Source organism: Faecalicatena orotica, from assembly GCF_905197545.1.
In the GTDB taxonomy this organism is placed as follows: domain Bacteria; phylum Bacillota; class Clostridia; order Lachnospirales; family Lachnospiraceae; genus Faecalicatena_A; species Faecalicatena_A orotica.
In genome coordinates, this window is the sequence record NZ_CAJJZH010000007.1 from 57,672 (window position 1) to 115,342 (window position 57,671).

Annotated in this window: 49 protein-coding genes and 1 other annotated feature (1 of these 50 only partly in view); of the genes, 40 read left to right on the forward strand and 9 right to left on the reverse strand. The window is 45.4% G+C overall.

Annotated features, from left to right (window positions below):
- Together ABIN22_RS15140 and ABIN22_RS15145 are read right to left on the reverse strand one after the other, a co-directional pair.
- Positions 1–347, reverse strand: partial view of a response regulator transcription factor gene (locus ABIN22_RS15140; RefSeq protein ID WP_118620398.1) — the 5' end (the start) only. It extends 349 nt beyond the left edge of the window; only the first 347 of its 696 coding nucleotides appear in the window; the start codon lies at positions 345–347; the stop codon falls past the left edge of the window.
- Positions 344–1,726, reverse strand: a complete 1,383-nt coding sequence (locus ABIN22_RS15145; protein WP_346909717.1) for a sensor histidine kinase — start codon at positions 1,724–1,726, stop codon at positions 344–346. The genes ABIN22_RS15140 and ABIN22_RS15145 overlap by 4 nt, the downstream gene beginning before the upstream one ends.
- 291 nt (positions 1,727–2,017) lie before the next feature.
- Between ABIN22_RS15145 and ABIN22_RS15150 the strand changes: the two genes are divergently transcribed.
- Complete coding sequence (locus ABIN22_RS15150) at positions 2,018–3,106, forward strand: M24 family metallopeptidase (RefSeq protein ID WP_109732671.1); 1,089 nt, start codon at positions 2,018–2,020, stop codon at positions 3,104–3,106.
- A gap of 380 nt (positions 3,107–3,486) precedes the next feature.
- Positions 3,487–5,469: a sodium-translocating pyrophosphatase gene (locus tag ABIN22_RS15155; RefSeq protein WP_109732670.1), complete on the forward strand. Its 1,983-nt coding sequence runs from the start codon at positions 3,487–3,489 to the stop codon at positions 5,467–5,469.
- A gap of 158 nt (positions 5,470–5,627) precedes the next feature.
- Here the strand turns inward: ABIN22_RS15155 and ABIN22_RS15160 are convergent, their stop codons facing one another.
- The 4 genes from ABIN22_RS15160 to murC all read right to left on the reverse strand — a co-directional run bounded on the left by ABIN22_RS15160 (position 5,628) and on the right by murC (position 10,565).
- Positions 5,628–6,812, reverse strand: a complete 1,185-nt coding sequence (locus ABIN22_RS15160) for a ribose-phosphate pyrophosphokinase (RefSeq protein WP_109732669.1) — start codon at positions 6,810–6,812, stop codon at positions 5,628–5,630.
- The gene (locus tag ABIN22_RS15165; protein WP_346909720.1) at positions 6,785–7,810 is read right to left on the reverse strand and encodes an ATP-binding protein; all 1,026 of its coding nucleotides are present in this window, start codon (positions 7,808–7,810) and stop codon (positions 6,785–6,787) included. The genes ABIN22_RS15160 and ABIN22_RS15165 overlap by 28 nt, the downstream gene beginning before the upstream one ends.
- A gap of 48 nt (positions 7,811–7,858) precedes the next feature.
- A complete protein-coding gene (locus ABIN22_RS15170; RefSeq protein WP_346909722.1) occupies positions 7,859–9,040 on the reverse strand; it encodes a DnaD domain protein in 1,182 nt (393 codons plus the stop codon).
- Between the two features lie 148 nt (positions 9,041–9,188).
- A complete protein-coding gene (gene murC / locus ABIN22_RS15175) occupies positions 9,189–10,565 on the reverse strand; it encodes a UDP-N-acetylmuramate--L-alanine ligase (RefSeq protein WP_109732666.1) in 1,377 nt (458 codons plus the stop codon).
- Between the two features lie 213 nt (positions 10,566–10,778).
- On the opposite strand from murC, the gene ABIN22_RS15180 reads away from it, so the two are divergent.
- The 3 genes from ABIN22_RS15180 to spoVG all read left to right on the forward strand — a co-directional run bounded on the left by ABIN22_RS15180 (position 10,779) and on the right by spoVG (position 13,525).
- On the forward strand, positions 10,779–12,053 hold the full coding sequence (locus tag ABIN22_RS15180) for a glucose-1-phosphate adenylyltransferase (RefSeq protein ID WP_109732665.1): 1,275 nt from the start codon (positions 10,779–10,781) through the stop codon (positions 12,051–12,053).
- Entirely contained in the window at positions 12,050–13,168 is a 1,119-nt protein-coding gene (glgD, locus tag ABIN22_RS15185) for a glucose-1-phosphate adenylyltransferase subunit GlgD (RefSeq protein ID WP_109732664.1), read from the forward strand. Before ABIN22_RS15180 ends, glgD begins: the two co-directional genes overlap by 4 nt.
- Positions 13,169–13,237: 69 nt before the next feature.
- Positions 13,238–13,525, forward strand: coding sequence for a septation regulator SpoVG (gene spoVG, locus ABIN22_RS15190; RefSeq protein ID WP_109732663.1), 288 nt, complete (start codon positions 13,238–13,240; stop codon positions 13,523–13,525).
- 99 nt (positions 13,526–13,624) lie between these two features.
- On the opposite strand, the gene ABIN22_RS15195 is transcribed toward spoVG, so the two are convergent.
- Positions 13,625–14,305 (reverse strand): RluA family pseudouridine synthase, encoded by a 681-nt coding sequence (locus ABIN22_RS15195; protein ID WP_118620153.1) that lies wholly within the window; start codon positions 14,303–14,305, stop codon positions 13,625–13,627.
- A gap of 87 nt (positions 14,306–14,392) precedes the next feature.
- On the opposite strand from ABIN22_RS15195, the gene ABIN22_RS15200 reads away from it, so the two are divergent.
- The 34 genes from ABIN22_RS15200 (at position 14,393) to ABIN22_RS15365 (ending at position 55,711) form a co-directional block, all read left to right on the forward strand.
- A complete protein-coding gene (locus tag ABIN22_RS15200) occupies positions 14,393–15,376 on the forward strand; it encodes a calcium/sodium antiporter (RefSeq protein ID WP_182440664.1) in 984 nt (327 codons plus the stop codon).
- Positions 15,377–15,521: 145 nt separating this feature from the next.
- The gene (locus tag ABIN22_RS15205) at positions 15,522–16,928 is read left to right on the forward strand and encodes a 5-bromo-4-chloroindolyl phosphate hydrolysis family protein (protein WP_346909724.1); all 1,407 of its coding nucleotides are present in this window, start codon (positions 15,522–15,524) and stop codon (positions 16,926–16,928) included.
- 30 nt (positions 16,929–16,958) lie between these two features.
- On the forward strand, positions 16,959–18,095 hold the full coding sequence (locus ABIN22_RS15210; protein ID WP_118620155.1) for a toxic anion resistance protein: 1,137 nt from the start codon (positions 16,959–16,961) through the stop codon (positions 18,093–18,095).
- A gap of 48 nt (positions 18,096–18,143) precedes the next feature.
- Positions 18,144–18,351: a binding site (T-box leader), on the forward strand.
- A gap of 104 nt (positions 18,352–18,455) precedes the next feature.
- Positions 18,456–19,898, forward strand: coding sequence for a proline--tRNA ligase (gene proS, locus ABIN22_RS15215; protein WP_346909726.1), 1,443 nt, complete (start codon positions 18,456–18,458; stop codon positions 19,896–19,898).
- 43 nt (positions 19,899–19,941) lie between these two features.
- On the forward strand, positions 19,942–20,550 hold the full coding sequence (locus tag ABIN22_RS15220; RefSeq protein WP_346909728.1) for an HD domain-containing protein: 609 nt from the start codon (positions 19,942–19,944) through the stop codon (positions 20,548–20,550).
- Positions 20,551–20,750: 200 nt separating this feature from the next.
- Positions 20,751–21,173, forward strand: a complete 423-nt coding sequence (gene rpsL, locus ABIN22_RS15225) for a 30S ribosomal protein S12 (RefSeq protein WP_109732657.1) — start codon at positions 20,751–20,753, stop codon at positions 21,171–21,173.
- A gap of 237 nt (positions 21,174–21,410) precedes the next feature.
- On the forward strand, positions 21,411–21,881 hold the full coding sequence (gene rpsG / locus ABIN22_RS15230; protein WP_207657870.1) for a 30S ribosomal protein S7: 471 nt from the start codon (positions 21,411–21,413) through the stop codon (positions 21,879–21,881).
- Positions 21,882–21,897: 16 nt separating this feature from the next.
- Complete coding sequence (fusA, locus tag ABIN22_RS15235) at positions 21,898–24,015, forward strand: elongation factor G (RefSeq protein WP_109732655.1); 2,118 nt, start codon at positions 21,898–21,900, stop codon at positions 24,013–24,015.
- A 132-nt stretch (positions 24,016–24,147) separates the two neighbouring features.
- Positions 24,148–25,341, forward strand: a complete 1,194-nt coding sequence (gene tuf, locus ABIN22_RS15240) for an elongation factor Tu (RefSeq protein WP_109732654.1) — start codon at positions 24,148–24,150, stop codon at positions 25,339–25,341.
- 240 nt (positions 25,342–25,581) lie between these two features.
- Complete coding sequence (locus ABIN22_RS15245) at positions 25,582–27,510, forward strand: putative bifunctional diguanylate cyclase/phosphodiesterase (RefSeq protein ID WP_346909732.1); 1,929 nt, start codon at positions 25,582–25,584, stop codon at positions 27,508–27,510.
- 250 nt (positions 27,511–27,760) lie between these two features.
- Entirely contained in the window at positions 27,761–29,386 is a 1,626-nt protein-coding gene (locus tag ABIN22_RS15250; protein WP_109732652.1) for a response regulator, read from the forward strand.
- A complete protein-coding gene (locus ABIN22_RS15255; protein WP_346909734.1) occupies positions 29,383–30,879 on the forward strand; it encodes a sensor histidine kinase in 1,497 nt (498 codons plus the stop codon). Before ABIN22_RS15250 ends, ABIN22_RS15255 begins: the two co-directional genes overlap by 4 nt.
- Positions 30,880–31,033: 154 nt before the next feature.
- Complete coding sequence (locus ABIN22_RS15260; RefSeq protein ID WP_109732650.1) at positions 31,034–32,098, forward strand: ABC transporter substrate-binding protein; 1,065 nt, start codon at positions 31,034–31,036, stop codon at positions 32,096–32,098.
- A 155-nt stretch (positions 32,099–32,253) separates the two neighbouring features.
- Positions 32,254–33,771: a sugar ABC transporter ATP-binding protein gene (locus ABIN22_RS15265; protein WP_118620159.1), complete on the forward strand. Its 1,518-nt coding sequence runs from the start codon at positions 32,254–32,256 to the stop codon at positions 33,769–33,771.
- Between the two features lies 1 nt (position 33,772).
- Positions 33,773–34,840: an ABC transporter permease gene (locus tag ABIN22_RS15270; RefSeq protein ID WP_346909737.1), complete on the forward strand. Its 1,068-nt coding sequence runs from the start codon at positions 33,773–33,775 to the stop codon at positions 34,838–34,840.
- A complete protein-coding gene (locus ABIN22_RS15275; protein WP_109732647.1) occupies positions 34,840–35,859 on the forward strand; it encodes an ABC transporter permease subunit in 1,020 nt (339 codons plus the stop codon). The genes ABIN22_RS15270 and ABIN22_RS15275 overlap by 1 nt, the downstream gene beginning before the upstream one ends.
- A 314-nt stretch (positions 35,860–36,173) precedes the next feature.
- Positions 36,174–36,635 (forward strand): helix-turn-helix domain-containing protein, encoded by a 462-nt coding sequence (locus tag ABIN22_RS15280; protein ID WP_346909739.1) that lies wholly within the window; start codon positions 36,174–36,176, stop codon positions 36,633–36,635.
- 117 nt (positions 36,636–36,752) lie between these two features.
- Complete coding sequence (locus ABIN22_RS15285) at positions 36,753–37,928, forward strand: iron-containing alcohol dehydrogenase (protein WP_118620162.1); 1,176 nt, start codon at positions 36,753–36,755, stop codon at positions 37,926–37,928.
- Between the two features lie 43 nt (positions 37,929–37,971).
- Entirely contained in the window at positions 37,972–38,418 is a 447-nt protein-coding gene (gene rpiB / locus ABIN22_RS15290; RefSeq protein ID WP_109732644.1) for a ribose 5-phosphate isomerase B, read from the forward strand.
- Between the two features lie 30 nt (positions 38,419–38,448).
- Complete coding sequence (gene mtnA, locus ABIN22_RS15295) at positions 38,449–39,525, forward strand: S-methyl-5-thioribose-1-phosphate isomerase (protein WP_346909742.1); 1,077 nt, start codon at positions 38,449–38,451, stop codon at positions 39,523–39,525.
- A gap of 197 nt (positions 39,526–39,722) precedes the next feature.
- Positions 39,723–40,484: a DeoR/GlpR family DNA-binding transcription regulator gene (locus ABIN22_RS15300; RefSeq protein WP_109732642.1), complete on the forward strand. Its 762-nt coding sequence runs from the start codon at positions 39,723–39,725 to the stop codon at positions 40,482–40,484.
- A gap of 422 nt (positions 40,485–40,906) precedes the next feature.
- Positions 40,907–41,854: a hypothetical protein gene (locus ABIN22_RS15305; RefSeq protein ID WP_346909744.1), complete on the forward strand. Its 948-nt coding sequence runs from the start codon at positions 40,907–40,909 to the stop codon at positions 41,852–41,854.
- A gap of 168 nt (positions 41,855–42,022) precedes the next feature.
- Entirely contained in the window at positions 42,023–43,024 is a 1,002-nt protein-coding gene (locus ABIN22_RS15310; RefSeq protein ID WP_109732641.1) for a LacI family DNA-binding transcriptional regulator, read from the forward strand.
- A 314-nt stretch (positions 43,025–43,338) separates the two neighbouring features.
- Positions 43,339–44,106 (forward strand): SDR family NAD(P)-dependent oxidoreductase, encoded by a 768-nt coding sequence (locus ABIN22_RS15315; RefSeq protein ID WP_109732640.1) that lies wholly within the window; start codon positions 43,339–43,341, stop codon positions 44,104–44,106.
- 198 nt (positions 44,107–44,304) lie between these two features.
- Positions 44,305–45,492, forward strand: a complete 1,188-nt coding sequence (locus ABIN22_RS15320; protein WP_118620165.1) for a thiolase family protein — start codon at positions 44,305–44,307, stop codon at positions 45,490–45,492.
- A gap of 59 nt (positions 45,493–45,551) precedes the next feature.
- Positions 45,552–47,057: a class I adenylate-forming enzyme family protein gene (locus ABIN22_RS15325; RefSeq protein ID WP_346909747.1), complete on the forward strand. Its 1,506-nt coding sequence runs from the start codon at positions 45,552–45,554 to the stop codon at positions 47,055–47,057.
- Positions 47,054–48,634, forward strand: coding sequence for an acyl CoA:acetate/3-ketoacid CoA transferase (locus ABIN22_RS15330; RefSeq protein WP_346909749.1), 1,581 nt, complete (start codon positions 47,054–47,056; stop codon positions 48,632–48,634). Before ABIN22_RS15325 ends, ABIN22_RS15330 begins: the two co-directional genes overlap by 4 nt.
- On the forward strand, positions 48,631–49,029 hold the full coding sequence (locus tag ABIN22_RS15335) for a VOC family protein (protein ID WP_346909751.1): 399 nt from the start codon (positions 48,631–48,633) through the stop codon (positions 49,027–49,029). The genes ABIN22_RS15330 and ABIN22_RS15335 overlap by 4 nt, the downstream gene beginning before the upstream one ends.
- 62 nt (positions 49,030–49,091) lie before the next feature.
- A complete protein-coding gene (locus ABIN22_RS15340; protein WP_346909753.1) occupies positions 49,092–49,934 on the forward strand; it encodes a 3-hydroxyacyl-CoA dehydrogenase family protein in 843 nt (280 codons plus the stop codon).
- A 124-nt stretch (positions 49,935–50,058) separates the two neighbouring features.
- A complete protein-coding gene (locus ABIN22_RS15345; protein ID WP_181368777.1) occupies positions 50,059–51,078 on the forward strand; it encodes a sugar ABC transporter substrate-binding protein in 1,020 nt (339 codons plus the stop codon).
- 198 nt (positions 51,079–51,276) lie between these two features.
- On the forward strand, positions 51,277–52,758 hold the full coding sequence (locus ABIN22_RS15350) for a sugar ABC transporter ATP-binding protein (protein WP_109732633.1): 1,482 nt from the start codon (positions 51,277–51,279) through the stop codon (positions 52,756–52,758).
- Positions 52,759–52,791: 33 nt separating this feature from the next.
- A complete protein-coding gene (locus ABIN22_RS15355) occupies positions 52,792–53,754 on the forward strand; it encodes an ABC transporter permease (protein ID WP_109732632.1) in 963 nt (320 codons plus the stop codon).
- Between the two features lie 25 nt (positions 53,755–53,779).
- Entirely contained in the window at positions 53,780–54,823 is a 1,044-nt protein-coding gene (locus tag ABIN22_RS15360; protein ID WP_346909756.1) for an aldose epimerase family protein, read from the forward strand.
- A 12-nt stretch (positions 54,824–54,835) separates the two neighbouring features.
- A complete protein-coding gene (locus ABIN22_RS15365) occupies positions 54,836–55,711 on the forward strand; it encodes an SMP-30/gluconolactonase/LRE family protein (protein WP_346909758.1) in 876 nt (291 codons plus the stop codon).
- A gap of 89 nt (positions 55,712–55,800) precedes the next feature.
- On the opposite strand, the gene ABIN22_RS15370 is transcribed toward ABIN22_RS15365, so the two are convergent.
- Positions 55,801–56,187 (reverse strand): hypothetical protein, encoded by a 387-nt coding sequence (locus ABIN22_RS15370; RefSeq protein ID WP_346909760.1) that lies wholly within the window; start codon positions 56,185–56,187, stop codon positions 55,801–55,803.
- A gap of 203 nt (positions 56,188–56,390) precedes the next feature.
- Between ABIN22_RS15370 and ABIN22_RS15375 the strand changes: the two genes are divergently transcribed.
- Positions 56,391–56,609 carry a CopG family transcriptional regulator gene (locus tag ABIN22_RS15375; RefSeq protein WP_109732628.1) on the forward strand — a complete coding sequence of 73 codons (219 nt, stop codon included), beginning with the start codon at positions 56,391–56,393 and terminating at the stop codon, positions 56,607–56,609.
- An 80-nt stretch (positions 56,610–56,689) separates the two neighbouring features.
- Here ABIN22_RS15375 and ABIN22_RS15380 read toward each other — a convergent pair whose 3' ends face one another.
- Complete coding sequence (locus tag ABIN22_RS15380; protein WP_109732627.1) at positions 56,690–57,484, reverse strand: HAD family hydrolase; 795 nt, start codon at positions 57,482–57,484, stop codon at positions 56,690–56,692.
- Positions 57,485–57,671: the final 187 nt, after the last annotated feature.

The following is a 57,671-nucleotide window of genomic DNA, read 5'->3' on the forward strand; positions in this document are numbered from 1 at the left end:
ACCATCCGCGCCAGCAATTCCTCAACGCGGTAGGGTTTGGTCATGTAATCATCCGCCCCTCCGGTCAGGCCCTGCACCATATCCCCATATCCCCGCCTGCTGGTCAGCATCAGCACCGGCGCAGCAGTGGACTTCTTCAATTCCGGGATAAAATCCAGCCCACTGCCGTCCGGCAGCAGAATATCCAGCACAACGATATCGATGACCGGATGCCCCGCCAATATCTGCCGCGCAGCGTCAAGACTTGGTGCTGTCAGCACCATACAGCCCTCCCGTTCCAACACCAGACGGTTGAGCTCCTGCACGTGCTCGTTGTCTTCCACCATCAGCACTACTTTCCCCTTCATTCTGCCACCTCTTCCTCCAGAGCCGGAATCGTAAAGCACACTTTGGTTCCTTCCCCAACCCTGCTTTCCACTAAGATTTTACCGCCATGGGCGCAGACGATCTGTCCGCAAATATAAAGCCCCAAACCGTTTCCGCCGGCCGCCCGGTTTCTCGGATACCGCTGAAACAGATTGGAAAGGAGCTCGGGCGCAATTCCTTCGCCGGTGTCCTGCACCGCCACTGCGATCCCGTCCTCCTCCGAACGTGCCGACAGAGTGACGATCCCGCTCACGGTGTGCTTCACAGAGTTGGAAACCAGGTTCAGCAGCACTTGCAGCAGCCGCTCCCGGTCACCATATATCGCGGGCAGAGCGGGAGGTGCGTCAATCGTTACCTGATTTCCATGATTGTCCATCAGCGGAAAATGAACGTGGGCCACGGTTTCCATCAGATCCACCAAATCCATCTCCCGCCGGTTCAGAATAAAGCTGCCGCTCTCGATGGCAGCGGCATCCAGCAGCTGCACCACCAGCCGCTCCATCCTCCCGGCTTCGCTGTCCACCCGTCGCATGTTGTCCCGTACCGCAGCGCGGTCGATCTCGGCATCGTCCATCATACGGCCGGTCAGCTGTGCAAAGCCCGACACCACCGTAATGGGCATCTGGAGCTCGTGGGAAAGGTTGTGAAGGAACTCCTCCTTCATGTCCGCCAGGCTCTGCACACGAATCAAGGCCTCCTCCCTGACCGCCTGCTCTCTGGCATGCCTCAGGCAGATCACCAGAATGACGCAGAATGCGGCGCAGCAGATCCCCAACAGCGTGCGTGTCAGCACATAGCTTACCTGCCGGGCATTCAGCATCCCCGGCGTGGCCACGGCAATCAACAGGTAGAACAGCAGCATCGGCACCCAGGCGATCTTCCAGACCTTCGTGTCGTCCACATCCATCACGGGCTCCAGCTCTTTGCGCAGAAAATGGAAGATCAGGGGGTAGGTTAAGGGATAAAAAAGCAGCGTGGCAAGATTTGCCGTCATCAATCCGCCTCCCAGCCGCTCCATCAGAAACTGGGAAATGCCAATGCTCACGGTCATCAGGTTGTAAGACATCAGGTACACAAAGAAATGCTTGACAAACCGGTCTTTGATGATTATGCAGGAAAGAGGAAAAAAAATCAGGATGGCAATGCTGCAATAGAGGTTCATAGAGTAGTCCGGCGAATAGCCGAATAAGACCAGACTCAGCGCAATTCCGCCCCAGACGGAGGCGACGATGGCCGCCAGCGCCCACAGGGGGATTCTCAGTTTTTTACGAAATGGATAGTAGCGCAGAAACATCGGGCCAACAAATTGCAGCACACACCAGAGCCATTCCTGCCACATTCCTACGCTTCCCTCACTCATACCGTCCCATCCCTCCATTGTGCATTTTCTTTTCCTTCATTATAGACTGCGAGCCGTTCAAAAACAACACACTTTTTTCTTTTCCTTTTATATGGACGCGGTATGACAGCTAAAGATATCATCCCGCTCTTTTGTAGCCCCGAGTTTTTCCAGATCGCGTTCCCATCCTCCCTTAAATTTCATAATATTCCCCCCGAAACCTCATTGACATACCGCACAATTAGCTATACAATTATAACGGTATGTTTATTAAAGTTGCATATAATATGCAAGTAAAAGGAGGAGTTTACAATGGACACAGGTAAGTTAAACAGAATACTGGACGCAATGAAGGAAAAGGATATGCCGCAGATGATTATTGCGGATCCGCTTACTATTTTCTGGCTGACAGGAAAGATGATTGTTCCGGGGGAAAGATTATTGGCACTGTACCTGAATGTGAACGGCAATCATAAGATGATGATCAACGAGCTGTTCCCACAGGAAAAAGATCTTGGGGTTGAGATTGTATGGTACAATGACGTGCAGGATGGTGTTGAGATTCTGTCACAGTTTGTAGAAAAAGATAAACCAATCGGAATCGATAAAATCTGGCCGGCAAGATTCCTGCTCAGATTACAGGAATTGGGAGCTGGAAGCAAGTTCATGAACGGTTCTATGATTGTTGACTACATTAGAATGATCAAGGACGAAAAAGAGCAGGAGTTAATGCGTGAGTCTTCAAGACTGAATGATATCGTAATGGACAAGCTGATTCCGTGGGTAGGAAAAGGATTGACAGAGAGACAGCTGAACGAAAAGGTTCGCGAGATCTACAAAGAAGTTGGATGCGAAGATGTTTCTTTCGACCCGATTACAGCTTATGCAAAGGGTGCAGCTGACCCTCACCATGTAACAGATGATTCAAAAGGAAAGCGCGGAGACTGTGTAATCCTTGATATCGGTGGATTTAAGAATGCATATGCATCAGATATGACAAGAACAGTATTCCTTGGCGAAGTATCTGACAGGGCAAAAGAGATCTACGATATCGTAGTAGAAGCTAACATGAGAGGTATCGCAGCTGCTAAACCTGGCAACAGAATGTGCGATGTTGATGCTGCATGCCGTGACTACATAACAGAAAAAGGTTTTGGACCTTACTTCACACACAGAACAGGACATTCAATCGGACTGGAAGACCATGAGTTCGGCGATGTTTCTTCTGTAAATGAAGACATCATCAAACCGGGACAGTGTTTCTCTGTAGAGCCGGGAATCTACCTTCCGGACGAAGGAATTGGTGTTCGTATTGAAGACCTTGTAATCATCACAGAAGATGGATGCGAGGTTCTGAATGATTATACAAAAGATCTGATCATCGTTCCTTTCGAGGACTAATCAGGGGAAATACTGACAGGTGCTTTTACGAGAACCTGAGGGTATCCTGAGAATCAGGAAATGACGTTTTGAACAGAAAATAATGCATTGCATGTATTTTTTGAAAAGACGAAAATTATTAAAAAATTGGTTAAAGTGCTACAAAAGTTAATAAAATGATATAGCGGTCAACTGTGAAAATTAGTAAGATTCATAATTTTTTGCAGGATTGGCCGCTTTTTCTTGCAAAAAATGAAATAAACCAGTATCATTAATATTAAGAGAAGGGCTTGGTCTGCAGACTAAGCTCTTTTACAGCGGCAGCCGGCAGGAAAGGGGGATTCAGTGTGAGGGAGGAACCGGGTGCCAATGGATAGGGATTATAGACTAGGAGGATTGAAATGGAAAAGTTAATGTATCTGGTTCCGGCGGTAGGAATCCTGACTCTTCTTTTTGCCGTTTATCTGGCTGTGAAGGTGGGAAGACAGGATGCCGGAAACGACAAAATGAAAGAGATCGCCGGTGCAATCAGCGAAGGCGCCCGCGCGTTCCTGACAGCGGAGTATAAGATTCTGGTTGTATTTGTAGCTGTCCTGTTTATACTGATTGGTGTCGGGATCGGAAGCTGGGTTACAGCAGTCTGCTTTGTTGCAGGGGCATTGTTCTCTACACTGGCAGGATATTTCGGAATGAATGTGGCGACAAAGGCTAATGTCAGGACCGCTAATGCGGCAAAAGAGAGTGGAATGAATAAAGCACTGTCTATTGCATTTTCCGGAGGCGCTGTTATGGGAATGTGTGTTGCAGGACTCGGTGCACTGGGAGTCAGCATGGTGTACATACTGACAGGCAATGTGGATATTTTATCCGGCTTCAGCCTTGGGGCGTCTTCTATAGCGTTGTTTGCCCGTGTGGGCGGGGGAATCTATACGAAGGCTGCCGATGTGGGAGCCGATCTGGTCGGTAAAGTAGAGGCCGGAATACCTGAGGATGACCCGCGTAACCCGGCGGTTATCGCAGATAATGTAGGGGACAATGTTGGCGATGTTGCAGGTATGGGGGCGGACCTTTTTGAGTCATATGTGGGTTCACTCGTATCAGCCCTGACTCTGGGCGTTGTGTACTATGAAGCTTCCGGAGCGCTCTTCCCGCTTGTGATTGCTGCATGTGGGCTTCTGGCATCCATCATTGCGACTTTCTTCGTCAGGGGAAATGAAAATTCCAGTCCGCACAAGGCGCTGAAGACAGGGAGTTATGTATCGGCTGCGCTTGTAGTGATAGCATCTCTCATATTCAGCAGACTTTTATTTGAAAGCTTCAGCGGGGCTGTTGCTGTAATTGCAGGCCTTGTTGTCGGTGTGTTAATCGGAGTTATTACAGAAGTTTATACTTCTGCAGATTATAAATTTGTAAAAAGAATCGGTGAACAGTCTGAGACCGGGGCGGCGACTACGATCATAAGTGGTATAGCAGTAGGTATGCAGTCCACAGCGGTTCCGCTGCTCCTGATCTGCGTTGGTATCTTTGTCGCTTATCAGGCATGCGGCCTGTATGGAATTGCTCTGGCGGCAGTCGGAATGCTTTCTACGACAGGGATTACGGTTGCGGTTGACGCATATGGCCCGATTGCGGACAATGCCGGAGGTATTGCGGAGATGTCAGGGCTGGATGAGTCTGTCCGTGAGATCACGGATAAACTTGATTCTGTTGGGAATACGACAGCAGCAATGGGAAAAGGATTTGCCATAGGTTCCGCGGCTCTGACTGCGCTTGCGCTGTTTGTGTCCTATGCAAATGCTGTAAAGCTGGATACGATTGATATTCTGGATTACCGTGTCATTATTGGAATGTTTATCGGGGGAATGCTGACATTTTTGTTCTCTGCGTTTACAATGGAATCTGTGTCCAAGGCGGCTTATAAGATGATAGAGGAAGTAAGACGTCAGTTCCGGGAAAAACCGGGCATTATGAAGGGGACGGAAAGGCCGGATTACACATCCTGTGTTGGTATCTCCACGACAGCAGCACTGCGGGAGATGCTTCTGCCGGGGGCGATGGCAGTAGCGGCGCCACTGGTTGTAGGGGTTGTCCTCGGACCACAGTCACTCGGCGGAATGCTGGCGGGTGCACTGGTAACGGGTGTCCTCATGGCGATTTTCATGTCCAATTCAGGTGGTGCATGGGATAACGCAAAGAAATACATCGAAGTCGGCCACCACGGCGGAAAAGGAAGCGAGGCCCATAAGGCGGCGGTTGTCGGCGATACAGTCGGAGATCCTTTCAAAGATACGTCAGGACCATCCATCAATATTCTGATCAAACTCATGACAATCGTGTCACTGGTGTTTGCACCGTTGTTCCTTTCTATAGGGGGCCTGCTCTAAAAAAGCATGCCAGCGGCAGTATTTTCTAAGATAAAAAATGAAAAGAGCGGCATCAGGCGAATATTTCATACCTGATGCCGCTCTTAGATTATGTCATGACAGTGCATTCCTGCAAAGATACTAAAGCAGGGTACATGGCACGGTCTGGACAGTAACGTTTATATTTCTTCCCCATTGTGATATTTCTTAAGCACATGCTGTATTCTTTCATTCGGGTTCAGCAAAGTACTGATCGAACCGTCATGGTTCAGTGTGTCAATAAGGAGCGCGATATACTTGCTCATATCGCAGTTGATATAATAAGGCTTGGACAACAATTCCGGTGTCTGGTAGATCAGGTTTGTTGTCAGGATTCCGGTCAGAAGCCCTTCTTCGTAAGCCCTGTCAAACTTCTCCATACCGTTCGTAAACAGACCAAACGTAGCGGCAGCAAAGATACGGTTTGCTTTTCTGCGTTTTAACTCGGTTGCAACCTCGATGATGCTGTCCCCGGAGGAAATCATATCATCGATAATGATGACGTCTTTTCCTTCGACAGAACTTCCGAGGAATTCATGTGCCACAATAGGATTGCGTCCGTTTACAATCCTTGTATAATCGCGGCGTTTGTAGAACATTCCCATGTCGAGGCCGAGCACGTTGGCGAGGTAAATGGCACGGTTTGTGCCGCCTTCGTCAGGGCTGATGATCATCATGTGTTCACTGTCAATCTGAAGATCCTTCTCTTTACGGAGCAGACCTTTGATGAACTGGTAAGAAGACGGGACAGTCTCGAATCCATTCAGAGGGATGGCGTTCTGGACTCTCGGGTCGTGCGCGTCAAATGTAAGGATATTGTCAACGCCCATGCGGACAAGTTCCTGAAGGGCCAGTGCACAGTCGAGGGACTCCCTGCCATTGCGCTTATGCTGGCGGCTTTCGTATAAGAACGGCATGATGACATTGATGCGGCGGCCCTTCCCACCGATTGCTGCGATGATACGCTTTAAGTTCTGGAAATGGTCATCCGGTGACATGTGATTAATATTGCCTGTCAGGGAATATGTGACACTGTAGTTGCAAACATCGACCATGAGATAGAGATCTTTTCCCCGCACTGATTCAGCGATAATACCTTTAGCTTCGCCCGAACCGAATCTCGGCACTTTCGTATCAATGATATAGGTGTCTTTTTCGTATCCGGAAAAGGCAACGTCGTCTTTATGCACAATAGCGCTTTCTTTTCTCCATTTTACAAGATAGTCGTTGACTTTATCGCCAAGCTCTTCGCATCCTGTAACTGGAATCAGGCCTAATGCGCCTACTGGAATATTCTCTAAATTTCTTTCTGTTCGGTGTAACATGAGTGGTCCTCCCTGATTTTTAATTTCTTTTTGATTCTGATATCATCACCAATCAGCTTGAGCATTGTGTAATTACTTGTAATCCTTGAGAAGGAACGCTCCGTATATAAATCGGCCAGCGTGTCTAATGACAGATTGGTTGATATGATAGTGGATTTGCGGCTTAAAAGCCGTTCATTAATACAGGTAAAAAACTGCGAAGCTACAAACGTATTCGTAAATTCTGTTCCGAGATCGTCTATAATCAGTAAATCACAGTCAAAGATGTATTCATACATATTTTGCGCATCAATATTGTTTTTGTCAAATGTATTTTTAGCTAAAATTGAAAAAAATTTCGATGCGGAGAAGTAGAGGACGGAAAATTCCCGGTCCATTAATTCCTTTGCAATGCAGTTGGAGAGGAATGTCTTGCCTACTCCTACGTCTCCATACAGGAACAGATTCGAGGTTCCCACCCCGAAATTATCTACGAAATCATGACACACTTTCAGGGCATCCTGCATAGTCTGTCTGGAAGAACGCCCTGTCTTTTTGTCTATATAATTATCAGAATAATAATCCAGTGAAAATGTATTGAAGTTTTCCTGCTCCAGTATCTGGTTCAGATTAGACTGTTCGTAGAGAATACCTATGACAGCCTTTTTAAAACAGTGACACTTTTTATTATCAATATATCCGGTATCTTTACAGTCTTTGCAGTCATAAACCGGATCCAGATAATCATCCGGAAATCCACCTGACCGGAGAAGCTCTTTCTTACTGCTCCTCAAGATGGCGAGTTCTTCCTTTAATGAGTCCACCGCCTTATCATCTCCGTTCAGCAGCTTGCGCCCGTATTGGACGGAAAGTATGGAGATGGAATCATCTAAAGATTTAAATTCCGGCAGCTGTTTATAGACTTCTTCATAATGTCTGGTCAGAATATCATGGTTCTTCAGCTGGCGCTGTTCATAATCACGCATGATAGCCTGGTATTGTGATGGTTTGAGTCCCACAATTATACTCCTTCTAATAGTAACTGCCCAGAATTGTGAACAGCTACTTTAATTACTGTTTAATAGTTGTTCCTCCAGAGAATCCATGTCATAGGAGCGTCTTTCGAAATTGTTCATGTTCTTTGAGACTGGCTTCTGCCTATTCTGGACAGTTGTTCTGGCGGCTTTTTCTTTCTGATAAGCGGCGTCTAAAACGGCAATATCTTTTAGATGGCGTATCTGGCTTTCGTACCATTTACAGAGGATGGTATCGGCATACTCAAAGCTGGGCTGGTGAGTAGCGGCGATTGTGCGGTTGCAGGCTTCCTGGATGATATCAAGGGAGAAACCGAGTTCTTCGGTCCACTTCCTGATAAAAGTAAGCTCTGCAGCAGCCGGCCCCCTGTTCTTGATTCCAAATGCATTCAGCACGGTATAGCTGCTTTTGCTGTAATTGGCAGACTGCCGGCGTGCCTGGTCTATCGTGGTAACACCGCTGTCAGACCAGGAAAGGGCTACCTTCTGAATGTAGTGGATACTTTTATGTCCGTTCTCGACACAGGATTCGATCAGGTATTCGATCAAATCAGCAGACATGCCGAGCGTCTCATAAAAATATGTAATGGCATCCACATCGGTCCGGGACAGTGTCTTGCCTAGATACTGTTCTGCGATAAAGAGCAGGGACTTCAGTTCCTTCTGGGCTTTAAATGAAGTCAGCGGAATCGCCTTTGACTTCTGGACTGCCTTAGGTGCGGAAACTGGTTCCGGCACGGCGACTGTCTCAAAAACAGGGACAGGATCAGATACGTCAGCCGGTTCAAAGGCCATAACTGGTTCCGGGACAGCTGCAAGAGCAGGTGCGGCGGAAGCCAGAGGCTTGACCTCTCTTAAGACAGGCTTCTCATTGACAGCCGGAACCTTTGGGGCAGTCACTTTCCTGGATGTAATGGAAGGCGTCTGCTCCAGTTCAAGCCCGGTAATTCTTCCTTCACCGTCTTTATCAACAGTTAAAAGTCCTTCAGATTCCCAGTATCTGAAAGCTCTTAATATATCGTTCTCCGTGTTGTTCAGGCAGTCGGCAATCATGGATATCGTGAGATTGGAACACGGATCATCCAGATGCCTCAGCAGAAATAAATATACTTTGACAAACTCACCGTTTGCGTTGATCATGTAATTGTCGATAAAATCGTTTGTAACTAAGGTTGCGTTTGTCTGAAATTTATTTTTCAAAGTCAATGTCTTCATCTTATTTCCCCTACCCTTTGGTTTTCGTACTTAACTCTCTCAATGCGTACAGGTATTATAGCACCTAATTGCGGCAGTAAAAAGCACTTTTTCGTGGGAAAAACAAGGTTTTTTGTAGATAACTATGTGGGGAAAGTGTGGATAAGTTCTATTTTAAAAGATCTTCCCCTATATTTACAACGTCTCCGGCTCCCATAGTTATCAACAAGTCACCTGAAACACAGTTCGCTTTTAGGAAGTTTTCAATCTCCCCGAAGCTTGGAAAGTAGTATGCATCTGTCCCGAGTGCCTTCAATTCTTCTGCCAGATGGCTGGAAGAGATGCCGAGCGTATCTGTTTCCCTTGCTGCATAAATATCCGCGAGGACGACATGGTCTGCATGGGAAAGCGCTTCGGCAAATTCATGAAAGAATGCTTTTGTCCTCGTGTAAGTGTGCGGTTGAAATACACACCAGAGCTTCTTGTGCGGATAGTGGTGCGCCGCCTTTAAGGTGGCGGTGATCTCTGTCGGGTGGTGCGCATAGTCATCCACGATTGTTACACCGTTTAAAGTGCCCTTATATTCAAAGCGGCGGTCCGTTCCTGAGAAGGAGAGCAGCCCCTTAAGAATCGTATCCATAGAAAGCCTGAGCAGTTCGGCAGCGGCGATGGAGGCCAGCGCATTGGAGACATTGTGGTCACCGGTGACGGAGAGGACGATGTGTTCGGACAGGACTCCTTTCCTTACAAGATCGAAGGATACCCTTCCTTTATCATCATAGCCGATATTGGCTGCGCTGTAGTCTGCATCCGGTGAACTTCCATAGGTGATGATATTACAGCCGAGCCCGTCGCAGATTTCCTGATAGTTCTGGATATCCGCGTTGATGATCAGGGTGCCGTCTTCAGGCAGCAGTGATGCAAACTGGTGGAAGGAATGGCGGATATCCTCAAGGTCCTTGAAGAAATCCAGATGGTCTTCCTCTATATTAAGAATGATACTGATTTTAGGGTAAAAATCCAGAAAACTGTTCGTATATTCACAGGCTTCTGTGATAAAAGTCTCGGAGCTGCCTACGCGGATGTTGCCGCCGATTGCCTGAAGGATTCCGCCGACGGAAATAGTCGGGTCCATATCCCCTTCAAGAAGAATATGAGAGATCATAGAAGTTGTTGTAGTCTTTCCGTGGGTGCCGGATACGGCGATGGCATTCTTATAATTCTTCATCAGCTGCCCTAAAAGTTCAGCACGGGTAAGCATCGGTATTTTCTTAGCAACAGCTTCTATCAGCTCGGCATTGTCGCGGTTAATAGCGGCGGTATATACAACGCAGTCGATACCTTCGATGATATTCTCTGCCTTCTGTCCGTAAAAAATCTGGGCGCCCTTCTTCTCAAGCTGCTCAGTTAGTGGTGACTTTCTGGAATCTGATCCAGATACTGTAAAATTCTCCTTCATGAGAATCTCTGCAAGACCACTCATACTGATGCCGCCAATCCCTATAAAATGGATATGAATCGGCTTATTGAAATCAATTTTATACATAAACGCATTCCTTCCTAAATAAAAATTCTATAAATTAGTCATAAACAATAACTACTTTTTATATTATACTATATATGGGGAAAATTTAAAGATGTTCTTTTTGTGCAGGATTAACAAAAAGGCATTGAGTTCCGCTAAAAAATTGTAAAAATTGTGCGCGGAAGAGAAAAGTGTGCTATAATGGGTACAACTAACTAGAAATGAGGTGACGACATGATTAAGAAGGAAATGATTGCTATGCTGCTGGCAGGTGGACAAGGCAGTCGACTGGGAGTTCTTACTGCAAAAGTGGCCAAGCCGGCCGTAGCATTTGGCGGTAAGTACCGTATTATTGATTTTCCATTGAGTAACTGTATTAATTCAGGCGTAGATACTGTAGGTGTATTGACACAGTACCAGCCTTTAAGGTTGAATACCCATATCGGAATTGGAATTCCGTGGGATCTGGACCGTAATGTCGGAGGGGTGACAATTCTTCCGCCTTACGAGAAGAGTACAAGCAGTGAGTGGTATACAGGTACTGCAAATGCGATTTATCAGAATCTGGATTACATGGAGACATACAATCCTGATTATGTCCTGATCCTTTCAGGGGACCACATTTACAAGATGGATTATGAGGTAATGCTTGATTTCCATAAAGCGAACAAGGCTGATGTTACAATTGCAGCAATGCCGGTTCCGATGGAAGAAGCAAGCCGTTTTGGTATTGTCGTTACAGATGAGGAGAGCCGCATCAGGGAGTTTGAGGAGAAGCCTGAGAAGCCGAGCAGCAATCTGGCGTCTATGGGAATCTACATATTCAGCTGGCCGGTTCTGAAAGATGCACTGATCAGGCTTTCAGAGCAACCGAACTGTGATTTTGGTAAGCACATCATCCCATACTGCCATGAGAATGACAAGAGGATGTTTGCTTACGAGTATAATGGCTACTGGAAGGATGTCGGAACTCTCAGCTCATATTGGGAAGCGAACATGGAACTGATTGATATTATTCCGGAATTTAATTTATATGAAGAGTTTTGGAAGATATATACCAACAGCGCCAATCTACCACCACAGTATATATCAGAACAGTCTGTAGTTGACAGGTGTATCATCAGCAACGGTTCGGAGATCTACGGAGAAGTTCATAATTCTGTGCTTGGAGGCGGTGTGACCGTTGGTAAGGGCAGTGTGATCAAAGATTCGATTCTCATGAGAGACGTAACAGTCGGTGACAATTGTGTGATTGAGAAAGCAATCATCGCTGAAGGAACCGTGATTGGAAATGATGTCGTGATCGGTATTGGAAGTGAAGTCCCGAATAAAGAGAAGCCGGGTGTTTACAGCGGCGGACTTGCGACCATTGGGGAGAATTCAAAAATACCTTCAGGAGTGCAGATTGGGAAGAATACCGCCATTAGTGGTGTTACATCCATAGAAGATTACAGCGATGGAGTGCTTGCAAGTGGTGAGACATTAATAAAGGCAGGTGATCGTATATGAGAGCAGTAGGTATTATCTTAGCAGGCGGAAATAACAGAAAGATGCAGGAACTGACTTCCAGACGCGCAGTGGCAGCGATGCCGGTGGCTGGAAGCTACAGGGCAATTGATTTTGCGCTGAGTAACATGGCAAATTCCCATATACAGAAAGTTGCCGTTCTCACACAGTACAATGCAAGATCTTTGAATGAACATCTGAACTCATCCAAGTGGTGGGATTTCGGAAGAAAACAGGGCGGATTATATGTATTCACTCCGACGATTACGGCGGAGAATGGATACTGGTACCGGGGAACTGCTGATGCAATCTATCAGAACCTGGATTTCCTCAAGAGATGCCACGAGCCATATGTCATCATTACATCGGGGGATGCAGTGTACAAGCTGGATTATAATAAGGTGCTTGAGTACCATATCGCCAAGAAGGCGGACATCACAGTTGTATGCAAGGAACTGGCTCCTGGTGAGGATGCCACTCGCTTTGGCACCGTCCGCATGAATGAATCCGCAAGAATTGAAGAGTTTGAAGAAAAGCCGATGGTGGCTCATTCACAGACGATTTCCACGGGTATTTATGTGATTAGAAGAAGACAGCTTATTGACCTCATCGAGCACTGTGCAGAAGAGGAAAGACATGATTTTGTAACCGATATTCTGATTCGCTATAAGAATCTGAAGAAAATATACGGTTATAAGATAAACAGCTACTGGAGTAACATCTCAACAGTGGACGCATATTACCAGACGAATATGGATTTCCTGAGACCTGAAGTTCGTAATTACTTCTTCAAAGAACTTCCGCCGGTCAACTCCAAGGTGAGTGACCTTCCGCCGGCGAAGTACAATCCGGGGGCGGTTGTTAAGAACAGCCTTGTTGGAAGTGGAAGTATTATTAATGGAACGGTTGAGAATTCCGTTATATTTAAAAAGGTATTTGTAGGTAATAACTGCGTAATCAAGAATTCCATTATCCTGAACGACGTATATCTTGGGGACAATACTTACATCGAGAATTGTGTTGTTGAGAGTCGGGATACGATAAGGGCAAACACGAGACATGTTGGTGAGAATGGTGTGAAAGTGGTAGTTGAGAAAAACGAGCGGTATGCATTATAAAGGTTATACTTATTGAGCCTGATGCTCGATAATGGACCGATGCAGGCGGAGAAAGGAGACTTGAACATTATGCAAATCACAGATGTGCGTGTGCGCAAAGTAGCAAAGGAAGGTAAGTTGAAAGCGGTTGTTTCGATTACGATTGATGATGAATTTGTAGTTCATGACATTAAGGTAATCGAGGGCGAGAAAGGACTGTTTATCGCAATGCCGAGCAAGAAAGCTCTTGACGGTGAATACCGTGACATCGCGCACCCGATCAACTCTGGCACAAGAGAGCGGATCCAGAAGATCATCTTAGAGAAGTATACTGAGGCGGTTGAAGAAGAACCTGAAGTAGTGCTTGGGGAAATGTAAGAAGAATGAATAAACAGGCTGCAGCGGCTCATAGAGTTTGCGGCGGCCTGTTTTTTTGCTTTATAGAAAGTGCACCCTGTGAAACTAGATTCATTCTATCTATAGGCGGCGAAGTTTGTCCAGCCTGAAATCCAGTTCTTTTCCGGTACGCGGATGACGGAATGTAAGACGGCAGGCATACAACTGGAGAGTATCATAACTCCGCGGACTGCCGTCTTCTCTGGGATCTTTCGCGGGAGTGACGCCATATTTCCGGTCACCGGCAATGGGGCAGCCAAGATGGGACATCTGCACCCGGATCTGGTGGTGGCGTCCTGTTTCCAGAGTGATTTCGGCCAGCGAGTACGGAGGTTTTGACTCCAGTATTTTGTAATGCAGCAATGCCTTTTTTGCACCAGGGGTGTCGGCTGTGCACACGCGGGAAGAATTCGTTCTGGCATCCTTAACAAGGTAATTAGTGAGATCACCTTCAAGGGATACGGGTGTTCCGGTAAGTATCGCCCGGTAATGCTTTCCGAAACCGGATTGTGTCAACTGCCGGCTGAGGTTTTTTGCGGCAGCGGGTGTCTTGGCAAATACAAGCAGCCCCTCTACCGGCTGGTCCAGCCGGTGTATGACCGCGAGATACGGCTGCTGCTTACCCGGGGAATTTTTATAAATATAGTTTTTTAATATACTTACCATATCAGGTGCCTGCATCATGCTGCTTTGGGTGGCAGTGCCGGCCGGCTTGATACAGACGATCAAATCCTGATCTTCAAATATAATCTCGGGTGTCATAAGTTCGCTCCTTTGGTTTGATATCCTTGACTTTTCTGAAAAATCTGACTACACTGATTATCGTATAAATAAAAAGCGAGGTCAAGTATGATAACATATTTATTATTGATTATAGGTTTTTTCCTGCTTATCAAAGGAGCAGATTTTTTTGTGGATGGAAGCTCCAGCGTGGCAAAACTTCTTAAGGTTCCTTCTATTGTAATCGGACTTACGGTGGTTGCCTTTGGGACAAGCATGCCGGAGGCATCTGTCAGCGTGACAGCCGCGCTGATGGGGAAGAATGAACTGGCAGTGAGCAACGTGATTGGCTCCAATATATTTAACCTTCTGGTAGTTCTCGGGGCGAGTGCACTTGTGCGGCCGATTCAGGTGAAGTGGTCTATCTTGAAGCGCGAGTTTCCATTTTCCATTGTGATAACGGCGATTCTTCTGCTGATGATGACAGGATTCGATTTTCAGGGCATTATGTCAGGCGGAGAGAATAAGGAATATATACTGTCAAGAATATCCGGGGTGATTCTGCTTGTTTTATTTGTCGGGTTTGTTATAGCAGCGGTGATTGATGCACTGCATTCACGCAGGAAGATTGCTGCCTCAGGGGAACCTGAGGAAGAGTATGAATCTCTGACACCGGTGCGTAGTGCGGTTTACATTGTGGTTGGAATTGCCGGAATCATTATCGGAGGAGATTTTGTGGTAGACAGTGCGTCAGAGATTGCAGCAAGTTTCGGTCTCAGCCAGACATTTATCGGCCTGTCTATTGTTGCATTAGGAACATCCCTTCCGGAGCTGGTAACCTCGATGGTAGCGGCGAAGAAGGGGGAAAATGATCTTGCACTCGGCAATGTTGTGGGATCAAATATATTTAATATACTCCTGATTCTGGGGATGTCGGCATCAATTACTCCAATTACGATCAATGCTCTCGCCGTGCAGGATACAATCATATTAATTGTGGCAAGCATCCTTGTTTATATATGTGCTGTGAGCAGAAAGGGACTCTCCAAACTGGAGGGCCTGATGTTCCTTCTGTTCTATGCAGGATTTTTCACATATATTCTGGTGAGGTGATTTGCTCAGGCGCATTGATTTTTCAGAGCAATTCTATTATACTTGAATAAGGTGGTGCCGGCAGCCGGCACTGGCGCCTATTAAGATGAAAGCGATATGGAATATATTTTACAGAAATCCTGTAAAGTGAGGCATAGGTGAAGATATGGCGAATCAAGATTGGGAGAAATTTGGTGAAGATATAAGCAGAACTGTGCAGGAGGCGATCGATGCACAGAATTTTGACCGTTTGAACCAGACGATTACGAATACGGTTAACAGCGCGATGAATAATCTGGGGAAAGGTTTGCATAATGTAGGGGATGCTGTGGATAAGACTGCCCAGAGTTTTCAGAAACAGTCCTATAGGAACAACAGACGTGTGAACAGGGATGCTTACCGGTATAACAGGCAGGCGGGACCGTCTCCGTTCGGGGGCAGCGGTGCGTTTCGGGGAGAAAATGTTTATAAGGAAGGCAATACAGGTCCGGGGCCGAATGCTGGTTTTAACGGATATGGTTATCAGGGACAGAGTTATCAGAACCAGCGGTACCAGCGTCAGGAAGTGCGGCAGAGCAGAAGGAACAGCGCCGAAGAGGGACTGGCTGCACTGCAGAAGCATCCGGGGCTCTTTGTGAAGACATCGGGGGCGAAGGCCGGCGGTATTGCGATGACGGTGACGGGATATACGCTGGGGGTTGCGATGTTTCTGATTCTGGCGTTTTTAATAATCGGCATAATTGTTACGACAGAGGTAGTGCCCACGGGAATTCTGGCATTTTCGGTCATTACCGGTATTATGATGTTTGGCGGAGGAATTCTGGCCGGAATCGGTACAGCCTTGTTAGGCAGAGTAAAGCGGTACAGGCTCTACTTAAGCACGCTTGGCGATAAAGAGTACTGTGAGATAAAGGAACTGGCCGGCCGTCTGAGGAAATCTAATAAATATGTTGTGAAAGATATACAGAAGATGATCCGTAAAGGCTGGTTCAGACAGGGGCATCTGGACAGCCAGAAGACATGCCTCATTGTGAGTAATGATGCATTTACACAGTATAATGAACTGATGCAGCGCATGGAAAAGCAGAAACTGGAAGAGAAGCTGAACAGAGAAAAGCAGGCTCAGGAACATAAGAATCTGGACCCGCAGGTGCAGGAGATTATCCGTACCGGTGATGAATATATTAAGAAGATTCATGAAAGTAATGATGCTATTCCGGGAGAAGAGATATCTGCTAAGATTTCACGCATGGAGGTGCTGGTAGACAGGATCTTTGACAGGGTTGAGCAGAACCCGGAGAACATAACGGATATCAGACGGCTTATGGAATATTATCTTCCAACGACTGTAAAACTTCTCGAAGCCTATGAAGAACTGGATGCAATGCCGGTACAGGGTGAGAATATCCTTTCATCCAAGAACGAAATAGAAAAGACACTGGATACATTAAATGTAGCTTTTGAAAAGCTGCTTGACAGCCTGTTTCAGGATACAGCCTGGGATGTGGCGGCCGATATTTCTGTGCTGAATACGATGCTTGCACAGGAAGGACTGACAAAAAATGATTTTTAAACAGCATACTTGCTCAACGGAGGAGAAAATATGAGTAATGAATTTGAAGGATTTGCGACAACCCCTACATTAACGCTGGAACCTTTTCAGGAGGAGAAACAGGCCCCGGCCCCGGTTCCTGAGAAGGAGGAGCCCGCACTTGATGACAGTCTCCTGTCAGAGGAGGAAAAGCGTGCTGTGGATGCTTTTGCCAGCCAGATCGATCTGACGAACTCGGCTGTGATTCTGCAGTACGGGGCAGGAACACAGAAAAAGATGGCTGATTTCTCGGAAAATGCCCTAGAAAATGTAAAGACGAAAGACTTAGGGGAGATCGGTGACCTGCTGTCCGGTGTGGTAAGGCAGCTGAAAGATTTCGATGAAGAAGAGGAGAAGGGATTCCTTGGTATCTTTAAGAAGCCGGCCAATAAGATTTCAGCGATGAAAGCGAAGTATGCCAAGGCAGAGGTCAACATCAACCAGATCTGCAAGGTTCTTGAAAACCATCAGGTACAGCTGATGAAGGACATCGCGATTCTGGATAAGATGTATGCGGTCAACCTGACATATTTCAAGGAACTTTCCATGTATGTGCTGGCTGGAAAGAAGAAACTGAATGAAATCCGTTCTACCACGCTTCCGGAACTGCTTAATAAGGCACAGTCTTCAGGGCTGCCGGAGGATGCACAGGCGGCAAAAGATCTGGATTCTATGTGCAACAGGTTTGAAAAGAAGATACACGATCTGGAACTGACACGCACGATTTCGATCCAGACGGCCCCACAGATCCGGCTTGTGCAGGGGAACGATACGCTGATGGTAGAGAAGATCCAGTCTACGATTGTGAATACCATCCCGCTCTGGAAGAGCCAGATGGTGCTTGCGCTTGGAGTTGAACATTCTGCACAGGCAGCGGCAGCGCAGCGTGAAGTGACCGACATGACTAATGAGCTGCTCAGAAAGAATGCAGAGAAACTGAAAATGGCCACAATTGAAACTGCGAAAGAGTCGGAGAGAGGCATCGTGGATATCGAGACACTGAAGATTACCAATGAGTCGCTGATTTCTACATTAGATGAAGTTATGCACATTCAGCAGGAAGGCCGCCAGAAGAGACAGGAAGCAGAAAGAGAAATGCAGCGTCTCGAGGGTGAACTGAAACAGAAGTTACTACAGGTACAGGGATAAATTAACCAGTCTTGACAATTTATTTTTTATCAAGTAAAATCACATGTATAATTAGCGATGAACGGGAAAAGTATATGCGCAGAAGTATAACAGAGAGGGAGTGTATGGTGGAATCTCCTGTATGGAACGCATAGAACCGGCCCGGGAGCTGCCGCGGGAAACTGCGGCGTAGAACCGGCGTTAACGGTATATGAGTGAGCTGCGTCAGGGGATGCAGTTAATTAGGGTGGTACCGCCGAGACTTTCGGTCCCTTTTTTGCAGGGAAGGAAGTTTCGGCGGTTTTTCGCTGTACATGGATTCTTCCCGCAGGCATAAAGTAACGGAGCAAGGGCTTCGGATCATGGAAAAGGAGACACATTATGGCAAAGGAAAAGAAATTAGTCGAATCAATCACATCGAGGGATGAAGATTTCGCACAGTGGTATACCGATGTGGTGCGTGAAGCAGAGCTGTGTGACTATTCAGGAGTAAAAGGATGCCTGAACTACCTGCCCAACGGATATGCAATCTGGGAAAATATTCAGGCAGATCTGGACAAACGTTTTAAAGATACCGGGGTAGAGAATGTATATCTGCCGGTCCTGATTCCTGAGAATCTTCTTCAGAAAGAAGCAGATCATATTGAAGGATTTGCACCGGAAGTAGCGTGGGTAACACATGGCGGGCTCGAGAGGCTTCAGGAGAGATTCTGTATCCGTCCTACCTCTGAGACATTATTCTGCGATCTGTGGAGCAAGACGGTACAGTCATACAGGGACCTGCCGAAGGTATGGAACCAGTGGTGTTCTGTGCTCCGCTGGGAGAAGACGACGAGACCTTTCCTGCGTTCCAGAGAGTTCTTATGGCAGGAAGGACATACAATCCATGCGACCTATGAAGAGGCAGAGCAGAGAACTCTGACCATGCGTGATGTATACAGAGACTTCATTCAGGATGATCTGGCGATTCCGCTTATCTGTGGACGCAAGACAGAGAGTGAGAAGTTCGCAGGTGCGCAGGATACCTATACAGTAGAAGCGCTGATGCATGACGGGAAAGCACTGCAGTCAGCAACCAGCCATTTCTTCGGTAATGCATTCCCGGATGCTTTTAATATTAAATATGCAGATAAGAACAATGAACTGCACAGTGTTTATGAGACTTCATGGGGGTTGTCGACAAGAATCATCGGGGCGATCATCATGGTACATGGTGATGACAGCGGCCTTGTACTTCCTCCGAGAATCGCACCGGTACAGACAAGGGTGATCCCGATTGCACAACACAAAGAGGGCGTGCTGGACAAAGCAAACGAACTGCTTCAAGCATTAAAGGCTGCCGGATACCGTGCAAAGATAGACGATTCCGAGAAGAGTCCGGGATGGAAGTTTAGTGAGCAGGAGATGCTCGGAATTCCAACCAGGATCGAGATCGGACCAAAAGATATTGAGAACAACCAGGTTGTAGTAGTACGCCGTGACACAAGAGAAAAGATTGTAGTGCCGATGGATGAAATCACAACAAAGCTTGCTGAAATTCTGGAGACAATCCAGAAAGACCTGTTTGAGAAGGCAAAAACTTTCCTTGATTCCCATATCGATTCTGCAGTGACAATGGACGAGATGGTAGAAAAGTTCCAGGATAACCGCGGATTTATCAAAGCGATGTGGTGCGGGGAGGAATCCTGCGAGGATGATATCAAAGCACTGACAGGCGGGGCATCCTCAAGATGTATCCCGGATGAGGAAGAACACCTGTCAGATGTGTGCATCTGCTGTGGGAAACCGGCTAAGCACATGGTATACTGGGGAAAATCATACTAAAAATATACGGGGTCAGGCACTTTTGCAAAGGGGTCTGACCCCTTTGAACAAAAAAAGAAACGATAAAGTTGACATGGAGGCGGCGATAATGGACAGAGAAGAAGCATATAAGATTCTTACGAAATATATGAAGGGTGAAAGATATCTTCAGCATTCTTATGCTGTGGAAGCAATTATGCGCGGGCTGGCAAAGAGACTTGCCCCTGAGCAGGAGGAGCGCTGGGGGATTGTCGGACTTCTGCATGATCTGGACGAGGAACAGTGTGAATGGCAGGAACATCCGGAGGTGCACGGACCGACGTCCGTAGAAATATTGAAAAAAGAAGGAATAAATGATCAGGAATTGTTCGATGCTATATGTGCTCACAATCCTGCCTCTGGCGTGAAAGCACATACAAATCTTCAGTATGCGGTGCTGGCTGCCGATCCTATGAGCGGCTTTTTGAAAGCGATTGCCCAGATCTATCCGGACAAGAAGATAACTAGTGTAAAGCACAAATCAGTAAACAAAAGATTCAATGAGCTCCGTTTTGCATCGGGGGCGAACAGGGATTATATGGAAGCAATTGAATTTACCGGGCTTTCTCTGGATGAATTTATCGATATTTCATTGGAAGAAATGTGCAGTATCGCGGATGTTTTAGGTCTTTAGGGGGCAATATAGGCAAAGTTTAAAAAACTTCACGAAAATCGGAGCAAAGCCCTTGACTTTCCTGAAAAAACGTAATAAACTAATTTAGCGTGCACAAAGGCGTATAGTTTTTTGTGTGCAAATCAAGATAATTACGATTATCTGCAACCCCTCACCGTATAAGCGGGAGGAAACGAAAGAATCATAGGAGGTGAAAAAGAATGCCAACATTTAACCAGTTAGTTAGAAAAGGACGTCAGACTTCTGAAAAGAAATCAACAGCACCGGCACTTCAGAAAGGATACAACTCTCTGCAGAAACGTGCTACGAATGTATCTGCACCACAGAAGAGAGGTGTATGTACAGCTGTTAAGACAGCTACACCTAAGAAGCCTAACTCAGCTCTGAGAAAGATCGCCAGAGTTCGTCTCTCTAACGGAATCGAAGTAACAAGCTATATCCCGGGAGAAGGACACAACCTTCAGGAGCATAGCGTTGTTCTGATCCGCGGAGGAAGAGTTAAGGACCTGCCAGGTACAAGATACCATATTGTCAGAGGTACACTTGATACAGCAGGTGTTGCTAAGAGAAGACAGGCTCGTTCTAAATACGGCGCTAAGAGACCTAAAGACGCTAAAAAATAGGACTTGAAAACTTAGCAATTTGTAACTAAACAGTTAAATATCGTATCACAAACAGAACTATGATTATCGTACCTTGTTGGATCTCCACGGTTCAATAAGTACAGGTTGCGGATTTAAGATATTAAAAGTCTCGCGGCCACGAGCACATGAAGCGCGATTTCCATAGAAAGACACATGTGAGTACCGATGAATTAATCCCGGAGAAGACCGGAAATAATGATTAAGGAGGGAAGGACCGTGCCACGTAAAGGACATACTCAAAAAAGAGATGTATTAGCGGATCCAATATACAACAATAAAGTTGTTACCAAACTTATCAATAACATCATGTTAGATGGTAAGAAAGGTGTAGCACAGAAGATTGTATACGGAGCATTCGAAAGAGTTGAAGCAAAGGCTGATAAGCCAGCTATCGAGGTATTTGAGGAATGCATGAACAACATCATGCCTGTACTCGAGGTTAAGGCAAGACGTATCGGTGGAGCAACTTATCAGGTACCTATCGAAGTAAGGGCAGACAGAAGACAGGCGCTTGCACTTCGCTGGCTGACAATGTATTCTCGTAAAAGAGGCGAGAAAACAATGGAAGAAAGACTTGCTAATGAAATCATGGATGCAGCTAATAACACTGGTGCATCAGTGAAGAAGAAAGAAGATATGCACAAGATGGCAGAAGCAAATAAAGCATTTGCTCACTACCGCTTTTAATTAGGAGGAAAAAATCTTGGCTGAAAGAGAATATCCATTAGAGAGAACCAGAAATATTGGTATTATGGCTCATATTGATGCTGGTAAGACAACATTGACAGAGCGTATCCTCTATTATACTGGTGTAAACTATAAGATTGGTGATACTCATGAAGGTACTGCTACGATGGACTGGATGGAGCAGGAACAGGAAAGAGGTATCACAATCACTTCAGCCGCTACAACATGTCACTGGACTTTGGAAGAGAAGACTCAGCCAAAGCCGGGTGCTCTGGAACATCGTATAAACATCATCGATACACCAGGACACGTTGACTTTACTGTAGAGGTTGAACGTTCACTTCGTGTACTGGATGGTGCTGTAGGTGTATTCTGTGCTAAAGGTGGAGTTGAGCCGCAGTCAGAAAACGTATGGCGTCAGGCAGACACATACAATGTACCAAGAATGGCGTTCATCAACAAGATGGACATCCTGGGTGCTGATTTCTACAATGCTGTAGAACAGATCAAGACAAGACTTGGTAAGAATGCAATTTGTCTTCAGCTGCCGATCGGTAAAGAAGATGAATTCAAAGGAATCATCGACCTGATGGAGATGCAGGCTTACATCTATAATGATGAAAAGGGCGAAGACATTTCTATTACAGATATTCCGGAAGAAATGAAAGACGATGCAGAGCTTTATCATACTGAATTAGTTGAAAAGATCTGTGAATTAGATGACGATCTGATGATGGAATACCTGGAAGGTGAAGAACCATCTGTAGAAGCACTCAAAGCTGCTTTGAGAAAAGGAACATGCGAGTGTACAGCTGTACCGGTATGCTGCGGTACTGCATACAGAAACAAAGGTGTTCAGAAATTATTGGATGCAGTTATCGAATATATGCCTGCTCCGACAGATATCCCTCCGATCGAAGGTGTGGATGATGAAGGAAACAATGTCGTAAGACATTCATCCGATGCAGAGCCATTTTCCGCTCTTGCATTTAAGATCATGACAGACCCGTTTGTAGGTAAGCTTGCTTACTTCAGAGTATATTCAGGTTCTATCAACTCAGGTTCTTACGTGCTGAATGCAACAAAAGGCAAAAAAGAACGTGTTGGACGTATCCTTCAGATGCATGCCAACAAGAGGGCAGAGCTGGATAAAGTATATGCCGGAGATATCGCGGCAGCAATCGGATTTAAGTTCACAACAACAGGTGATACAATCTGTGATGAACAGCATCCGGTTATTCTGGAGTCCATGGAATTCCCAGAGCCTGTTATTGAGCTCGCTATCGAGCCTAAGACTAAGGCTTCCCAGGGTAAATTAGGTGAGTCTCTTGCAAAACTTGCAGAAGAAGATCCTACGTTCCGTGCACACACAGATAAAGAAACAGGACAGACAATCATCGCAGGTATGGGTGAGCTCCATCTGGAAATCATCGTAGACAGACTTTTACGTGAATTCAAGGTAGAGGCTAATGTAGGTGCACCTCAGGTTGCTTACAAAGAGTCCTTCACAAAACCTGTTGATGTAGACAGCAAGTACGCTAAACAGTCCGGTGGACGTGGACAGTACGGACACTGTAAAGTTAAATTCGAACCAATGGATGTGAATGGTGAGGAAGTATACAAATTTGATACAGCTGTAGTCGGCGGTGCTATTCCGAAGGAATACATTCCGGCAGTAGGTGAAGGTATCGAAGAGGCAATGAAAGCCGGTGTTCTGGGTGGATTCCCGGTTGTTGGTGTTCATGCTACAGTATATGACGGATCATACCATGAAGTCGATTCCAGTGAAATGGCATTCCATATTGCAGGATCTCTGGCATTCAAGGACGCTATGAAGAAATCTTCACCAGTGCTTCTTGAACCTATTATGAAGGTTGAGGTAACAATGCCTGAAGAATATATGGGAGACGTTATTGGAGATATCAATTCACGCCGTGGACGTATCGAAGGTATGGATGACTTAGGCGGCGGTAAGATCGTACGTGCGTACGTTCCGTTGTCAGAGATGTTCGGTTATTCAACAGACTTACGTTCCAAGACACAGGGACGTGGTAACTACTCAATGTTCTTCGAGAGCTATGAGCCGGTACCGAAGTCTGTACAGGAAAAAGTATTGTCTAATAAAGAGGCATAAATAAAATGGTTAAATCTCATAAAAAGGCTTGAAAAAGCTGTGATTATGAAATATAATCAGAATTAGCCGAGTAAAAGCGTAAACCAATAAAATGCCTGTAATCAGGCTATATATTAAGGAGGATTATTCAAAATGGCAAAAGCTAAATTTGAAAGAAACAAACCACATGCTAATATTGGTACCATCGGACACGTTGACCATGGTAAAACAACATTAACAGCTGCTATCACAAAAACACTTTCTGAAAGAGTTGCCGGAAACGCAGCAGTAGATTTCGAAAACATTGATAAAGCTCCAGAAGAGAGAGAGCGTGGTATCACAATCTCTACAGCTCACGTTGAGTACGAGACAGAGAAACGTCATTATGCACACGTTGACTGCCCAGGACATGCTGACTATGTAAAGAACATGATCACAGGTGCTGCTCAGATGGACGGAGCTATCCTTGTTGTAGCTGCTACTGACGGAGTTATGGCTCAGACAAAAGAGCACATCCTTCTGTCACGTCAGGTTGGTGTACCTTACATCGTAGTATTCATGAACAAATGTGACATGGTAGACGATGAAGAGCTGCTTGAATTAGTAGAAATGGAAATTCGTGAACTCTTAAGCGAGTATGAATTCCCAGGAGATGATACTCCGGTTATCCAGGGATCAGCTCTGAAAGCTCTGGAAGATCCTTCATCAGAGTGGGGAGACAAGATCATGGAACTTATGGACGCTGTTGACAGCTGGATTCCAGACCCACAGCGTGATACAGATAAGCCATTCCTGATGCCTGTAGAGGACGTATTCTCTATCACAGGACGTGGTACAGTTGCTACAGGTAGAGTAGAGCGTGGAACACTTCACGTATCTGATGAAGTTGAAATCATTGGTATCCATGAAGACGTTAAGAAGACTGTTGTAACAGGAATCGAAATGTTCCGTAAACTGCTTGACGAAGCTCAGGCTGGTGACAACATCGGAGCTCTGCTTCGTGGTGTTCAGAGAACTGAAATCGAAAGAGGACAGGTTCTGATCAAACCAGGTACAGTTAAATGCCACAAGAAATTTACAGCTCAGGTATACGTTCTGACAAAAGATGAAGGTGGACGTCATACACCATTCTTCAACAACTACAGACCTCAGTTCTACTTCAGAACAACAGACGTAACAGGTGTTTGCGATCTGCCGGACGGAGTTGAAATGTGCATGCCTGGAGATAACGTAGAAATGACAATCGAACTGATTCACCCAGTAGCTATGGAAGAGGGTCTTGGATTCGCTATCCGTGAAGGTGGACGTACAGTTGGATCAGGAAAGGTTGCTAAGATCATCGAATAATCGTTGATTTACAATCAATCAGTATAATTAAAACCGCAATTCTTGAGTAATCAGGAATTGCGGTTTTTTAATGTACCAGTTAAATATATGCTCTTTACCAGAACGTGATTTTTATGTTATGCAAATAATTGCTTTAGAGCTACTTATAGTAGTATTTTCCTTTGAAACATGGTATACTATTTTCAGAAAATTATGTTCGGAATAAAGAAAGGAATGGTCTTTCAGACAATTGCTGAATGAATGTCAGAAAGCCATCGGGAAATCAATATGAAAAAGAAATGGCAGTATGCCCTCCTTGGTTTTTTCCTTGGAATGGCACTTTTAGTCTGCTCTGTTTTTCATTCTGTATACAGTACCCAGTCTTACGGGCGATTGATAAACTATGTTGGTATTGTACGGGGAGCAACACAGCGTCTGGTGAAGCTTGAACTGAACAATGAACCAAGTGACGAACTGATAACGTATCTGGATGATATTCAGGAGAATTTAAGGGATGGAGAGGGAAAGTATGATTTAATCCTTCCGGATGATGAAGAATATCAGGAATGTCTGGGTCAGTTGGAGGAACGTTGGGAAGAACTGAAAGAAGATATTTATACATATCGGGAAGATCATTCTGAAAAAGATGAACTGCTAAAGGATAGTGAATCGTATTTTGCATTGGCCAATGATACTGTATTTGCGGCAGAAGCATTTTCATCTGACCAAATCAGGAATCTGCTGGGAATGACGATTGTCCTTATTGCATGTATTATTGTGGTCTGGCTTTTCTTATTTTGGTCTAATATAAGAAAGATACTGAATCTTGAAAGTGCGAATAAAACATTGGAAGATAAGGCCGGAAGAGATATTCTGACAAATGCATATACTGTAGTGAAATTTAAAGAAGTTGCCCAAAAGCTGTTGGACAAAAACCACGATAAAAAATATGCGGTATTTTATGTTGACTTTGCAGATTTCAAGTATATTAATGATTTGTTTGGATATGCGTGGGGAGACCGGATACTGAAGGAGTACGCGAATATTATACAGAAAGATATGAGGAGTGATGAAGTTTTCTGCCGTGTTAATGCGGATAATTTTGTGATTCTGAGATACTATGACTCAAAGAAAGAATTACTGGAGAGACAAAAAGAAGTTGATACAAGGGTTACAGAGTATATGCGTCAATCAACCGAGAAACATGCACTCTCTGTGTGCTGCGGGTTATGCTGTGTCGAAGATGTTATAGAAGACCTGAAGATTGAAGGCCTCATGGACCGGGCCAACTTTGCACGGAAAACAGTAAAGACAGGGAAGTTTGACAAATACCGATTCTATAATGAGAGCATCCGGAGAAAGCTTTATCAGGAGAAATCCATTGAAAGCAGTATGGATACAGCACTTGAACAGAAAGAGTTCAAAGTATACTACCAGCCCAAGGTCAAGCTTTCATCCAACAGAGTAGTCTGCTCAGAAGCGCTTGTCCGCTGGCAGAAGCCAGATGGCACTATCATATCCCCTGCGGATTTTATTCCTGTTTTTGAAAAGAATTATACGATACCACTTCTGGACAGATATGTTTTCGAAGAAGTGTGCAGATGGCTCAGACATCTGCTGGATACGGGGAGAGAGGCACTGCCTGTGTCTGTAAATGTTTCCCGTCTTCAGTTTTATAACAGTGATTTTGTTAAGGCTTACGCAGAAATCCGTGACAAATACAGGATACCTGAAGGGCTGCTGGAAATTGAGTTCACAGAGACCATCCTGTTTGATAACTGGGACGTACTGAGCGGAATCGTCGAGGATCTGCACAAGGCAGGATTTTCCTGTTCTATAGATGATTTTGGAAAAGGATATTCTTCCCTCAGTACAATACAAAATCTGAATATAGATGTCCTGAAGATTGATGCCATGTTTTTCCCGAATATTACCACAAAAGAAAAGGACAGGCTGCTTGTCGAGGGAATCATAAAACTGGTCCGCCAGTTCGGTGTTGTGACTGTAGCAGAAGGCATTGAGACAATGGAGCAGGTAGAATTTTTAAGGAGCGTTAATTGTGACATGATTCAGGGATATGTGTTCTACAGGCCAATGCCTGAAGCGGAATACGAAGAGCTGCTATATACGCTGGAGAACCGGAAAGAGGATATTCCTGTGCAGGAAAGACTAGAGACATGCCTGTGTTGAAAGAATAGGTGTCAGATGAACTTAATATGAAGATAAGAATCCACCAGAGCTGTAAGATGGCATCTGGTGGATTTTTATTAGGGCGCTGTGTATTTTGGGGATCATAAAATATCCAACTTAATTCGAAAAATATCCCACCTTATCCAAAAATAATACAAATATATCGTAAGAAAACATACCATATGAAAGAAATATATGATTGTTGTCTTTTGGGAATAGCGGTAAAATATTGGTGACAGGAGGTCATAAGATGATAAAAGTATTTCTTGTAGAAGATGAGATTGTAATAAGAAACGGAATTAAAAACAGTATTGACTGGCATAGAGAAGGTTATGAATTTGCAGGAGAGGCGAGTGACGGAGAACTGGCTTACCCAATGATCCTGAAGGAAAAGCCGGACATACTGATCACAGATATCCGCATGCCCTTTATGGACGGCCTTGAGCTTAGTAAAATGGTCAGAGAGGCACTTCCAGATATTAAGATCCTGATCCTGAGCGGGTATAATGAATTCGACTATGCGAAGGAAGCGATTCACATAGGGGTTGCTGACTATCTTCTGAAGCCAATATCATCGGCAAAGCTTTTGGGGGCCCTCGGCCATATTGCGAGGCAGGTTGAGCAGGAGCGCGAAGAGCAGCAGATGAAAGAACAGTTCAATAAGGATAATCAGGAATTTATCGAGAATGAGAAAATGAGGCTGTTTGACGGATTGATTGCAGGGAACCTTTCTGTGAGCCAGGCGGTAAACGAGGCAAAGGCATTGGGAATGGACTTGAGTGCACAGGTGTATAATGTGTTATTGTTTAAAGTGTCTGTAAAAATCAATGATTATGATACACCCGAACAGGCAATGGAAGCTTTTCGTGACATTGAAAGTGCACCGGATACCGTGCCAGGGACTTTTTATTTCCGCAGGGGCGTGGAAGGCTGGGCATTTCTAGTAACGGCAGGGACGGTGGAAGAGGAGCAGGAGAAGATGAACCGCCTCAAAGGATATTTTTCGGAGGTCATGGAGAAGTATCCCGGCGTCGAATATTACGGGGGGATCGGACAGAGCGTTCAGCGGATCCGGGAGCTCGGAAACTCTTACGATCAGGCAGGGATTGTGTTTTCTACACGCTTTGTCAATGAGTCCCGGCAGATCCTGACTGCAAATGATATCAGGCTTATACATGAGAAGGGAACCATCAATGTACAGAGCCTTGACTTAATGGAGAGGAACAGGACACTAATGGAGAAGTTTCTCTCAAAAGGGACGGCAGAGGAGATTGAGAGTTTCCTTACAGCCTATTTTGACGAGATGCCGAAAGAAAATATGCAGTCATCCCTGATGCGCCAGTATATTACAATGGATATGTACATCGTAGCCAGTTCTTTCTGTGACAGGCTTGGAATCCCCAAGGAGGAGCGCGAAGAAGAGGCGAAAGAGCTGGAAACAGCCTTACAGACGATGACAGGAGAAGAAAGCGTGAACAAATATGTCAGACAGCTCCTGAAAAATACAATTGACAGAAGGGATACAGTGAGTGGGAGCCGTTATTCCGATGTGATAGAGAAGGCAAAGGAGTATATTGCCTCCAATTATATGTCTGAGGATGTATCCCTGAATACTGCGGCGGCTGCTGTAAATATGAGTCCAAGCTATTTCAGCTCGGTATTCGGGCGCGAAGCCGGCAGGACATTCGTGGAATACCTTACGATGGTGAGGATGGATAAGGCAAAAGAGCTGCTGATGTGCTCCCCGCTTAAGACTTCTGAGATCGGTTATGAGGTGGGGTATAAAGATCCCCACTATTTCAGCTACATATTTAAGAAGACGCAGAACTGTACTCCGAAGGACTACAGACAGCGGGGAAAGAAGGGCCAGGAATGAAAAAACACGGCAAATCATTAACGCTAAATAAGCGGATAGCCCTGATCCCATGTTCTGTATTCCTTCCAATGCTTCTGGTTGTGGTCTATCTGGCTGTAACATTAATCAGGTCTGCCGATGCTTACAGCGCGATCACGGAGAGCGTCATGTATGCCAACTTTTATTCGAAGGAATTCAAAGAACGCATGGATTACAGCATGTATCTGGCAGTGATCGGCAGTAAGACGACGGAGGAATTAGGGGATGGTAAGACGACGATCAACGGTGTTGTGACAGTAGACCCATATAAATATATAGAAGAATTATCGGATGTCTGTGATGAGCTGTCAGATATGGCAACCGCGTCTATTAACAGGAAGAAGATCATTCAAGTGAATAACAGCCTGAAATCTCTGAAAAAATGTGTGACAGAACTGGAGCGTATGATTACGGATAATGTCTCCTATGATGAAAAGATGGATTATCTGGATGAAAATATCCGCGGGAGAAGCGGTCTTACCACTGTGATACAGGGAGCTCTGCAGGAGTATGTATACAACGAAACGAAGAATTTTGACCAGGCGAAGGATGAACTTCGGTTAAAGACAAGAAATGCCGTTGAAATGACCATTATTGCCCTGTGCATCACCGCAGTGATTGCGATCGGTTTGTCCATACTGGCGGTCCGGAGTGTAACACGTCCGATTAAAAAACTGTGCTCGCAGACGAGGAAGGTTGCCAAAGGGGACTTTACTGCCAAAACAAAGATTGAAACGGTGGATGAGATTTCAGTTCTGACAGACAGTTTTAATGATATGACGGCAGAGATCGGCGTGTTGGTGGACAATATCAAGAAACAGGAAAAGAACCTGCGCATCACAGAGTCCCGCCTCATGCAGGCACAGATTAACCCGCATTTCCTCTATAATACGCTGGATGCGATCATATGGCTGGCAGAGGAAAGGAAAACAGACGATGTTGTTTCTATGGTGAACTCCCTGTCGGAATTTTTCCGCACAACGTTAAGCAAAGGGAAGGATTATATTACGGTAAAAGAAGAAAAATCCCATGTAGAGAGCTATCTGGAGATCCAGCAGTACAGATATCAGGATATCATGGATTATGAGATTGACATTGCAGAAGAAATATACCCTTACATGATACCAAAGCTGACCCTGCAGCCCCTTGTGGAGAATGCCCTTTACCACGGAATCAAGAATAAAAGGGGGAAGGGCACGATCAGGATCACCGGATGGAAAGAAGGGGAGAGGATTTACCTGAAGGTATCTGATAATGGAATCGGCATGAGTGAGCAGGCGCTTGATAAACTGCGCAGAAGCATGTATGGCATCAACGGTGAGGTGGATGAGAGTGGTTTTGGACTGGCGAACGTGAATCAGCGCCTGCAGTATTATTATGGTGAAGAATATGGGGTGTTTTTTGAGAGTGAGGAAAATGCCGGCACAGAGGCCACTGTAATTATCCGGGCAAAAAATATCGCCCCTTTATCGTAAATAATCCATACTTCTATAAAAATGGGATGAAGATATCTTAAAATATTATAAAAATGTAAAAGGATAGTCTGTTTCTTATTTCCGGAAAAATCTGTAAGATATAGCCAAGATGATTGATACAAAAGCAATCAGAAATTTAAGGAGGATTTGTAGAATGAAGAAAAAATTGTTATCAGCATTTATGTGTGTTGCGATGTCGGCGGCATTACTTGCAGGATGCGGCGGAAAAGACCAGAGCGCCGATGCAGGTACAGACAACGGGGGAAATGAGGGCGGCAGCGATGTAATCACGATTGGTTTCTCACAGGTTGGTGCGGAATCTGACTGGCGTACGGCAAACTCTGAATCTATGAAGAGTACATTCAGTAAGGATAACGGATATGACCTGATTTTTGATGATGCACAGCAGAAACAGGAGAATCAGATTACTGCAATCCGTAACTTTATCCAGCAGGAAGTTGACTACATTGTGCTGGCACCTGTTACAGAGACCGGATGGGATACCGTTTTACAGGAAGCAAAAGACGCAGATATACCGGTTATCATTGTTGACCGTATGGTAGACGTTTCAGATGATGACCTGTTTACCGCATGGGTCGGATCAGACTTCGAACTGGAAGGAAAGAAAGCATGTGCATGGCTGAATGCATACGCAGAAGCAAAAGGAATGAAGGAAGTTAATATCGTGGACATCCAGGGAACAATCGGTGCATCTGCCCAGATCGGCCGTACAAAAGGTCTGGAAGACGCGGCAAAGGAGTATGGATGGAACCTGCTTGCATCACAGTCAGGCGAATTCACACAGGCAAAAGGACAGGAAGTTATGGAGTCTATGTTAAAACAGTATGACAACATCAATGTAGTATACTGCGAGAACGACAACGAGGCATTCGGTGCAATCGATGCGATCGAAGCAGCAGGCAAGACAGTAGGTCCTGACGGGGATATCCTTGTAATGTCATTCGATTCAACAAATGCAGGACTGACAGATACATTAAGTGGAAAGATCATCCTTGACACAGAGTGTAACCCGCTCCACGGACCCCGCGTAGAAGAAATCATTAAGAAACTGGAAGCAGGGGAGACGCCTGATAAACTGGCCTATGTTGATGAAGAAATCTTTGCACACGGCGCTGATGTTGCATCTGTAACAGTTGACGGAAAAGACTATGCTGTAACAGAAGTAACGGAAGATGTTATCTCACAGCGTGCATACTAAGAAGAAAATAAAGACCAGACTGCCGGAAGCGGCAGATATTTAGAAGCAGGAATTGAACAGACAGGCGTGGCGGAAGACTTAAGGCATGTTACCTGATATGCTGCCACGCCCTTTTTATGCCCAAAATCGGCGAAGGAAAGCAGGTGAACCCCAAAATGGAAGATAATATTGTATTGACGATGAGAGATGTCTCAAAAACATTTCCGGGTGTGAAAGCATTACAGCATGTAGATTTCACACTGAGGAAGGGAGAAATCCATGCATTAATGGGAGAAAACGGGGCCGGGAAATCTACACTGATCAAGGTGCTGACCGGTGTGCATGAATTCGAATCCGGTGAAATCCGGTTAGAAGGAATCGACGGCGCAGTAATCAATCGTTCCCCCCAGGATGCCCAGGGCCGGGGGATTAGTACCGTTTATCAGGAAGTGAACCTCTGTCCGAACTTAAGTGTCGCAGAGAATCTGTTTATCGGCAGAGAACCGAAGAAAGCAGGTATGATAGACTGGAAGACAATGAATAAAAAATCCACACAGATATTAAAGGATTTGGATATAGAAGTATCAGCGGGACAGAATTTAGAGGAATGTTCCATTGCAAACCAGCAGATGATTGCGATAGCAAGAGCGGTTGATATGCAGTGTAAAGTGCTGATATTGGATGAACCGACATCATCACTGGATGATGATGAAGTAGAAAAGCTGTTTACCCTGATGAAGAAGCTTAAAGACGAAGGCGTCGGAATCATATTTGTTACTCATTTCCTGGAACAGGTTTACGCGGTATGTGACAGGATCACAGTACTGCGAAACGGGGAACTGGTCGGGGAATATGCAGTGAAAGACCTGCCGCGTGTGATGCTCGTGGCAAAGATGATGGGAAAAGATTTTGACGACCTTGCGGATATAAAGAGCCTGCATGGTGAAAAGGACTACAGCAGGGCGGACACGGTTATTCAGGCAAAAGGCATTGGGAAAAAGGGAACGATCCGGCCGTTTAACCTGACAATCCGTAAAGGGGAAGTGATTGGCCTCTCCGGCCTGCTTGGATCCGGACGTTCCGAGCTGGTCCGGGCGATATACGGAGCAGATAAGCCGGACAGCGGTGTTCTGGAAGTAGACGGGAAACCGGCAAAAATCAATGCCCCGATCGACGCAATGAAAAAGGGGATGGCTTATCTGCCTGAGGACAGGAAAAGGGACGGTATTCTGGCAGATTTGTCCGTGCGTGAAAACATCATTATAGCCCTGCAGGCGAAGAGGGGGATGTTCAGGCCTATGAGCCGGAAGGAAATGGAAGAAGCGGCAGACAAGTACATTGATATGCTGCAGATTAAGACAGCCAGCCGGGAGACACCGATCAAGAGCCTGTCAGGGGGGAACCAGCAGAAAGTGATCATTGGGAGATGGCTGCTGACGAATCCCGAATATCTGATTCTGGATGAACCGACGAGGGGAATCGACATCGGAACAAAGACGGAGATACAGAAACTGGTTCTGGACCTTGCCGACCAGGGAATGGCGGTGACCTTTATTTCTTCTGAAATAGAAGAAATGCTGCGTACCTGTTCCAGAATGGCAATCCTGCGCGACGGGAAAAAGGTAGGGGAGTTAGAAGGCAGTGAACTGTCCCAGGATGGCATTATGAAAGCGATTGCCGGAGGTGAAGAGTAAGATGAATAAGAATTTCAATCTAAAAAAATTAACAGGCATGCGTTTGTTTATGCCAATCGTTTGTCTGCTTGCGGTGCTGCTAATCAACGTCATTACGACGCCGGGATTTTTTAAGATATCGCTGAACAATGGTGTACTATATGGCTATATCATTGACGTGGTAAACCGTGCATCTGAGCTGGTTGTACTTGCAGTCGGAATGACCCTCGTAACGGCGGCATCCGGCGGGCAGGACATCAGTGTGGGAGCCGTGATGGCCGTGGCAGCGGCCATCTGCTGCCAGATACTGTCTGGCGGGGACGTTTCCACAAATGCATTCCAGAACCCCTTCATACTGGCGGTTATTGCGGCTCTGGCCGGTGCCGTTCTCTGCGGCGCGTTCAACGGTTTCCTTGTGGCAAAGCTGAACATCCAGCCAATGGTTGCCACCTTGATCTTATTTACGGCAGGGCGCGGAATCGCGCAGTTAATTACGAAAGGACAGATTACATATGTCCGTGTAGAGAGTTACAAGCTGTTGGGCGGCTACATCGGAAAGTGTCCGATCCCGACCCCGATATTTGCGGCAGTCATTGTTATTCTGATTGTACATTTTATCCTGAAAAAGACAGCGCTCGGCCTTTACATTGAAAGTGTCGGTATCAACGCGACCGCTTCCAGACTGGTAGGGCTTAATTCTACCATGATCAAGTTCCTGACATATGCCATTTGCGGCTTTCTGGCGGGTATTGCAGGCCTTGTGGCATCCAGCCGTATCTATTCAGCCGATGCGAATAATATCGGTCTGAATCTGGAAATGGACGCGATCCTTGCGGTCGCACTCGGCGGCAACGTACTCGGCGGAGGTAAATTCAGCCTAATGGGTTCTGTCATCGGTGCATACACCATTCAGGCGCTGACGACAACTTTATATGCCATGAATGTATCAGCTGACCAGCTTCCGGTATATAAGGCAATCGTTGTAGTCATTATCGTGACGCTGCAGAGCCCTGTATTTAAGAAGGCGGTAGCAGGAATGAAAGCGAAACGGAGTTTGAAAAGGCTGGTGGCGGAAGGAGGAAATCAGTAATGAATCGGTTTAAAAATAAGAAAAAATTAAACGGCAGCAGTTATCTGCTTATAATTACCATCCTTCTGTTCATCTTTATGTATGTGGCAGGCATGGCAGCCTTTAGCGACAAAGGATTTGCAAAACCCCAGATGTTCCTGAACCTGTTCATATCAAATGCGGGACTTCTTGTCATCGCTATGGGGCAGACGATCGTCATGATCACTGCAGGAATCGACATCTCGGTTGGTTCGGTGACAGCGCTCGTCTGCATGGTAATCGCAAACCAGATGGAGAACCACGGCGCCAATGCGTATGCCGCGGTAGCTATGGCGCTTGGAATTGGCCTCGCGTTTGGCCTTGTGCAGGGGTTCCTTGTAGCATATCTGGACATCCAGCCGTTTATCGTGACACTGGCCGGGATGTTCTTCGGAAGAGGAATGACATCCATGATCAGCACGGAAATGATATCTATTAAGAATGAAACATTTTTGAAATGGGCTAACTATAAGATTTACCTTCCAATCGGTTCCTATAGCAAGAGAGGAAATTTCCTCCCGGCCTATATATACCCGACGGTCGTGATTGCACTTGTTGTACTCGTTATTATCATCATCGTCATGAAGTATACGAAATTTGGGCGCTCGGTCTATGCAATCGGGGGAAATTCCCAGAGTGCTATGATGATGGGGCTGAATGTCAGGAAGACAAAGCTGAAAGCTTACCTTCTGGATGGGTTTCTGGCAGGACTTGGCGGGTTCCTCTTCTGCCTGAACAGCTGTTCCGGATTCGTAGAGCAGGCAAAAGGGCTGGAAATGGATGCGATTTCATCCGCGGTAATCGGTGGTACACTGCTGAGCGGCGGTGTGGGGGCGCCATTTGGAACATTGTTCGGAGTTCTGATCAAGGGAACCATCTCGAGTCTGATAACCACACAGGGGACGTTGTCCAGCTGGTGGGTAAGAATCACACTGTCCGCATTGCTGTGCTTCTTCATCGTGTTACAGTCCATTTTTGCGGGAATGAAGAAAAAGAAGTAGTGAAGCCGTTCCCCGGCAGTCTGATGATTTGGATGGCGGATTGCGTCGCAGATGCAGTACAGTGGGAAAAAGAGGCAGAAAATAAAAGACATCTCTTTTGTCTTTGTTTTCTGCCTCTTTTTCGTCTAAGTATTACTGAGAGTACTAAAAGGCGTGATTACAGTAACGCTGCAACTGGCGGTTGCGGGTGTGTAAATTAGAAATGGTGGTGGGATTCTCTGGCAGATGGTATAGTAAAGGCAGGATAAGGATAAATTTTGAGGGGCTGAAAAGATGCTGACATATTATGAAAACTTGAAATGGAGGAGCTTGATATGACGATTGGTGAGAAGATTCAGAGGTGCAGGAAGGAACAAAAGATGTCTCAGGAGGATCTGGCTTCAAGGCTTGGGGTCTCAAGGCAGGCTGTTTCTAAGTGGGAATTGAATGAATCTGTGCCGGATACAGAGAATGTAGTTGAGCTGGGACGGATTTTCCGGGTTTCGCTGGATTATCTTTTGAAGGCCGAAATTTCGGAACCGGAAGAAACTGCGTGTGTGGTGGATGATTCTTATCAGGAGGATGAAAAAAGAGGAGGGACGAAAAACGTGAAATGGTACAGGCGCCCGGCGGTTATTGTCTATTTCGTTGTCTGTATTTTAATTATCACAAGTTTATCTTTTTTGGATTCCCCGGGAGTGGGACTTCTGTATGTGCTCGATATTACCTTCCTTTGGGGGATCGGATATCTGTTATGGCTGTGTGTAAAGGCTTTGAAAAAGTATGTACGGAAATAGAACTTAGTGATTGTGGAAATCTTTGTGTAAATCCGTCTTTTGATTGTGGATATCTTTAATGTATGATAAAATTTATGTGGAAAAAAGCAGGATGTATCATGATAAGGAGAAAAGATTATGCAGGATTTTACTTTTTACAGTCCAACCTATTTTGTGTTCGGAAAAGGAAAAGAAAATGAGGCAGGACATTATGTGAAACGGTTTTGCGGAAGCAAGGTTTTGATCCACTACGGCGGCGGAAGTGTAAAGCGCTCCGGACTGCTTGACAGAGTGAAAGCTTCATTAGAACAGGAAGGAATCGAGTATGTGGAGCTCGGAGGTGTTAAGCCGAATCCCAGAAGCGGCCTTGTGTATGAGGGAATTGAACTTTGCCGGAATGAAGGCGTTGATTTTGTCCTGGCTGTCGGCGGCGGAAGTACGATTGATTCTTCCAAGGCGATTGCGGCAGGGGCTATTTACGACGGAGATTTCTGGGACTTTTATCAGGGGAAGGCGATAGAGCGTGCACTTCCGGTAGGGACAATCCTGACGATTGCGGCAGCAGGCAGCGAAGGGTCACCGGATTCTGTCATTACGAAAGAAGAAGGGATGTTTAAGAGAGGGGCATCAGGGGAAGGGATACGCCCGGCGTTCTCTATCCTGAATCCGGAGCTCACACAGACTCTTCCGGCTTATCAGACAGCCTGCGGGGCGACAGACATTATGGCCCATGTTTTTGAACGTTATTTTACAAATACTGCTGATGTAGAGATTACAGACAGATTCTGTGAAGCAGTACTGCTTACAATGGTAAAAGAAGTTCCAAGGGTTCTTGCAGATCCCAATAATTATGAGGCGCGTGCAAACATTATGTGGGCAGGAATGACAGCCCATAATAATATCTGCGGAGTAGGAAGAGAACAGGACTGGTCCAGCCATGATATAGAGCATGAATTAAGCGCAGTTTATGATTGTGCACATGGAGCGGGGCTTGCAGTGGTATTCCCGGCCTGGATGAAATATACGGTGGAGCACAATCCGATGAGGTTCGCCCAGATTGCTGTCCGTCTGTGGGGATGCCAGATGGATTTTGAAAATCCAGTCAATACGGCCCTTGCGGGAATAGATGCATTTAAATCATTCCTCAGCTCGATCGGGATGCCAGTATCCTTTGCAGAACTTGGAGCAAAGGAAGAAGATATCCCTGCGATGGCAGAAAAATGCTGTCATGGAGACAACAGGGGCGGGACGGTTGGAAATTTTGTGAAATTACATCAGGAAGATGTGGAAAACATTTACCGTCTGGCATTATAATGAATAAGCAGAACGATAACAACAAGATGGAGGAAAAAGGAAAATGAAAATAGGAATTGGAAACGATCATTCAGCACTGGAACTGAAAGCAGAGATCATAGAGTTTCTTGAGAATAAGGGGCACGAAGTGGTTGACTTTGGGACTAATTCAGCAGAGAGCTGTGATTATCCTGTATATGGCGAGAAAGTTGCACGTGCTGTTGTAAGCGGGGAAGTGGATCAGGGGATTCTGATCTGCGGAACAGGACTTGGCATTTCACTGGCCGCAAACAAGGTAAAGGGAATCCGTGCGGCAGTCTGCAGTGAACCTTTTACCGCGCGCATGGCAAGACAGCATAATAACTGCAATATTCTGGCTTTTGGTGCAAGGGTAGTCGGCGGGGAGCTTGCGAAGATGATCGTGGAGACATGGCTTGATACAGAGTTTGAAGGAGGCCGCCACCAGCGGAGAGTGGACATGATCAGTGCTATTGAAGAAAAGAACGAATAGGAAGCTTTTACATAAAAGAGGAATTGAATTATGAAGAAAACAATTCTTGATTGTGATACTGTTGCTCTGGATGAGGAAAACGGTGCCCTGGTGATTATCGACCAGACCCAGCTTCCGACGAGGATCGAGCTTAAGTTCCTTACAGATATAGAAGATATCTGGGAGGCAATCTATCTGCTCAAGGTCAGAGGGGCGCCGGCGATTGGTGTGGCAGCAGCAATCGGTGTGTATCTTGCGGTAAAAGACCTTCAGACTGACAGTATGGAGGTTTTTTCAAAGAAGTTTAAAAAGGCAAAGGATTATCTGGCATCGTCCAGACCGACTGCCGTGAACCTCTTCTGGGCCCTTGACCGGATGGAGGCGGTGGTTACCGGGCACATGCAGTGCGGCGTCGGGGAAGTGAAAGAACTCCTGCACCGGGAGGCGGTTAATATCCGCTCAGAAGATATTCAGGTCTGCCGCAGGATCGGCGAATATGCACTAGAACTCGTTAAGCCGGGAGCCGGCCTGCTTACACATTGTAACGCGGGACAGCTCGCTGCGGTAAAATACGGAACGGCCACAGCACCGATGTACCTCGGACAGGAGCGGGGGTATGGATTCCGCATCTATGTGGATGAGACGCGTCCACTGCTTCAGGGGGCAAGGCTGACCGCATTTGAACTGCAGGCCGCGGGTATGGATGTAACGCTGATCTGTGATAACATGTCCAGTGCGGTTATGAAAAAGGGGCTGGTGGATGCAGTCTTTGTGGGATGTGACAGGGTTGCGGCAAACGGAGATACAGCAAATAAAATCGGCACATCCGTAGTGGCGGCTGTGGCAAAGTATTATGGGATTCCTCTGTATGTCTGCGCGCCGACATCAACGATAGACATGTCCCTTCCGACAGGAGATAAAATACCGATAGAGGAACGTTCGGATGACGAAGTCACAGAAATGTGGTACGAAAAAAGGATGGCACCGGCAGGAGTCAAAGTTTACAACCCCTGTTTTGACGTAACGGATCACGGATTGATCTCAGGTATCATTACAGAATACGGCATGGCAAAGGCTCCTTACGAAGAGGCGTTTCGGGAGATATTCAGGGAAAAACTTAATAAGTAGAATGAAATACACAATCGGTGATATAAACTAGATTGTGTATTTTTTTGACAATATTAAAAATTTGGAAAAAATTGGAAAAATATGTATCTTGTAGGGGAGAAAGTGTGCTAAAATATGAACATAGGAATCATATATCATTCCTATAATTGTGGTGTTTGGTTCAGGAAGCTTTTCTGAAAATACACAGGGAGATCGGTATGGAGGAACGCAGAAGAAAAATCTTACAGGAACTTGAAGAAAAAGGAAAGGTCCGTGTAAATGAATTGAGTGCAGAGCTGGGGTGTTCTGAAGTGACAATCAGGAATGACATCAAATGTATGGAACGTGCAGGACTTCTGATTCGTACTCACGGAGGTGCACTAAAGATAGAAGAAACCCCGCAGAAAAAATATTCCGCAGAAAGCATCTACAGGAATACAGACAAGAAAAAAGCCATTGCTGCACGTGCGTACGAGTGTGTAGATGACCGGGACACAATTATTATTGATGATACGTCTACCGGTTTTTATCTGGCACTTCATATTAAGCAGCATGCTGAGAAAAGAATTGCAGTTGTGACAAATTCACTGCTTGTAGGCAATGAGCTTGCAGGATTGGATCATGTTGAACTTTACATGGTTGGCGGCCCGGTAGGGGGACACCTTGCGGCTACTATGGGGGACGAGGCAGTCGCAGATATTTCCAGATTCCATGTGGACAAGGCTTTTATTGGCGTGCATGGCATTAATTTTGATGTGGGGATTACATCAACAGCATCTCCACAGGTTCAGGTGAAGCAGGCGATTATGAAAGCTTCAGATAAGGTAATTGTGCTGGCAGACAGCAGTAAATTCGGCGGTGGATATCTGTCAGTTATCTGCCCGCTGAGAGATATTTACCAAATCATCACAGATGAAGAGGTAGATGAGGAATATTCTGAACGCGCTGAAAGAGAGCAGATACCGCTTATAATTGCATAATTGCCGGAAAATACAATGGCTCAGGGCTCCTGCTTCAATTTGATGCAGGAGCCAAAATCGTGGAAAATTTATCTTGTATAAAGCGTTATGCAGTGCTATACTAACTTCACATCAAAATCTCAGACCATTTTATTCATAATATTCTAAGGTCTGAATCTTATTTTCTGCATCTGGCAGAAGATAAATCTGATTTCCTTGGCGATTCAGCCGGAAATTACCAGTTTTGATGAACTAAAAACTAAATAAGGTGGATATGATCAGTGTCCAGGCAATGTACTCTGCTTTATGTTATCATATACAATTTCAGACTTTTTGTATGGTAATACTAGATTGAAACAACATGGGCCTGTGTATATAATAGAAGCTAGGAGAGTACATCTTACGTGACGTTTGGCATATCCCCGGAAAGAAGGAGGACATTTATGTCAGAAGAAAATCATGTTGCGTATCAGAACAAAGACATTGCGGCAAAGTATCTGGCTGAACATTTTTCAGACAAGTCATTTGCTGCCTATGGGGTGAAGGTGCCCCGGATTGTAAAAGTACTTCCTACAAACCTGCCTGTGATAGAGGCAAACGAACTGCGGCTGGACAACCTGTTTTTACTGGAGGATGGCTCACTCGCGCTGGTCGATTATGAGAGTTCATATGCAGATGCGGATAAGATAAAGTATCTCAACTACATTATCCGTACATTAAAAAGGAGTATGACAGAAGACAATATCATGCGCAAAATCCGGATGATCGTGATTTATACGGCGGATATAGCTCCGGCACAGACAAGGTCAAATCTGGATATTGGCTGTCTGCAGTTCCAGTTGGAGGAGGCATTTCTGACAGAACTGGATTCTGTGAAAATAGAAGACGGAATCAGACAAAAGCTTAACCACGGGGAGTCTTTAACAGCAGAGGAACAGATGCAGTTTATCATACTTCCATTGACGTACCGGGGGAGGGAAAAGAAAGAAGCGTGTATCCGGCGCTGTTTTGATATGGCGAAGCAGGTAGAGGACGCGCAGGAGCAGGTATTTATACTTTCTGGTATACTGGTATTTGCAGATAAGGTGATAGATAACGAAGATTCTAAGGAAATGAGGGAATGGATAATGATGACAAAAGTATCAAAGTTATTCGAAGAAGAAAAGATCGAGTATGGGAGAAAAGTGGCTGCAGAGGTTTCTGAGAAGGCGGCTAAAGCAACGAAAGAGGCAGTTGAAAAAGCAACGAGAGAAAATGAAATTGGGATTGTAAAAAGGATGCTGTCTAATGGTATTTCCTTGGAACAGGTTAAAGCAGTCGTGACTATTTTAACGGAAGAGGAAGTGAAAGACCTGCAGAAGGAAGTTAAACGGCAAAATAATAATGATTAAAAATTTCAATATTATTTGTAGTATTGAAATAAAGAGTCAATTGTACTAAAATTGATGTGTAACAATTGGAGAATATTTAACAATTTAGTATTATTCAAAAAAATGCAGAAAATTTGAACGCTGTATTATTTGTAAGAATGAGTTTTCTGGCAAAGGAGGAAAAGTAAAGTGGGGATTACGATAAAACAACTGTCAGAAATGAGCGGATATTCCTGTTCAACGATTTCCCGTGTGATTACGAATAAAGGAAATGTAAAGGCCGAGACAAGGGAAGCCGTTGAACGGCTTTTGATGGAGCAGAATTACCGTACGAATGTTATGGAATTGAGAATGGCCGGAATTAACCAACGGACGATCATGATTATAGTCGGAGACCTGGATAACTGGTTTTATATGGAGATGATACGTGGAATACAGAGGCGGGTGGCAGAGGAAGGCTACATTTCCGTAATCGGATACAGTGATAATGAAGAAAAGGCCGAAAATGAATATGTCCAGATGGCTTATCAGGAAAGCTATGCAGGGATCATGTTCATTAACGTGAAAGGTGACTCTATCCTGAAGCAGATGCTTATGCAGAATAAGTGTCCGGTCGTGTTCCTGAACAGGTCGGTGCGGTTTGTAGATCTGGATACGGTTTGCAGTGATAATTATCAGGGGGGATATATGGCAACAAACTACCTGATTGAGATGGGACATAGAAAGATAGCTCATCTGACCGGGAGTCTGTATTCATCTGTTACTTTTGAGAGGATGAGGGGCTATGAGGATGCCATGCGGGATGCCCATTGTGTCATATCTAAGCACAGCCTGTTTTATGGGGACCTTAAAAGGGAAAGTGGATATCAGTTTGGCAGACAGCTTGCCGAGAAAGGATGGGACTTTACGGCAGTATTCTGTGGGAATGACCTGATGGCCGTCGGACTTCTGGAGGCGCTGGAAGAGTATGGAATACAGGTCCCTGAGGAAGTCAGCATCGTATGTTATGATGACACACCGATAGCGGAAAAGGCAAAAATACATTTGACAACAGTGGGAGTAGAGGCAAGCCGTATGGGGAAAGTTGCGTCAGAAATGCTGCTCTCCAGAATAGCCGGAGAAAATATAGAGTCCAGAACAATATCCTTTAAACCCAAGATGACAATACGAGACAGTGTCAGGAAGATATAGGACAAGGCGATGGCGGCCCAGAGTATATAAGAAAAGGGAGCCGGATCAACTGAAAGAAATTTGATGAACCAAATCAAATTTCTTTCAGTTGATCCGGCTCCCTTTTCTTATATATACGTAGACAGAAAGAGTAATATTGATAAAAATTTAACAACGAAACGAATGAATAAAAATTTCATAAACGATATTCTGGTTATTGTTTTGTTACAAAAAAGAAATAGGAAGTTTAGGTAATTTACGAATTGCGAAAGTATTGGTAAGGGAATAAGCTTTAAGTAGGTACAGAGAGTTGATAAAGATCAAAGGAGGCACACATGAGACTGAAAGATAAAGTAATCATTGTTACGGGGGGAACAAAAGGAATCGGAAGAACGATTGCACTGGCAGCTGCGGCAGAAGGGGCAAAGGTTGTGATCGGAGGCCGGGATGCAGAAGGCGGCCGTACATTTGTTGAAGAAGTGAAGCAGAATACCCCGGGCGACGGTATGTTTGTGAAGGGGGATCTGACAAGTGTGGACTGTTGCAGGGAACTGGTCGAGGAGACGGTTAGAAAGTACGGGAAGCTGGATGGTCTGGTTAATTATGCAGGAACAGTATTATCAATGGCCCCGATCACAGAGACAACCGAGGAACAGTTTGATTCTATTATGTCTATCAATTTTAAGAGTGCGTTTTTTGTCACTAAATATGCGGTAAAGGTTATGCAGGAGAATGGGGGAGGTTCCATCATCAATATGGGATCCATGCACGCATATGGGGGAGAGATCGACAGAACGGCCTATGCCTGTTCCAAGGGGGCAATGTATACACTTTATAAACACATTGCAAAGAATTATGCAAAGGACCTTATCCGGTGCAACTGGATTACAATCGGCTGGGTTGCAACACCAGGGGAACTGGCCCTTAGAAAGGAACAGGGGGTCGGTGAGGACTGGCTGAATGAAGTGGGGAGTAATTACTTTCCAATGGGCCGGCTCCAGACCCCGGAGGATTATACAGATAGTGCGTTATTCCTGTTGGGAGACGGATCTTCACAGGTAACGGGAACGGAGATATTTGTAACAGGTGGGTTTATGTTTTAAATAATACCGGATGTGTTACTGTTCACACCCTACGAGCGTGCACAGTAACGGCATCTGCCCATTAAAAGTCGCCTGCGGCGAGGGGCAGATGCCCCGAAACCATCACTTTATCGGCCCCGATGCCGTGCAGCTAGGTGCACGGCACGGTGTGCACAGTAACCCGGATGTGCCTAGCGGGTACAGGATTGGAGGAGACAAGTGAAAGATATTGTAATTGTTTCAGGAGCAAGAACAGGAATCGGAAGTTTCGGGGGCTCACTGAAAAATATGAGTGCCAGTGACCTTGGCGGAATCGCCATAAAAAGTGCGGTTGAGAGGGCGGGTTTAAAACCGGAACAGATTGATGAAGTTGTGTACGGATCAGTGGGGCAGATTGCGGAAAATGCATTTATATCCAGAATCAGTGCAATTAAGGCAGGTATTCCGTATGAGGCTACGGCGTTAAGTGTGAACAGACTCTGCTCGTCAGGACTTCAGGCGATTCTGACTGCGGCACAGGAAATCGAAACAGGATTTTGTGAAATTGCAGCAGCCGGCGGAACGGAGAGTATGTCCACGCTTCCTTATTATGTAAGGAATGGACGGTTCGGATACCGGATGGGGCATGGGGAGCTGGAGGATGGCCTTATTACCATACTCTCAGACCCGCTTACAAGAGACCATATGGGGATCACTGCTGAGAATGTGGCCGAAAGGTATCAGATTTCGCGGGAAGATCAGGACACCTATGCATACAAAAGCCAGATGAGGGCGGCAGCGGCAAGAGACGCCGGAAAGTTTAAGGATGAGATCATACCGGTTACGGTAAAGGTTAGCAAAAAGGAAGAAAAGGTCTTTGAACAGGACGAATATATCAGAGATACGATTTCACTGGAAAGTCTTGCGAAGCTCCGCCCATGTTTTAAAAAGGATGGAACTGTCACTGCGGGAAATGCATCTGGCATCAATGACGCAGCGGCAGCAGTCGTTTTGATGGAAGAAAGAAAGGCGAAGGAGCTTGGATTAAAACCTCTTGTCAGAATCAAGGCAGCGGCATGTGCAGGAGTCGATCCCGCACTCATGGGAATCGGACCGGTTCCGGCAATGAAGAAATTATTTGCACAGACAGGCCTGACAAAAGAAGATATCGGCCTTATTGAATTAAATGAAGCCTTTGCTTCACAGTCTCTGGCCTGCATCAGGGAACTCGGACTGGATGAAGATAAGGTGAATGTAAACGGAAGCGGGATCTCAATGGGACACCCTATCGGAGCGACCGGATGTATCATTACTATTAAATTAATGAATGAAATGATCAGGAGACAGGTAAAGTACGGCATTGCTACACTGTGTATCGGGGGAGGCCAGGGGCTGGCAGTGTTATTTGAACTATGTGGCAACGATTAAGCACATCCGATTAAGAGGAGAAACAGATCGTGTGAACAGTAACGGAAAGGATATCTCCTATGGATTATACGGATCATATAAAACAATACCATAAACCTTTTTTAAACATATATGGGACATTAGTCGATTCTGCAGTCAGATATCCGGACAAAATTGCTATTGCAGATGATGAGAGATCGGTTACATACGCTCAGCTGCTTAAGGAAGCAGACAATTATGCGTCAAAAATAGCTGGATTGAAACTCAGCACCGGAGATCAGGTCGGATTTGTCATGGTAAACAGTATCCGTATGGTATCCTGCTTCTACGGGGCAGTAAAACTCGGATGTATCGTGGTCATGATTAATACAAAATTTAAGGCAGAAGAAATAGCAAAACTTCTTTCAGAGATGGATGTCAAAGCAGTGTTCTGTGATGAGAGATGGAAAGACAAGGTAACGGGGACTGCGGAGAAGCTGGGTATCTGCCATGTTATTACGGAAAATTATGACTGGGGTGAGATAGAAGAAAAAAAGACTTCCTGTGTGCAGAATCCGGACTACCCAGCTGTTATTATGCATACATCAGGGACGTCTGGTCCACCGAAAGGGGTCATGATTACCCACCGGAATATACTGGAGACTGCATATGGATATCAGGAAATTCAGGGGCTTGACAGCAGTGCGGTTACAGTATTGTCTGTTTCACTGTTCCATATTCTGGGACTGAGCTGTGTTACGACATACTTTATTTATCTGGGAGGCACTATTGTAATGTCCGCGTTCTATGATGTCAAGGATGTCTTGAAAAATATAGTGAAGTGGAAAGCAACACATTTTCATTCGGTTCCGACGGTATACCATCAGATTATTCTTGCCGGCAGCGGTAAAGTGAGTCTCTCATCTTTAAAAGTTACAGTATGCGGAGGCGCTCCGATCAAGGAAGAACGAGTCAGGGAATTTGTAAAACTGGCGCCTAATGCATCCTTCCGCCTTGCTTACGGAATGACGGAGACGGCCGGGTCAGGGGCATTATCACGCGGGCACCGGGAACCGTTAAAGGCAGTGAAGAATGTTTACATAGAAGTACAGGGGAAAAACGGGCGGTCTTTGAAACCATATGAGAAGGGGGAGATTGTGTTTTACGGACCTGTTGTGGCAAAGGGGAGATGGAATTGCGAATCTCTGAAAGAAGACAGGATGCCAAGCGGTGACATTGGTTATATGGACGAAGAAGGCAGGATATTTGTGCTGGACAGGATGAAGGACTTGATTAACCGGGGCGGGGAGAAGATATTTCCTTCGGAGATAGAAAGCACACTTCTGGAATATCCGGGAATCATGGCAGCTTCCGTGGTGGGAGTCAGGGATGAGGAGTATGGAGAACTTCCGGTAGCAGTCGTCGTGCCGGGCCGGGGAGAAAAGGTGGATAAAGAGGCATTGAAGTGCTGGATGAAGGAGAGGACAGCTACATTTAAAATGCCCTGTATGTTCGAAATATGGGACTGTCTGCCTGTAACACAGAATGGCAAAGTAAGGAAAACGGAAATTAGAAAAATGCTGGAAGAAATGAGGGATAAAGGATGAAAAAGCCCAAAGTGATTACGGCCGGCGAGGCTGTCGGATGGATCAGGAATGGTTCCACGCTGTGCACAATCGGGATGTCGCTGGTTTCATCGTGTGAAACAATATTGAAGGAAATAGAGAGACAATTCTTAGAGACCGGGGAGCCAAGAGAGCTTACCTATCTGCACAGCTGCGGACAGGCTGACCGGAGAGGCGGGTTTGTACATCTTGCACATGAAAATCTTCTGAAACGGGTGATCGGAGGACACTGGGGGCTCGGTCCACAGATGATGGACCTTATCGCCGGAAACAAGGTGGAAGCCTACTGCCTGCCGCAGGGACAGATGGCAAATATGTACCACAGCATGGCACTTAGGGAACCGGGCAAGATCAGCAAGATAGGTCTTGGAACATTTATTGATCCGCGAATTGAGGGCGGAAAGATGAATGAAAGAACAAAGCCTCTCGAAGATATTGTGGAAGTAATCGAAATAGACGGGGAAGAGTATCTGAGATATAAGGAAATACCAATTGATACCTTACTGATCCGCGGGACTTATGCGGATGAAAATGGAAATATTTCCACAGAAGAAGAGGCTATGGTACTGGAAGTATTGCCGGCTGTAATGGCCGCGAAGCGCTTCGGAGGTAAAGTGATCTGTCAGGTAAAGCGGATTCTGAAGGCGGGATCAATGGAACCCAAAAGGGTGGTTGTGCCCGGGGTATTTGTGGATGGGATCGTGGTATGTGACGATGTTTACGAAAACCACCGACAGACTTCATCCTGGTATTATGACCCTTCCTACAGCGGGCAGGCAAAAGTTTCAGAGTCTGCATCTGAGCCGCTACCCTTAAGTGTAAGGAAAATCATCGGTAGAAGGGCCGTTATGCTTCTTAGTAAAGACAGTATTATCAATGTAGGAACCGGGATACCGAACGACGTGATCGGTGGAATACTGGAAGAGGAAGATCTTCTGGATGATATTACGATCACAGTGGAGTCTGGAATCTATGGGGGCGTACCGGCGGGCGGTATTGATTTTGGTATTTCCAGAAATCCGCAGGCTTTGATCCCACATGACCGGCAGTTTGAATTCTACAACGGTGCGGGTATCGATTTTACTTTCATGGGAGCAGGGGAGATGGATCAGCACGGTAATGTAAATGCGACGAGAATGGGAAACAAGGCACCCGGAGCCGGTGGATTTATCGACATTACGACGCTGGCCAAAACGGTTGTGTTCTGTTCGACATTTACCGGAAAAGATTTGGATGTTGGCTATGATTCAGAGGGAATCAGAGTCAGAAAAGAGGGAAAAATCAAAAAACTGGTAAATAATGTTCAACAGATTTCTTACAATGGGAAGCTTGCAGCCAGGAATGGACAGAATATGTATTATGTGACAGAACGTGCCGTTTTCCGGCTGACCGAAGACGGTCCGATGTTAATCGAAATCGCAGAAGGAATAGACCTGCAGACAGATGTGCTTGACCAGATGGAATTCACTCCGCTGATCAGTACGAATCTGAAATTCACGGATAAGGCAGTTTATCAGGAAAAGCCGGTCGGGATCAAAGAAAGGATGGTGGGAGCTTGAAACCACTCAGACTGCACCATGTCGGGATTATTATGAATTCTAAGGAAAGGGCTGATTTGTTTCTGGAACAGTTTGGACTGGAGACAGATTATATGGAATACGTGGAAGAATACCATGCAGATTGTCTGTTTACGAAATACACGGAACAGGAAAGTCCTATAGAACTGATTATACCGACAGAAGGTGTTTTAAAGGAATATAACAGGGGAAAAGGCGGAATCCATCACATTGCCTTTGAGGTGGATGATGTGGAAGCGGCAAGGGAAGAATTCGAAGGAAAAGGAATGGAGATGCTGGAAAAAGTGCCTGTAAAGGGCGCCGGAGGGATTCTAGTTAATTTTTTAAGGCCAAGATATGGACTGGGTGTTTTGGTGGAGTTTGTCCAGAGAATATAAGAGTATGGTAATTGTTACGGACTATGACTAATTACAGAATATGAATGGAAAGGGGAAGAAGAATGGGTGTAAAAAAAGTAATGGTGGTTGGAGCAGGCATCATGGGCAGCGGCATAGCACAGGTCTGCATTGAACATGGTTTTGAGACGGTTCTGGCGGACATATCACCGGAGTATGCAAAAGCTGGGGCTGCTAAGATCGAACATTTTTTACAGCGTAAAATTGAAAAAGGACGCATGGAGGAAAGTGAGAAGGAGAAGGCACTGGCCCTGCTGAGGGCGGCTTCAATAGAAGAAGGCGCAGATGCCGATCTGGTGATCGAAGCGGTGACCGAGGATGTAGAGATTAAAAAAGAAATTTTCCGGAAACTTGACGTACTGTGCAGGCCGGAAACGATACTTGCCTCAAATACATCGACGATTTCTATTACACTGCTTGCCGGCGCTACGCAGAGACCCGAACAGGTAGTGGGCATGCACTTCTTTGTTCCGCCTCCGGTCATGAAACTGATTGAAGTGATACCGGGACTGTTGACAAGCGAAGAGACAGAGAAGACAGCGATGGAAACAGCAGAGGCTTTCGGGAAAACACCTGTGAAGGCGCCTGATTCCTCCGCATTTCTTGTGAACCGGCTTCTTGTCCCTATGTGGAACGAGGCGATGTTCCTCGTTATGGAAGGCAATGAACCAAAGGACATTGACACGGCTATGAAGTTAGGCGGAAATCTTCCGATGGGGCCGCTGGAACTGGCAGATTTTGCCGGACTGGATACTGTGCTGGCAGTAATGACCCAGATGTATACTGACCTGGGGGAACCGAAGTACCGTCCGTGTCCGCTGCTTAAGAAAATGGTGAACGCGGGGCTTCTGGGAAGAAAGAGCAAAACAGGATTTTATAACTATTAGAAACTCACAATTTCAGGTATATGCAGTTGCCTCGGTGCAGCCGATGCAGGAAAAACACTATGGTATTAAAACAATACAGGCCAGAAAATCTGGATGCAGGGATTTCAAGAAAGGGGAAAGAGATATGAAAAATAGTATGATGAAGAAGGTATTGCCATGTTTGCTGGCAGGAGCACTTGTATTATCTTTCACAGCATGTTCATCCGGTACGGAAGAAGATAAAGGAGAGACAAAAAAAGAGGAAACAAAGACAGAAGATACAAAGGAAGGCAATACGGATGATCTGACATTTGCACTTGCAGTGCCTACACTGGATAATCCATATTTCGTACAGGTTCAGCAGGGTTTTGAAGATAAGTGTAAAGAACTTGGGGTTAAGACAATTGTGAATGGATCTGATTATGATTCAGCCCAGCAGTTCTCACAATTTGAAAATTATGTTTCAGCAGGTGCACAGGCAATCCTTGTATGCCCGGTCGATGCGGTCAGCCTTGAAGATGCGGTGGATCAGGTGCATGAAGCCGGCGGTAAGGTAATGGGAATTGCACAAGGCGTTTCCAATGCAGACGCGAATAATATACTTGATGATTATGCTTACGGCGTTAACAACGGAGAGCAGGCAGCAAAATGGATCAATACTTATTTAAAGGATGAGGCAAAAGTGAAAGTCTGCCTGATCACACTGGATCATGTGGAACAGGTAAAACTCCGCGGTGACGGTATGGAAGATACAATCAAAGAAAAGTGTCCGAATGCCGAAATCGTTTACCGGCAGAAAGCAGAAACGATGGAAGAAGCAATGAATGTAGCTGAAACAGCACTTCAGGCCAATCCGGATATCAAAGTAATCGCATGTGTCAACGACCAGCATGCCCTCGGTGCATGGCAGGCAGTACAGAATCTGGGACTTAACACCGACGATTTCTATATTGGCGGAGGGGATTATACAGATGAAGCAATCGAAGCAATGAAAGACCCGAAATGTGCGATCCGCCAGACTACAGACATCCAGCCATACCAGTCTGCACAGGAATGTGCACAGAGAATGTATGACATGGTTGTGAATGGAGAGAAAGGGACGGAGACATTGCTGACACTTCAGCCACACTGGCAGGAAGCATATAAAGATTTGGAAAATGAATAAGAAAAGCAAAGTATAAATGGCTGAGGATGAGGCAGTAATTAAAAAGGTACGCATATACCAGGACAAAGTGTGAGTAATTCAGGAATAAAGCGGTGATGAGAGGCTTTCTGTTCGAATAAAAATTTGAAAAGATATTCGATAGAGCAGAAAGCCTTTTCAGCTTTTTTCAGACGGTCCCGGAAATCAGGAGGAACAGATATGGGCGAGACGATACTGAAGCTGAATAATATTGGAAAAAAGTTCCCGGGTGTGGTTGCTCTGGACCATGTGTCATTTGAGCTGAAAAAAGGTGAGGTCCATGCACTTTTAGGCGAAAATGGAGCTGGGAAATCGACATTGATCAAGATATTGACAGGGGCATATGAACCTACAGAAGGTACGATAGAATATAACGGAAAAACCTATGAAAAATTTGAGCCTAAGCAGGCAAAAGAACTGGGGATAACTGCGATTTATCAGGAATTTAATCTGGTACCATACATTTCTGCGGCACAGAACGTATTTTTAGGGCAGGAGTTGAAAAAGGGAATATTTCTGGATATGGCGGGGATGGAAAAGAAAACAACGGAACTTGCCAGAGAAATGGGGGTAGAAATCAACCCGAAAACAAAAGTAAAAGATCTGGGAGTTGCTTATATGCAGATTGTAGAGATCATAAAAGCAATATCTGAGGATACTAATATACTGATTATGGATGAACCCTCTGCTCCTCTGACAACCCGTGAAATAGACGCAATGTTTCAGATTGTCAAGCGGCTGAAGGAAAAAGGGATCACAATTATTTATATTTCTCACCGGCTGGAGGAACTGTTTGAAATCTGTGACCGTGTCACAATCATGAGGGATGGAAAATATATTTGTACAAAGGAAATCAGGGATGTCACAAGACATGAATTAATTGCAGACATGGTAGGACGGGAACTGAACGAAATGTATGCGGGGGGTGCCGGAGCTTCAGACGACATTATTATGGAAGCAAAAGATTTGTGTACGGATAAGATACACCATATATCGTTCAGCCTGAAAAAGGGGGAGATCCTTGGTTTTGGCGGTCTGGTTGGTGCAGGCCGGACAGAAACCGCACGGGCGTTATTCGGTGCGGATGAACTACTGTCAGGGACTATCATGAAAAATGGGGAAGTGGTAAAGATTCATTCCCCAAAGGATGCAATCAAAGCAGGAATTGGCCTGTTGCCAGAGGACAGAAAGGATCAGGGGCTTGTGCTCGGGATGAGTGTGAAGGATAATATCGTCTATTCCATCTTGAAACAGGAAACAAAAAGAATTTTTCTGGATAAGAAGGACATACATAAAAAATGTTCAGATCTGAAAGATGATCTGCGGATAAAAACACCCTCACTTGGCCAAATTAGCAAATTTCTGTCAGGAGGAAACCAACAGAAGGTAGTATTGGCAAAATGGATGGCAACGGATTGTGACGTCCTGATATTTGATGAGCCGACAAGAGGAATCGACGTCGGGGCAAAGCAGGAGATATACCATCTCATGAACCAGCTGACTGCACAGGGGAAAAGCATCATTATGATCTCGTCTGAAATGCCGGAACTGTTCGGAATGGCAGACCGGGTTATTGTCATGCATGAAGGCTGTATAAAAGGCGAATTGAGCAAAGAAGAGTTTGACCAGGAGAGAATGCTTGCAATCGCATCAGGGCTGTAGAGCTGAACGGGGAATAAAAACGGAGGTTAGAATATGCAGAAGAAAAAAGTAAATCTGGTAAGTTTTCTTGGAAAATATGGAATTGTCGTAGTCCTGATAGTCCTGATTGTGTTCTTTTCTGTGACGAGTAAGCAATTCCTTGCTGTAAGTAATATTATCAATATTTTAAGGCAGGTTGCAGTTGTCGGGATTATGTCGGTAGGCATGACGATGGTCCTGATTACGGGCGGCATCGATCTGTCGGTAGGATCCGTGGCGGGGGTAGCCTGTGTATCAACGGCACTTTTGATGAATAAAGGTCTTCCGTGGGCGGCAGCCGTACTGCTTGTATTGATTGTGAGCTGCGCATTGGGCGGAATCAATGGTTTCTGTATAAATGCATTGAGTATTCCTCCTCTAATCACCACGCTGGGGATGATGACTGCATTAAGGGGCACGGCCTACCTTCTGACAGGCGGCCTTCCGGTCTTTGGATTTCCTAAGGATATTCTCTTCCTTGGAAAAGGTTCTGTAGCAGGGATTCCGGTACCGGTTATCATTATGGCGGTAATTTTTGTGATTGGTATTTTGTTTATGGATAAGACGAGATATGGGGTATATATCTACGGTGTAGGAGGAAATGAGGAGGCTACGAGGCTCTCAGGAATCAATGTTAAGAAGATTAAATATCTGGTCTATATGGCGTCTGCCACACTGGCGGGACTGGCAGGCATCGTACTTCTGGCCAGAGTAAACAGTGGCCAGCCAAAGGCAGGGGACGGATATGAGATGGATGTTATTACGGCAGTCGTATTAGGTGGTGTCAGCATCTCAGGAGGAGAAGGAAGCATGCCGTTTGTTATTATCGGAGTCCTTTTCATGGGAGTGCTTTCCAATGGTATGGTCATGCTGAATATACAGGATTATACACAACAGGTAGTAAAAGGTATCGCACTTCTGCTGGCAGTGGCATTTGACCGTTATATGCAGAATAAGAAGGCGAAACAGGTAGAGTAACGAAGATGCCAAACGGGAGGAAACTATGCGGGAATCGGGAAATGCAAACATTCAAATAGAAAGTATGGGATCACGGGTTCAGTTTTATACTCTGAAAAACCAAACAGGAATTCAGGTTACTCTGACAAATTATGGGGCGGCTGTTTACCGGATACTTACACCAGATCGTGACGGCAGAGTCGATGACATTGCCTTGTCCAGTCCTTCCCCGGAAACATTCATGGACAACAAAGCATTTTTCGGGGCTACGGTAGGAAGAGTGGCAAATCGTATAAAACAGGGCAGAATTACGGTAGGCTGCAAGGAGTACCAGTTGTCACTGAATGAAGGAAAAAACCACGCTCATGGCGGATTTTCCGGGTTTGATAAGAAAATATGGAATGGAAAAATAAGGAATAATGCAGTAGAATTTACTTATACAAGTCCGGACAAAGAGGAAGGATACCCGGGCAGTGTAACGGTAATAGTGAGTTACCGGCTGGACGGGGAAGGGAGGCTGCATATCCGGCATCATGCAGAAAGTACGGAAGACACGATTATCAATCTTACAAACCATACGTACTTTAATCTGGGAGGACATGCTTCCGGTAAGATATATGACCAGAGACTTCAGATAAACGGAGGTTTTTATCTGGAAAGTGACGCGGAACTGATACCAACCGGACAGATATTGCGTGTGGGGGGAACGCCCTTTGATTTTACTCAGGAAAAAGAGCTTGGGCTGGATATTCATTCAGAGATACCAATGCTTACCAACAATGGAGGATATGATGTAACATTCCTAAAAGCGGAACGTGGATTTACCAGAGCCGCGGTTCTAAAAGACAAAAAGTCAGGGAGATGTCTGGAGGTCTTCACAGATTACCCTGCAATCCACCTATATACAGGCAATTTTCTGAAAGATGAACCGGGACTAGAGGACAGGGTATATAACCGGCACGAATCTGTATGTCTGGAAGCGCAGCGGCTTCCCTTCGCCAGCGGTTATGCACATTTTGGTGAAATCGGACTGAAAGCAGGAGAGCAGATGGAAAGAAATATTTGTTATCATTTTTCGGCAGAAAGGTAGAGAGGTGTCAGAATGAATGTAGAATTAGTACTAAATGCGAAATGTCTGATCGGAGAAGGCCCATGCTGGGATGAGCCTACAAAAACGATTTATTTTGTGGATTTGCTGGGAAACCGTATTTATTCATTTGATGGGAAAATCGAACATCACGTGAGCTTTGACCAGAATCTGGGGGCAGCAGTAGTAAGGGAGAAAGGCGGGCTTGCCGCAGCAATGCAGCATGGCTATTATTTCGTTGATTTTCCGGGAGGCGGATTGGAAAAGATTGCTGATCCTGAGGCGGAATATCCGGATCATCGGTTCAACGATGGTAAATGTGATGCAAAGGGGCGGTTTTGGGCAGGTACCATGAGTAAAAATCTGGATACCGGATATGGAGAGGCAATACCGGACTGTGGTCTGTATTGTCTGGATACGGATGGAAAGGCGGAACAAAAGCTGTCAGATGTAATACAGGGAAACGGGCTTGGCTGGACGAAGGACAGTAAGAAAATGTATTTTATTGATTCCCAGACTTATACGGTACAGGAATTTGATTTTGATCTTGAAAAGGGTAGTATTTCAAATGGCAGAATAGCAGTGGAGATACCAAAGGAGATGGGGCTGCCCGACGGCATGACTGTAGATGATGACGGCATGCTCTGGATCGCACTGTGGGGAGGCGGATGTGTAAGCAGGTGGAACCCAAAGACCGGCGAACTGCTGTGCAAGATAGAAGTTCCGGCGAAGAATGTGACAGCATGTACATTTGGAGGCCCCGATATGAATGAACTTTACATCACTACAGCAAAAATGGATACGGATGAGGAACAGTATCCTCATGCCGGCGGCCTGTTCAAAATCAAACTGGATATAACAGGAACACCATCGTATCGTTACCAGGGGTGACGGAAACATTACAGGTGGTACATTAAAATAAAAAGGTTAAAGGAACAAAGGGACCTGCCGGATAAATAACGGCAGGTCTTTTTGTCTTATTATTCGAATAGCTTTTTCAGATATGTCCGGATCTTCCCTTTCGGGAGCTGGGAAAGGAATGCATCATCCCAGTGCTTTCTTAAAAACATTTCTGTATCGGCATCAGCGGTATCATTCAGGATGTCATATTCAATCTGTTTACCGAGTTCTTTCAGCAGGTCAGAATGCCGGATTCCAAACGCAGCGCAGTAATTGTGAAGGCCAAGCTGCTGCAGGAGATATGTGATTCTTTCAAAGTCCCTCACTGTCATCTTCTCTTCATTCAGTATCAGTTTCGAATCGGATTCCGAGCATAAGGCCAAAAACAGTATCTTTTCTTTTTCTATTTGTAATTCTTTTATCTTTTGGAATTCTTCCGGGTCTGTGGTAAAATTATCATCATACATGGTGTCTCTCCTGATGAGTTGTTTTATATTTCGCAAATGCTGGAAATTAAGTTTCTTTACTCATTTTTCTCCTACCTGGTTAATATATTCCATATGTTGCAATATAACTAATAATACATGATACATTGCAAATTTGCAATATATTATTAGGGTCTGTTGCATAATATAATGTAGACAGTTACCAGACAGTTGGAGGTGGGTCTATGGAAGAGAAGAAGCAGCCGGTGAAGTTCAGAGTTGCGAGAAAACCGATATATAAAGAAGAAAAGACCGTGAACATGACGTTGCGAATAGATAAGGGGCTACAGCAAAAGTATGATTTATGGGCAGAGAAAACAAATCGTTCCAGAAATGAACTTATGTGTATGGCACTGGCTTATGCAATGGAGAATATTGAAATCATTGACGAGGAAGACAATTGACAGAAAAAGGTGTCAGAACACTGAAAAAAGAGGCTGGGCGCTAATGGATGATTCAACATTAGCGCCCGGCTTCTTTTGGGTTAATTGATTTCTCCAATCAGGTCTTCAAGTACGTCTTCCACAGAATCGGTGACATAAGTTGAGTAATAGGAGATGCCGGGTGCGGCATTGGACATGGCATAACTGGTTCCTACAAGCTGGAGCATCTCTACATCATTGTACTGGTCGCCGAAAGCCATACATTCCTCCGGGCTGATATGAAGCTGATCAAGTAGTGTCTGCAGTGCAGTCCCTTTATTAGCCCCGGGGGCAATAAAATCGATCCAGATGTTGCCGGATGTAACGACCTTGATTTCGCTGCCGAACATATCCTGCAGATGCTTCAGATATTTATCGATAATGTGGGGGCCGTCCTTCATATTACAGATTGCAATTTTTAAAATAGGTCCCTCTACTGCCGCAACATCATCTACAATCTGGGTCGTATTTTTCATAATATTAACAATGTGGTCTACAAAAGCCGGATCATTGTTTTCGATAAAGCAGGAGTCCTCTCTGGATACCACAATCTCAAAATGCTTCTCACGCTTGATCTCCTCGATGATTCTGGCACACAGGCCGTCATCAATCGTGGCACGGGCAATTACTTTGCCCTGATGAACACAGATGGAGCCGTTCTCGGCAATATAGGATATTTCGTCCTTAATCTGTTCGAACACCCTGCGCTGGTTGTCATATTGTCTTCCGCTGGCAGATACAAATCGTACGCCTGTTTCTATTAGCTGATGGATCAGTTCAATGGCACGTGGTGTAAGTTTCTGGGCTCCGCCCTGCAGAAGAGTGCCGTCGAGATCACTTGCTACTAATTTAATCATAAAGCCCTCCATAGCCTGTTATATATTAAGTGTAACTGTTCAGGACTGTGAACAGTTAGTTGCACTTCTTATATATTACCTTAAATCAGGCGGATTGTATAGCCTTGTTCTGTGAAAAAATGTGTGCTAGTATTGATATTGTAGGAATTGTGCGGAAATTGCGCAGGGGTCTGACCCCTTTGCAATT

Bases quoted from the DNA above. Each gene is read 5' to 3' on its own strand.
- ABIN22_RS15180 (WP_109732665.1), top strand. From the start codon at position 10,779: ATGATTAAGAAGGAAATGATTGCTATGCTGCTGGCAGGTGGACAAGGC.
- ABIN22_RS15205 (WP_346909724.1), top strand. From the start codon at position 15,522: ATGGCGAATCAAGATTGGGAGAAATTTGGTGAAGATATAAGCAGAACT.
- ABIN22_RS15245 (WP_346909732.1), top strand. From the start codon at position 25,582: ATGTCAGAAAGCCATCGGGAAATCAATATGAAAAAGAAATGGCAGTAT.
- ABIN22_RS15265 (WP_118620159.1), top strand. From the start codon at position 32,254: ATGGAAGATAATATTGTATTGACGATGAGAGATGTCTCAAAAACATTT.
- tuf (WP_109732654.1), top strand. From the start codon at position 24,148: ATGGCAAAAGCTAAATTTGAAAGAAACAAACCACATGCTAATATTGGT.
- ABIN22_RS15260 (WP_109732650.1), top strand. From the start codon at position 31,034: ATGAAGAAAAAATTGTTATCAGCATTTATGTGTGTTGCGATGTCGGCG.
- ABIN22_RS15285 (WP_118620162.1), top strand. From the start codon at position 36,753: ATGCAGGATTTTACTTTTTACAGTCCAACCTATTTTGTGTTCGGAAAA.
- ABIN22_RS15170 (WP_346909722.1), bottom strand. From the start codon at position 9,040: ATGAAGACATTGACTTTGAAAAATAAATTTCAGACAAACGCAACCTTA.
- ABIN22_RS15365 (WP_346909758.1), top strand. From the start codon at position 54,836: ATGAATGTAGAATTAGTACTAAATGCGAAATGTCTGATCGGAGAAGGC.
- proS (WP_346909726.1), top strand. From the start codon at position 18,456: ATGGCAAAGGAAAAGAAATTAGTCGAATCAATCACATCGAGGGATGAA.
- ABIN22_RS15355 (WP_109732632.1), top strand. From the start codon at position 52,792: ATGCAGAAGAAAAAAGTAAATCTGGTAAGTTTTCTTGGAAAATATGGA.
- ABIN22_RS15270 (WP_346909737.1), top strand. From the start codon at position 33,773: ATGAATAAGAATTTCAATCTAAAAAAATTAACAGGCATGCGTTTGTTT.
- ABIN22_RS15305 (WP_346909744.1), top strand. From the start codon at position 40,907: ATGTCAGAAGAAAATCATGTTGCGTATCAGAACAAAGACATTGCGGCA.
- glgD (WP_109732664.1), top strand. From the start codon at position 12,050: ATGAGAGCAGTAGGTATTATCTTAGCAGGCGGAAATAACAGAAAGATG.
- ABIN22_RS15370 (WP_346909760.1), bottom strand. From the start codon at position 56,187: ATGTATGATGATAATTTTACCACAGACCCGGAAGAATTCCAAAAGATA.
- ABIN22_RS15345 (WP_181368777.1), top strand. From the start codon at position 50,059: ATGAAAAATAGTATGATGAAGAAGGTATTGCCATGTTTGCTGGCAGGA.
- rpsL (WP_109732657.1), top strand. From the start codon at position 20,751: ATGCCAACATTTAACCAGTTAGTTAGAAAAGGACGTCAGACTTCTGAA.
- ABIN22_RS15210 (WP_118620155.1), top strand. From the start codon at position 16,959: ATGAGTAATGAATTTGAAGGATTTGCGACAACCCCTACATTAACGCTG.
- ABIN22_RS15195 (WP_118620153.1), bottom strand. From the start codon at position 14,305: ATGACACCCGAGATTATATTTGAAGATCAGGATTTGATCGTCTGTATC.
- spoVG (WP_109732663.1), top strand. From the start codon at position 13,238: ATGCAAATCACAGATGTGCGTGTGCGCAAAGTAGCAAAGGAAGGTAAG.
- ABIN22_RS15250 (WP_109732652.1), top strand. From the start codon at position 27,761: ATGATAAAAGTATTTCTTGTAGAAGATGAGATTGTAATAAGAAACGGA.
- ABIN22_RS15325 (WP_346909747.1), top strand. From the start codon at position 45,552: ATGGATTATACGGATCATATAAAACAATACCATAAACCTTTTTTAAAC.
- ABIN22_RS15340 (WP_346909753.1), top strand. From the start codon at position 49,092: ATGGGTGTAAAAAAAGTAATGGTGGTTGGAGCAGGCATCATGGGCAGC.
- ABIN22_RS15300 (WP_109732642.1), top strand. From the start codon at position 39,723: ATGGAGGAACGCAGAAGAAAAATCTTACAGGAACTTGAAGAAAAAGGA.
- ABIN22_RS15275 (WP_109732647.1), top strand. From the start codon at position 34,840: ATGAATCGGTTTAAAAATAAGAAAAAATTAAACGGCAGCAGTTATCTG.
- ABIN22_RS15160 (WP_109732669.1), bottom strand. From the start codon at position 6,812: ATGTTACACCGAACAGAAAGAAATTTAGAGAATATTCCAGTAGGCGCA.
- ABIN22_RS15255 (WP_346909734.1), top strand. From the start codon at position 29,383: ATGAAAAAACACGGCAAATCATTAACGCTAAATAAGCGGATAGCCCTG.
- mtnA (WP_346909742.1), top strand. From the start codon at position 38,449: ATGAAGAAAACAATTCTTGATTGTGATACTGTTGCTCTGGATGAGGAA.
- ABIN22_RS15375 (WP_109732628.1), top strand. From the start codon at position 56,391: ATGGAAGAGAAGAAGCAGCCGGTGAAGTTCAGAGTTGCGAGAAAACCG.
- ABIN22_RS15315 (WP_109732640.1), top strand. From the start codon at position 43,339: ATGAGACTGAAAGATAAAGTAATCATTGTTACGGGGGGAACAAAAGGA.
- rpiB (WP_109732644.1), top strand. From the start codon at position 37,972: ATGAAAATAGGAATTGGAAACGATCATTCAGCACTGGAACTGAAAGCA.
- ABIN22_RS15330 (WP_346909749.1), top strand. From the start codon at position 47,054: ATGAAAAAGCCCAAAGTGATTACGGCCGGCGAGGCTGTCGGATGGATC.
- murC (WP_109732666.1), bottom strand. From the start codon at position 10,565: ATGTATAAAATTGATTTCAATAAGCCGATTCATATCCATTTTATAGGG.
- ABIN22_RS15200 (WP_182440664.1), top strand. From the start codon at position 14,393: ATGATAACATATTTATTATTGATTATAGGTTTTTTCCTGCTTATCAAA.
- ABIN22_RS15360 (WP_346909756.1), top strand. From the start codon at position 53,780: ATGCGGGAATCGGGAAATGCAAACATTCAAATAGAAAGTATGGGATCA.
- ABIN22_RS15145 (WP_346909717.1), bottom strand. From the start codon at position 1,726: ATGAGTGAGGGAAGCGTAGGAATGTGGCAGGAATGGCTCTGGTGTGTG.
- ABIN22_RS15150 (WP_109732671.1), top strand. From the start codon at position 2,018: ATGGACACAGGTAAGTTAAACAGAATACTGGACGCAATGAAGGAAAAG.
- ABIN22_RS15350 (WP_109732633.1), top strand. From the start codon at position 51,277: ATGGGCGAGACGATACTGAAGCTGAATAATATTGGAAAAAAGTTCCCG.
- ABIN22_RS15280 (WP_346909739.1), top strand. From the start codon at position 36,174: ATGACGATTGGTGAGAAGATTCAGAGGTGCAGGAAGGAACAAAAGATG.
- ABIN22_RS15380 (WP_109732627.1), bottom strand. From the start codon at position 57,484: ATGATTAAATTAGTAGCAAGTGATCTCGACGGCACTCTTCTGCAGGGC.
- ABIN22_RS15155 (WP_109732670.1), top strand. From the start codon at position 3,487: ATGGAAAAGTTAATGTATCTGGTTCCGGCGGTAGGAATCCTGACTCTT.